The sequence below is a fragment of the Streptomyces cellostaticus genome (genome assembly GCF_023630175.1).
Classification (GTDB): domain Bacteria; phylum Actinomycetota; class Actinomycetes; order Streptomycetales; family Streptomycetaceae; genus Streptomyces; species Streptomyces cellostaticus_A.
Genome location: NZ_JALLIN010000019.1, coordinates 1 through 56144, shown reverse-complemented (window position 1 = coordinate 56144; position 56144 = coordinate 1). Strand labels below are relative to the sequence as shown.

At 74.6% G+C, this 56144-nt stretch carries 51 protein-coding genes and 1 pseudogene (1 of these 52 running past the window's edge); 21 read left to right on the top strand and 31 right to left on the bottom strand.

Going from position 1 to position 56144, the window contains the following annotated elements:
* On the bottom strand, positions 1 to 886 hold the 5' portion of the coding sequence (locus MXD57_RS14385; RefSeq protein ID WP_250401797.1) for a fatty acyl-AMP ligase. Its footprint begins 836 nt before the window's first position; only the first 886 of its 1722 coding nucleotides appear in the window; it begins with the start codon at positions 884 to 886; its stop codon lies off the left edge, out of view.
* Positions 887 to 1343: 457 nt separating this feature from the next.
* Here MXD57_RS14385 and MXD57_RS14380 point away from each other — a divergent pair, with 457 nt between their 5' ends.
* Positions 1344 to 2438: a baeRF3 domain-containing protein gene (locus MXD57_RS14380; protein WP_250401796.1), complete on the top strand. Its 1095-nt coding sequence runs from the start codon at positions 1344 to 1346 to the stop codon at positions 2436 to 2438.
* 70 nt (positions 2439 to 2508) lie between these two features.
* Positions 2509 to 3534 (top strand): Gfo/Idh/MocA family protein, encoded by a 1026-nt coding sequence (locus MXD57_RS14375; protein ID WP_250401795.1) that lies wholly within the window; start codon positions 2509 to 2511, stop codon positions 3532 to 3534.
* Between the two features lie 8 nt (positions 3535 to 3542).
* On the opposite strand, the gene MXD57_RS14370 is transcribed toward MXD57_RS14375, so the two are convergent.
* The gene (locus MXD57_RS14370; RefSeq protein ID WP_250401794.1) at positions 3543 to 3956 is read right to left on the bottom strand and encodes an SsgA family sporulation/cell division regulator; all 414 of its coding nucleotides are present in this window, start codon (positions 3954 to 3956) and stop codon (positions 3543 to 3545) included.
* Positions 3957 to 4308: 352 nt separating this feature from the next.
* Here MXD57_RS14370 and MXD57_RS14365 point away from each other — a divergent pair, with 352 nt between their 5' ends.
* The gene (locus MXD57_RS14365; RefSeq protein ID WP_250401793.1) at positions 4309 to 5739 is read left to right on the top strand and encodes a PP2C family protein-serine/threonine phosphatase; all 1431 of its coding nucleotides are present in this window, start codon (positions 4309 to 4311) and stop codon (positions 5737 to 5739) included.
* 29 nt (positions 5740 to 5768) lie between these two features.
* On the opposite strand, the gene MXD57_RS14360 is transcribed toward MXD57_RS14365, so the two are convergent.
* Positions 5769 to 7262 (bottom strand): DNA-binding protein NsdB, encoded by a 1494-nt coding sequence (locus tag MXD57_RS14360; protein ID WP_250401792.1) that lies wholly within the window; start codon positions 7260 to 7262, stop codon positions 5769 to 5771.
* A 266-nt stretch (positions 7263 to 7528) separates the two neighbouring features.
* Here MXD57_RS14360 and MXD57_RS14355 point away from each other — a divergent pair, with 266 nt between their 5' ends.
* Positions 7529 to 8674, top strand: a complete 1146-nt coding sequence (locus MXD57_RS14355) for an aminoglycoside phosphotransferase family protein (RefSeq protein WP_250401791.1) — start codon at positions 7529 to 7531, stop codon at positions 8672 to 8674.
* Between the two features lie 302 nt (positions 8675 to 8976).
* Positions 8977 to 10947, top strand: coding sequence for an N-acetylmuramoyl-L-alanine amidase (locus MXD57_RS14350; RefSeq protein ID WP_250401790.1), 1971 nt, complete (start codon positions 8977 to 8979; stop codon positions 10945 to 10947).
* Positions 10948 to 11121: 174 nt separating this feature from the next.
* On the opposite strand, the gene MXD57_RS14345 is transcribed toward MXD57_RS14350, so the two are convergent.
* From MXD57_RS14345 to MXD57_RS14315, 7 genes are all read right to left on the bottom strand, one after another.
* Complete coding sequence (locus MXD57_RS14345; RefSeq protein WP_250401789.1) at positions 11122 to 11619, bottom strand: hypothetical protein; 498 nt, start codon at positions 11617 to 11619, stop codon at positions 11122 to 11124.
* A 121-nt stretch (positions 11620 to 11740) separates the two neighbouring features.
* Complete coding sequence (locus MXD57_RS14340; RefSeq protein ID WP_250401788.1) at positions 11741 to 12643, bottom strand: universal stress protein; 903 nt, start codon at positions 12641 to 12643, stop codon at positions 11741 to 11743.
* A 148-nt stretch (positions 12644 to 12791) separates the two neighbouring features.
* On the bottom strand, positions 12792 to 13034 hold the full coding sequence (locus MXD57_RS14335) for a DUF397 domain-containing protein (protein WP_199209437.1): 243 nt from the start codon (positions 13032 to 13034) through the stop codon (positions 12792 to 12794).
* A gap of 92 nt (positions 13035 to 13126) precedes the next feature.
* On the bottom strand, positions 13127 to 13981 hold the full coding sequence (locus tag MXD57_RS14330; protein WP_250401787.1) for an alpha/beta fold hydrolase: 855 nt from the start codon (positions 13979 to 13981) through the stop codon (positions 13127 to 13129).
* Between the two features lie 144 nt (positions 13982 to 14125).
* On the bottom strand, positions 14126 to 15637 hold the full coding sequence (locus tag MXD57_RS14325) for an acyl-CoA synthetase (protein ID WP_250401786.1): 1512 nt from the start codon (positions 15635 to 15637) through the stop codon (positions 14126 to 14128).
* Between the two features lie 58 nt (positions 15638 to 15695).
* Positions 15696 to 17255 (bottom strand): phytoene desaturase family protein, encoded by a 1560-nt coding sequence (locus tag MXD57_RS14320; RefSeq protein WP_250401785.1) that lies wholly within the window; start codon positions 17253 to 17255, stop codon positions 15696 to 15698.
* 173 nt (positions 17256 to 17428) lie between these two features.
* Complete coding sequence (locus MXD57_RS14315) at positions 17429 to 17800, bottom strand: ferredoxin (RefSeq protein WP_250401784.1); 372 nt, start codon at positions 17798 to 17800, stop codon at positions 17429 to 17431.
* Positions 17801 to 17942: 142 nt separating this feature from the next.
* Between MXD57_RS14315 and MXD57_RS14310 the strand changes: the two genes are divergently transcribed.
* Entirely contained in the window at positions 17943 to 18308 is a 366-nt protein-coding gene (locus tag MXD57_RS14310; protein WP_250401783.1) for a DUF6479 family protein, read from the top strand.
* Between the two features lie 149 nt (positions 18309 to 18457).
* Here the strand turns inward: MXD57_RS14310 and MXD57_RS14305 are convergent, their stop codons facing one another.
* The 5 genes from MXD57_RS14305 to MXD57_RS14285 all read right to left on the bottom strand — a co-directional run bounded on the left by MXD57_RS14305 (position 18458) and on the right by MXD57_RS14285 (position 23654).
* Complete coding sequence (locus MXD57_RS14305) at positions 18458 to 18913, bottom strand: RpiB/LacA/LacB family sugar-phosphate isomerase (RefSeq protein ID WP_250401782.1); 456 nt, start codon at positions 18911 to 18913, stop codon at positions 18458 to 18460.
* Between the two features lie 301 nt (positions 18914 to 19214).
* Positions 19215 to 20465: an ANTAR domain-containing protein gene (locus MXD57_RS14300; protein WP_250401781.1), complete on the bottom strand. Its 1251-nt coding sequence runs from the start codon at positions 20463 to 20465 to the stop codon at positions 19215 to 19217.
* 132 nt (positions 20466 to 20597) lie between these two features.
* Positions 20598 to 21017, bottom strand: coding sequence for an STAS domain-containing protein (locus MXD57_RS14295; protein WP_250401780.1), 420 nt, complete (start codon positions 21015 to 21017; stop codon positions 20598 to 20600).
* A 458-nt stretch (positions 21018 to 21475) separates the two neighbouring features.
* Positions 21476 to 22465, bottom strand: a complete 990-nt coding sequence (locus tag MXD57_RS14290) for a glycosyltransferase family 2 protein (RefSeq protein ID WP_250401779.1) — start codon at positions 22463 to 22465, stop codon at positions 21476 to 21478.
* Positions 22466 to 23288: 823 nt separating this feature from the next.
* Positions 23289 to 23654, bottom strand: a complete 366-nt coding sequence (locus tag MXD57_RS14285; protein WP_250401778.1) for a DUF3040 domain-containing protein — start codon at positions 23652 to 23654, stop codon at positions 23289 to 23291.
* 273 nt (positions 23655 to 23927) lie between these two features.
* Between MXD57_RS14285 and dhaK the strand changes: the two genes are divergently transcribed.
* From dhaK to MXD57_RS14270, 3 genes are read left to right on the top strand one after another with little or no spacing between them, the layout of a single operon-like run.
* Positions 23928 to 24920 (top strand): dihydroxyacetone kinase subunit DhaK, encoded by a 993-nt coding sequence (gene dhaK / locus MXD57_RS14280; protein WP_250401777.1) that lies wholly within the window; start codon positions 23928 to 23930, stop codon positions 24918 to 24920.
* A gap of 46 nt (positions 24921 to 24966) precedes the next feature.
* On the top strand, positions 24967 to 25581 hold the full coding sequence (dhaL, locus tag MXD57_RS14275; protein ID WP_250401776.1) for a dihydroxyacetone kinase subunit DhaL: 615 nt from the start codon (positions 24967 to 24969) through the stop codon (positions 25579 to 25581).
* Positions 25574 to 25984 carry a PTS-dependent dihydroxyacetone kinase phosphotransferase subunit DhaM gene (locus tag MXD57_RS14270; RefSeq protein WP_250401775.1) on the top strand — a complete coding sequence of 137 codons (411 nt, stop codon included), beginning with the start codon at positions 25574 to 25576 and terminating at the stop codon, positions 25982 to 25984. The genes dhaL and MXD57_RS14270 overlap by 8 nt, the downstream gene beginning before the upstream one ends.
* A gap of 85 nt (positions 25985 to 26069) precedes the next feature.
* On the opposite strand, the gene MXD57_RS14265 is transcribed toward MXD57_RS14270, so the two are convergent.
* Entirely contained in the window at positions 26070 to 26768 is a 699-nt protein-coding gene (locus tag MXD57_RS14265) for a glycoside hydrolase family 75 protein (RefSeq protein WP_250401774.1), read from the bottom strand.
* 242 nt (positions 26769 to 27010) lie between these two features.
* On the opposite strand from MXD57_RS14265, the gene MXD57_RS14260 reads away from it, so the two are divergent.
* Both MXD57_RS14260 and MXD57_RS14255 read left to right on the top strand, forming a co-directional pair.
* Positions 27011 to 28027, top strand: coding sequence for a fibronectin type III domain-containing protein (locus tag MXD57_RS14260; protein WP_250401773.1), 1017 nt, complete (start codon positions 27011 to 27013; stop codon positions 28025 to 28027).
* Between the two features lie 155 nt (positions 28028 to 28182).
* Positions 28183 to 28731: a hypothetical protein gene (locus MXD57_RS14255; protein ID WP_250401772.1), complete on the top strand. Its 549-nt coding sequence runs from the start codon at positions 28183 to 28185 to the stop codon at positions 28729 to 28731.
* Between the two features lie 63 nt (positions 28732 to 28794).
* Here MXD57_RS14255 and MXD57_RS14250 read toward each other — a convergent pair whose 3' ends face one another.
* The 4 genes from MXD57_RS14250 to MXD57_RS14235 form a co-directional block, all read right to left on the bottom strand.
* Positions 28795 to 29379: a PadR family transcriptional regulator gene (locus tag MXD57_RS14250; protein ID WP_250401771.1), complete on the bottom strand. Its 585-nt coding sequence runs from the start codon at positions 29377 to 29379 to the stop codon at positions 28795 to 28797.
* 29 nt (positions 29380 to 29408) lie between these two features.
* Entirely contained in the window at positions 29409 to 31424 is a 2016-nt protein-coding gene (locus MXD57_RS14245) for an NADPH-dependent 2,4-dienoyl-CoA reductase (RefSeq protein WP_250401770.1), read from the bottom strand.
* A 176-nt stretch (positions 31425 to 31600) separates the two neighbouring features.
* The gene (locus MXD57_RS14240) at positions 31601 to 31972 is read right to left on the bottom strand and encodes a hypothetical protein (protein ID WP_250401769.1); all 372 of its coding nucleotides are present in this window, start codon (positions 31970 to 31972) and stop codon (positions 31601 to 31603) included.
* 118 nt (positions 31973 to 32090) lie between these two features.
* Positions 32091 to 32978 (bottom strand): hypothetical protein, encoded by an 888-nt coding sequence (locus MXD57_RS14235; RefSeq protein ID WP_250401768.1) that lies wholly within the window; start codon positions 32976 to 32978, stop codon positions 32091 to 32093.
* A 308-nt stretch (positions 32979 to 33286) separates the two neighbouring features.
* On the opposite strand from MXD57_RS14235, the gene MXD57_RS14230 reads away from it, so the two are divergent.
* Complete coding sequence (locus MXD57_RS14230; RefSeq protein ID WP_250401767.1) at positions 33287 to 35377, top strand: SpoIIE family protein phosphatase; 2091 nt, start codon at positions 33287 to 33289, stop codon at positions 35375 to 35377.
* Positions 35378 to 35416: 39 nt separating this feature from the next.
* Here the strand turns inward: MXD57_RS14230 and MXD57_RS14225 are convergent, their stop codons facing one another.
* Together MXD57_RS14225 and MXD57_RS14220 are read right to left on the bottom strand one after the other, a co-directional pair.
* Positions 35417 to 36214 (bottom strand): putative protein N(5)-glutamine methyltransferase, encoded by a 798-nt coding sequence (locus MXD57_RS14225; protein WP_250401766.1) that lies wholly within the window; start codon positions 36212 to 36214, stop codon positions 35417 to 35419.
* Between the two features lie 352 nt (positions 36215 to 36566).
* Positions 36567 to 37313 (bottom strand): GNAT family N-acetyltransferase, encoded by a 747-nt coding sequence (locus tag MXD57_RS14220; RefSeq protein ID WP_250401765.1) that lies wholly within the window; start codon positions 37311 to 37313, stop codon positions 36567 to 36569.
* Positions 37314 to 37655: 342 nt separating this feature from the next.
* Between MXD57_RS14220 and MXD57_RS14210 the strand changes: the two genes are divergently transcribed.
* The 6 genes from MXD57_RS14210 (at position 37656) to MXD57_RS14185 (ending at position 43156) form a co-directional block, all read left to right on the top strand.
* A complete protein-coding gene (locus tag MXD57_RS14210) occupies positions 37656 to 38261 on the top strand; it encodes a molybdopterin-dependent oxidoreductase (RefSeq protein WP_250401764.1) in 606 nt (201 codons plus the stop codon).
* A 40-nt stretch (positions 38262 to 38301) separates the two neighbouring features.
* Complete coding sequence (locus MXD57_RS14205) at positions 38302 to 39021, top strand: ferredoxin reductase (RefSeq protein WP_250401849.1); 720 nt, start codon at positions 38302 to 38304, stop codon at positions 39019 to 39021.
* A 193-nt stretch (positions 39022 to 39214) separates the two neighbouring features.
* Entirely contained in the window at positions 39215 to 39799 is a 585-nt protein-coding gene (locus MXD57_RS14200) for an Rv1733c family protein (RefSeq protein WP_250401763.1), read from the top strand.
* A 209-nt stretch (positions 39800 to 40008) separates the two neighbouring features.
* Positions 40009 to 40977, top strand: a complete 969-nt coding sequence (locus MXD57_RS14195) for an acetylxylan esterase (protein WP_250401762.1) — start codon at positions 40009 to 40011, stop codon at positions 40975 to 40977.
* Positions 40978 to 41117: 140 nt separating this feature from the next.
* On the top strand, positions 41118 to 42284 hold the full coding sequence (locus MXD57_RS14190) for a serine hydrolase domain-containing protein (RefSeq protein WP_250401761.1): 1167 nt from the start codon (positions 41118 to 41120) through the stop codon (positions 42282 to 42284).
* 128 nt (positions 42285 to 42412) lie between these two features.
* On the top strand, positions 42413 to 43156 hold the full coding sequence (locus tag MXD57_RS14185; RefSeq protein WP_250401760.1) for a GntR family transcriptional regulator: 744 nt from the start codon (positions 42413 to 42415) through the stop codon (positions 43154 to 43156).
* Here MXD57_RS14185 and MXD57_RS14180 read toward each other — a convergent pair.
* Positions 43126 to 43872: a class I SAM-dependent methyltransferase gene (locus MXD57_RS14180; protein ID WP_250401759.1), complete on the bottom strand. Its 747-nt coding sequence runs from the start codon at positions 43870 to 43872 to the stop codon at positions 43126 to 43128. The two genes, MXD57_RS14185 and MXD57_RS14180, sit on opposite strands and share 31 nt — an antisense overlap.
* 4 nt (positions 43873 to 43876) lie before the next feature.
* A complete protein-coding gene (locus MXD57_RS14175; RefSeq protein WP_250401758.1) occupies positions 43877 to 44458 on the bottom strand; it encodes a PadR family transcriptional regulator in 582 nt (193 codons plus the stop codon).
* A 72-nt stretch (positions 44459 to 44530) separates the two neighbouring features.
* On the opposite strand from MXD57_RS14175, the gene MXD57_RS14170 reads away from it, so the two are divergent.
* A complete protein-coding gene (locus tag MXD57_RS14170; RefSeq protein ID WP_250401757.1) occupies positions 44531 to 44929 on the top strand; it encodes a nuclear transport factor 2 family protein in 399 nt (132 codons plus the stop codon).
* 135 nt (positions 44930 to 45064) lie between these two features.
* Here the strand turns inward: MXD57_RS14170 and MXD57_RS14165 are convergent, their stop codons facing one another.
* Entirely contained in the window at positions 45065 to 46294 is a 1230-nt protein-coding gene (locus MXD57_RS14165) for a cytochrome P450 family protein (protein WP_250401848.1), read from the bottom strand.
* A 424-nt stretch (positions 46295 to 46718) separates the two neighbouring features.
* Between MXD57_RS14165 and rho the strand changes: the two genes are divergently transcribed.
* A complete protein-coding gene (gene rho / locus MXD57_RS14160; RefSeq protein ID WP_250401756.1) occupies positions 46719 to 47870 on the top strand; it encodes a transcription termination factor Rho in 1152 nt (383 codons plus the stop codon).
* A gap of 133 nt (positions 47871 to 48003) precedes the next feature.
* Positions 48004 to 48837, top strand: a pseudogene (locus MXD57_RS14155) (D-alanyl-D-alanine carboxypeptidase family protein); the annotation flags it as partial.
* Positions 48838 to 48896: 59 nt separating this feature from the next.
* On the opposite strand, the gene MXD57_RS31800 reads toward MXD57_RS14155, so the two are convergent.
* The 6 genes from MXD57_RS31800 to MXD57_RS14125 form a co-directional block, all read right to left on the bottom strand.
* A complete protein-coding gene (locus MXD57_RS31800) occupies positions 48897 to 50288 on the bottom strand; it encodes a glycosyltransferase 87 family protein (protein WP_308290749.1) in 1392 nt (463 codons plus the stop codon).
* The gene (gene mptB, locus MXD57_RS14145) at positions 50285 to 51679 is read right to left on the bottom strand and encodes a polyprenol phosphomannose-dependent alpha 1,6 mannosyltransferase MptB (protein ID WP_250401847.1); all 1395 of its coding nucleotides are present in this window, start codon (positions 51677 to 51679) and stop codon (positions 50285 to 50287) included. The genes MXD57_RS31800 and mptB overlap by 4 nt, the downstream gene beginning before the upstream one ends.
* 109 nt (positions 51680 to 51788) lie before the next feature.
* The gene (locus MXD57_RS14140; RefSeq protein WP_250401754.1) at positions 51789 to 52727 is read right to left on the bottom strand and encodes a glutaminase; all 939 of its coding nucleotides are present in this window, start codon (positions 52725 to 52727) and stop codon (positions 51789 to 51791) included.
* Positions 52728 to 52773: 46 nt separating this feature from the next.
* On the bottom strand, positions 52774 to 54183 hold the full coding sequence (aspA, locus tag MXD57_RS14135) for an aspartate ammonia-lyase (RefSeq protein ID WP_250401753.1): 1410 nt from the start codon (positions 54181 to 54183) through the stop codon (positions 52774 to 52776).
* 44 nt (positions 54184 to 54227) lie between these two features.
* On the bottom strand, positions 54228 to 55244 hold the full coding sequence (locus tag MXD57_RS14130; protein ID WP_250401752.1) for an asparaginase: 1017 nt from the start codon (positions 55242 to 55244) through the stop codon (positions 54228 to 54230).
* Positions 55245 to 55325: 81 nt separating this feature from the next.
* On the bottom strand, positions 55326 to 56003 hold the full coding sequence (locus MXD57_RS14125) for a FadR/GntR family transcriptional regulator (RefSeq protein WP_250401846.1): 678 nt from the start codon (positions 56001 to 56003) through the stop codon (positions 55326 to 55328).
* Between the last annotated feature and the right edge of the window lie 141 nt (positions 56004 to 56144).

The window sequence follows — 56144 nt, the reverse complement described above, 5'->3', positions numbered from 1 at the left end:
ACGCGCTGAGGTCGAGGTCGCCGAGGAGTTCGGGGCTCGCGTGCTTCAGGGCGAGTTCGTAGGCGAAGTTGGGGCCGCCGCTGGTGTGCGGCCGGTAGCGGCTGACGGCGGTGAGCCAGCGGGCCGGTTGCTGCAGGAAGTGCAGGGGCGAGAACAGGGTGGCGGTGGCGCCGAGGTAGACCGTGTTCAGGACCGGGCCGATGAGGCCCATGTCGTGGTAGACCGGCAGCCAGCTGACGAACATCTCGTGGTCGTGGGCGGCCATCGCCTCGGGGGTGTGTCCCATGCGCTCGGTGATGACGGCCTCGTTGGCCAGCAGGTTGCCGTGGGTGACGGCGACCCCGCGGGGCGCGGAGGTCGAGCCGGACGTGTACTGGAGGAACGCGACGGTGTCCGGGGTGAGTTCTGGTTCGCGCCAGCCGGAGGCCGTGCCGTCGGGGATGTCCTCGGTGGCGACACGGGCGATCCGGTCGAGCTCGGGCAGGTGCTCCGCCATGCCGTCGAGCGCGGCGAGCACACCGCGGTCCCCCAGCACCACCTTGGCGTCCGCGTCCGCCATCAGGCGCTTCGTCCGGTTCAGTGCCCGGTGGTTCTGGGCGCGTCCCTGCGGGGGCACTCCCGGGACGGCGATCACCCCGGCGGCCAGGCAGCCCAGGTACGCGCAGACGAACTCGAGACCGGGCGGGTACAGCAGCATGGCCCGCGAGCCGGCCAGGCCGCGGTCCTGGAGCCAGGCGGCGACGGCGCGGGAGCGTAAGGCCAGCCGGTGGTAGGTGAGTTCCTGGATCTCTCCGTCGCAGTCACCGGTGACGAGGTGGCGGTACGCGGTGCGCTCGGGGTGGTTCGACGCGTGCTTGATCAGTAATTCGACCAGGGATCGTGCCATGGGACGAGTCTCACCTGTCTGAATAGGTGGCGAGGAGACAGGAGTTCGGTGGCGTCGCCTGCGCACCGGCGGCCCGCCGCGACCCGGCCCCGTTGCCCGGTCGTCGAGCCCGGCTCTCCGCTCGGGGCGCCGTGGTCCGACGGCTCCTCGCGGTCCCCCCGCAGCAATTGCTACTGACAAGTAGCACCATAGCAAGTCCGTTTGGTCGAGATGCCGACCGCGCGTTAACGCTTCGTATCCAAGCGCATCGGCCGGGACCGTGTCGATGACGACGGCGTGAACGGGCGCCACCGGACGGCCCGTATCGCCGGGAACGCGGCGCCGCCGGACCCGCACGCCCGCCCCGCCGCCGCGCGGGGATGCGCGCCGGAGCGCGACCGGTTCACTACGGAAGGCGACCATATGTCACCCTTTCGGCCCAAGTGCCGGATAGGTGAAACCGCCCTATCGTTCTGTCATGGAGCACGCACTGAGTCCCGCAACCCTCGCCGAACTGCGGCGCCCGCGTCCCTACCCGGCGGTGTCCGTCCTGACGCCGACGCACCGCCGTGAACCCGAGAACGGCCAGGATCCCGTGCGGCTGCGCAACGTGGTCGCCGCGGCCAAGAAGCGGCTGGAATCCGACCCCTCGGTCACCCGGGAGCGGCGCGCCGAGGTCGTGACCCAGCTCGACCGCGCGCTGGCGGAAGTGGATCTGGCGCACGCCGAGGACGGCCTGGTGATCTTCGCCGCTCCGGGCGAGCACCAGGTCTGGTCGCTGTCCCGCACCGTGCCGGAGCGCGTGGTGCTCGCCGACACCTTCCTGACCCGCAATCTCGTCTCCGCGCAGGTCGCCGCGCGCCCCTTCTGGGTCCTGTCCGTCTCCGCCGACCGCGTCACGCTGTGGAGCGGGGGCGAGGACCGGGTGGTCGAGGACCGCAGCGGCGGCTTCCCCCTGATCCGCAGGCAGGAGAACTTCGACGCCGAGCGCGAGATGCGGCGCGGCGACCTCCCGAGCACCTTCACCGACGAGGGCACACGCCGGTTCCTGCGCGAGGCGGACACGGCGATGGGCCCGGTCCTGCGCGAGCACCCCCGCCCGCTGTACATCACCGGCGAGGACGCGGCGCTGTCGCTGCTGGAGGAGGTCGGCCGGATCTCCATGGGCGCCGTCCGCGTACGCCACGGCGGTCTCGCGCACGCCGGGCCCGAAGCGGTCTGGCAGGCGCTGCGCCCCGTGCTCCGGGAGGAGGACTGGAAGGGCACCGACCTGGTCGTCGGGGAACTGGTCTCCGCCCGGGGCCGGCGGAACTTCGCGGCCGGGGTGGACGAGCTGTGGCAGAACGCCCGGGAGGGCCGGGTGCGGCTCCTGGCCGTGGAGGAGAACTACCGCACGGCCGTCCGCGAGGACGGCGGTCACCTCGTCCCGGCCGAGCCCGGAGACCTGGACGCCCTGGACGACATCGTCGACGAGATCGTCGAGCAGTGCCTGGAGACCGGGGCCGACGTGCGGTTCGTGCCCGACGGCGCGCTGGGCGAGGCGGGCGGCATCGCGGGGGTGCTGCGCTACTGAGGCACCCCAGGACAGCGCTTTCCCGGCGGCGTACGCTGCGGCGTGATCGTCGGCGAGAGGGAGCGCGCGCATGGGTGACCTGCTGGGTGTGGCCGTACTGGGTGCCGGACGCATGGGTGCCGACCACATACGGCGGCTGGACCGCGGCGTCGCCGGCGCCCGGGTCGCCGCAGTCGCCGACCCGGAGCCCGGGCGGGCCGAGGAGGCGGTCGCCGGCATCGACGGGGTCAGCGTGCACACGGACCCGGTGGCCGCGCTGGACGCGCCCGGCGTGGCCGCCGTGCTGGTCGCCTCCCCCGGGCCCGCGCACGAGGATGCCCTGCTGGCCGCGTTGCGGCGGGGCCTGCCGGTGCTGTGCGAGAAGCCCATGGTCCCGGACCCGGCGGGTGCGCTGCGGGTGGCCGAGGCCGAGGCACGGCTCGGCCGCAGGCTCGCGCAGGTCGGCTTCATGCGCCGTTACGACGCCGGGTACCGCCGGCTGAAGTCGCTCCTGGACGGGGGCGCCCTGGGCCGTCCGCTGATGCTGCACTGCACGCACCGCAACGTCTCCTCGCCCGCCCACTTCACCAGCGACATGCTGATCAGCAGCTCGGTGTCGCACGAGATCGACGCGGCCCGCTGGCTGCTGGGGCAGGAGCTGACGGCGGTGACCGTGCTGCGCCCCGCCCCCTCCGCGCGTGCCCCCGAGGGCCTGGCCGATCCGCAGTTCGTGCTCTTCGAGACCGAGCGCGGCGCACTGGTCGACGTGGAGGTCTTCGTCAACTGCGGCTTCGGCTACCAGGTGCGCTGCGAGGCCGTGTGCGAGGCGGGCAGCGCCCGCATCGGCGACCAGCACTCCATGGTCGTCACCACCCGGGGCGGCGCGGGCGAGGAGGTGGCCCAGGACCACCTGGTCCGGTTCGCGGACGCCTACGACCGGGAACTGCGGGCGTGGGTGGACGCCACCCGGCGCGGCGAGGTCACCGGCCCGGACGCCTGGGACGGCTACGCGGCCTCCGCGGTGGCCGGGGCCGGGGTCCGGGCGCTGGAGACCGGCGGCAGGGTGGCCGTCGCACTCGCGCCGCGCCCGGCCCTGTACGCCGGCGCCGGCCGCTGACCGGGCACTCAGACCCCGTCGAAGAGGCTGCTCAGCCCCCGCTCCACGACCGCCGCGAGATCCTCCTGCCCGGCCGGCACCAGGGCGTGGCTGTTCAAAAGGAAGCGGCGCAGCACCGAGGTCGGGAACTGCACGAGGGCGAGGCCGCACGGCGAGTGGAACTCCAGGACCGTCCGGGTGCGGCCGTGCGGCCATATCCGCACGTCGCCGTGGCCCGCCGGGGCCCGCAGCCCCTGGTCCAGCAGCGAGCGCGCGAAGGTCCAGGTGACCTCGTCGTCCACCAGCGTGGCCTCGGGAGGGAAGTCCACGAAGACGGCCAGGGGGTCGTCCGCCGTGTAGCGCAGGGTCGCCGCCACCGGGAGCTCGCGGTCCTCGGCGGTGATGAGACGGGCTTGGGCGGGCTGTTCGACAATGAGGTCCATGCAATTAAGGAGTCCGCGGAGGCCCCTCACAGGACGTCAATTCCGGACAGAGTTGATGCGCGTCGAACGACGGGCGTCACAGGGGAACACCAGAGCGTCGAACACACGGCTGAGCACCTTTCGGAAATCCCTCGCCATGACACAAGTCCCGTAGTGCGCCTACGACTTGATCCCCTCCTCGCGTACACCATTCGTACCCTCGGAACGCCCCGGAAAGACTCTGGCATATGCCAGAAGCACCACCGTATCGTGTGTTGCCAAATCCCTTACAGGGCGTCGCGGGCTGTGCAACAGTCGTAGCGGTCCCTCCGCCCTTCCTGGCCGTACCGTCCCCTCCCCATCGGAGTGCGTCATGCCGTCCCCAGTCTCCGCGGACCGATCAGCCGCCCAGCCGCCAGGACGCGGCTCGGTCGAAGCGTTGATAACGCAGACGCGGCGGCTCAAGGGCGACGTGGTCGCCGTGCGGCGGGACACCCGGGACGACGGATCGGACCCGGAGGAGCGCTGGCAGCGGGCCCTCTACGACCTCGCACTGCATCAGCTGGACGACCTGGACGCGCACCTGGCGCAACTGCGGGACGGACCGGTGCCCGCCGAGGCGGTGCCGGCCAGGACGGAGGCCACCCGGCCGGCACCGGCCGGCACCGCACCGGGCTCCCTGCTGAGCCGGGTCGGCAGCGCCGAGTGGAACTTCCTGACGGACGAGGCGAGCTGGTCCGGGGAGCTGTACGCGATCCTGGGCCGCGACCCGGCCGCGCCCGCGCTCACCCTGGACGAACTGCCCTCCCTGGTCCTGGACGAGGACCGGCCGAAACTGACCGCGATGGTGACCGACTGCCTGGTGGACGCGCGGCCCATCGACGGCGAGTTCCGTGTGGTGAGGCCGGACGGGTCGGTACGGACCGTGCACATGATGGGCGAGCCCGTACTCGGCCCCGACGGCGACACCACCTCGATGTGGGCGGTGCTGCGGGACGTCAGCGAGCTGCGCCGGCGCCGGCGGACGGTGCGCGAGAGCCACGACTCGCTGCGGCACCAGCGCAGGCGGGCACAGAGCGAGCACCGGCTCGCGGCCGAGCTGCAGGAGGCCGTGCTGCCGCCCTGGCGGGGCTCGCTGCGACTCCCGCACCAGGGGCCGCGCACCCTCGACCTGGCCGCCCACCACCTGCCCGCCACCGCCGGCACGCTGATCGGCGGCGACTGGTACGACGCGCTGGAGCTGGCCGACGGCACCACCCTGCTCAGCGTCGGCGACCTCACCGGTCACGGCGTCGCGGTCACGTCCGGCATGGCGATGCTGCTCGGCGCGGTGCGCGGCATGGCCATGGCCGGCACCCGTCCCGGTGAACTGCTGTCCATGCTCAATCAGTTACTGGACGCCACCGTGCAACCCGCCCTCGGCAGCGCCGTCTGCTGCCGCTACCGGCCCGAGGACCGCACCCTGATGTGGGCGCAGGCCGGACACCCCGCCCCGCTGCTGTACCGCGACGGGACGGGGCGTCCGCTCAACGCGCCGGACGGCGTCCTGCTCGGCGCCACCACGGGTGCCACCTACCGGCAGGCCGAAGTCACCCTGGAACCCGGCGACCTCGTACTGCTGCACACCGACGGACTCGTACCGGGCCACAGCTCCACGAGCGCCATGGACCGTCTGCTCGGCCTCGCCCCCCGCTTCGGCGCGGTATGCGCCGCGCAGGACTGCGTGCGCACGGTCGTCGAGGAGTTCGGCGGAGCCGAGCGCGAGGACGACGCCTGTGTCCTCGTCGCCAGGGTGACCGGTTGACCCGCTGACCTGGCACGACACACCTCCCCCTATGCGGGTGCGCTGCCGTCGCTCCGGCCCCTCGGCTTCGGCAGGGCGAGCCTGATCTCCTCGCGCAGCTCGTGGATCCTCGGATAGCCGGCGTACTCGGCGGTGAGCCGGTACATCTCGCGCAGCCGGTCCCAGGTGCGCCGGGAGGAGTTCGATCCCATCGACATCAGGGCCAGCCGGGCGTAGCGGTCGGCCTGCTCGGGGTCGTCGGCGATGAAGCAGGCCGAGGCCATGGAGAGGTGGTCGAAGATCTTCGACCGCTCCCTGCCGTCCACCCTCAGGGCCAGGGCCTTCTCCGCGTAGTGCTGCGCGTGCGCGGCCGCGTCCGGGTCGAACTCGGCGAGCGTGCGGTAGGCGAGGGCCTGCATCCCGTACAGGTCCTCGTCCTTGAAGGTCTGCATCCAGCCCGGCGGCTCCACGTCCTGGCGGTCGGAGACGAACAGGTCCTCCGCCTGGCCGAGGGTGCGGCGCATCGCCTGGCCCTTGCCCATCGACGCCTGCGCCCAGGCCTCGATGGTGTGGAACATCGCCTTCGTACGCGGCTGGAGCCGCTCCCCCGACCCGGACCGGGCGAGCCTCATCAGGTCCAGCGCGTCGTCGGGCCGGCCGAGGTGCACCATCTGGCGGGCCGCCCGGGACAGCGCCTCCCCGGCGCGGGGCCGGTCACCGCCCTCACGGGCGGCGTGCGCGGCGATGACGAAGTACTTCTGGGCCGTGGGCTCCAGGCCGACGTCGTGCGACATCCAGCCCGCCAGGACGGCGAGGTTGGCGGCGACGCCCCACAGGCGCCGCTGCAGATGGGGTGGGTGGTGGTAGGCGAGCATGCCGCCCACCTCGTTGAGCTGGCCCACGACCGCCTTGCGCTGGAGCCCGCCGCCGCGGGCCGCGTCCCAGGCCCGGAACACCTCCACGGAGCGCTCCAGTTCCTCGATCTCCTGCGACCCGATGGGGGCGGCCTCGTAGCGGTCGTACCCGGCGGGGACGGCGTGCAGGGGGTCGTCGACGACAGGGGCGTCGGCCTTCAGGGCAGGGTCGGTGTGCAGCCAGTCGTGCATGGCGCTGCTGAGTGTGGATCCCGCGGCGAGCGCGGCACCCGCGCCCACCAAGCCGCGTCGGTTGAGCATGAGGTCCATTCCCGTGAATTCGGTGAGGACCGCGGCGGTACGCTCGGGCGCCCACGGCACGCCGTCGGGATGTTCCTCGATCCCGTCGCCCTGCCGTCTTCCCGCACGCCCGTGCCGTACCAGACCGAGGTCCTCGATGGTCACGACACGGCCGAGACGCTCGGTGAACAGGGCCGCCAGCACCCGCGGCACGGGATCGCGCGGGATCTCTCCCGTGTCGATCCAACGCCGCACCCGGGAGGTGTCGGTCGAAAGCTGGGGGTGGCCCATGGCCGCCGCCTGCTTGTTGACCAGCCTCGCGAGTTCGCCCTTCGACCAGCCGGCCAGGCCGAACAGGTCCGCAAGGCGGGTGTTGGGTTGTCCGCTCACGTCAAGCCCCCAGGTTCTCGGCTGACTTGACAGTAGACCCGTGAGGGTTGCCGGGCGACTATTCGCCAGGGTTCGCCAGGGTGCGCCAGATGGTGTGCCACTGGGCATCGGGTGTCGAGTAGGAACGAGCCACCCCGCCCCGGTCGTCACCATCCAGAGCGGGCCCACTCCCCAGGGTGTGCCCGGGCGGCCGGGCCGGGTGGACGCACGCACAGCGTGGCAGTACAGGCAGGCACCGCAGGCACACGAAGGGATCTGTATCTCCCATGTACGCAGCATCATCCTCCGTGTCCGCTCCGCCCCGGCCGCTGCGTCCCCGCCCGGCGGGCGGCGGACCCTACCTCGACCCGGCGGCCCGGCCGGTGGCCCCCGTGCTGGGCGCGGGCCGGGCGCGGCGCGTTCCCGGGCAGCCCGGTTCCCAGCCGCTGAGCGGCCGACTCGACCTGTCCGGTCCGCAGGGCACGCAACTGCGCACCGCGCTCGCCTCGGTGCACCGGATCTGCCCGGAGTTCGCCCCGGTGCAGGTGCTGCGCCGCAGCGGACGCTCGGTGCTCCTGGTCGGGACGACGGGACGCAGCATGGCCGTGGCCAAGTGCCTGCTGGACCAGTCGCCGGCCTGGGCGGAGCGGTTCCGCCACGAAATAGCCGCATACCGCTCGTTCGTCCGGCACCGCCCGCCGGTGCGGGTGCCGAGGCTGATCGCGGCGGACCCGGACAACTGCACCCTGGTGATCGAGCGCATGCCGGGCCGGGTGGCCGCGCTCCAGCGGCATCCGGTGGAGGCCCCGCCCCGGCCGGACATCCGGGCCGCGCTCGGTGCGATCTGCCGGCTGAACGCCTGGCGTCCCCCGGCGGGCACCTTCGACGCCCCGCTGGACTACGCCGCACGCATCTCCCGCTACCACGAGCTCGGCCTGCTGACCGACCGGGATCTGGGTGATCTGCAGAAGCTGCTGCACGGCATCGCGCACGCGGCGGGCCGCCAGGGGATGGGCCAGTTCTGCCACGGCGACGCGTTACTCTCGAACATCCTTCTCTCACCGGCCGGTCCAGTGCTGGTGGACTGGGAGCACGCGGGCTGGTACCTGCCGGGGTACGACCTGGCCACACTGTGGCTGGTCCTCGGGGACGCGCCGGTGGCACGGCGCCAGATCAGCCAGATCGCGCAGTCGGCGGGGCCCGCGTCCCGGGACGCGTTCCTGGTGAACCTGATGCTCCTGCTGACCCGTGAGATCCGCACCTACGAGACGGCCGTGCAGCGTTCGTTGCACGAGGCGGTTCCGCCGGTACCGGGCTCGGCCCTCACGGGCACCGCGCCGACCGGTGAGGAACAGCGGCTGCTGCTCAGGCGGCTGCACGACGACTGCCAACTGGCCCGCCGGGCGGTGCGCGCGGCGGTCGGCACTCGCTGACGCAGGACGAAGGTCCGCGGTGCGCCCGAGAACGGCGGCGCACCGCGGACCTTCGCGTGCGGGGACCCGTGCGGCACCTCCCCACGGGAAGGGCTCCGAGGCCCGCCGCACACTCCCACTGGTGTACGCCACTGACGCCCCGCAGGCCCGTGCACCACCGCTGCGAAACTCGCCGAACCCCTCCGTGACATGGGAAATCATGGCGTCGAAGGCATTATTGACGGATCGTCGGCAAGCCGGTACCACTGACCAGGCTCGGCCCCGCACGCCCCGCCACGACCCGCTCGTCACAGGAGTCCGCATTGCGAGGATCCGCCACCGACCCCACGTCCACACCCGGCCGGAGACATCTGCGGCGCACCGCCGTCACCCTGGCCACCGCGGGCCTGCTGCTGCCGTTGCTCGGCGCGGGCCCGGCCCGCAGCGTCCCCGAGTCCCCCGCCGGCGGGCTGCGGGGCGCGTTCGCCACCGCGGCCGCCGAGTACCACGTGCCGCAGAGCGTCCTGCTGGCCGTCTCCTACCTCCAGTCCCGCTGGGACACGCACGCCGGGGCGCCCAGTGTGACCGGCGGCTACGGCCCCATGCACCTCACCGACGCGCGCACCGCGCTCGCCACCGCCGAGCACTTCGCCGAGGGCACCGAGGACGCCCGCGGCGACGGCGCGCGCCCCGCCCTGCACCCCGACGTCCGGGTCCCCGCGGGCTCCGCGCTGCCGGCCCGTCTGCGGACGCTGTCCCGGGCCGCGGAGCTGACCGGCCTGCCGGCGGCCGAGCTGCGCACCGACCCGGCGGCGAACATCGCCGGCGGGGCCGCGCTGCTCGCCGCGGAGCAGAAGGAGCTGGGCGAGCCGCTCGGCGCCGGTCCGGCCGGCTGGTACGGCGCGGTGGCCCGCTTCTCCGGCGCCGACGACACGGCGACCGCGGCGGCGTACGCGAACGACGTCTACGACGTGCTGCGCACGGGCGAGGAGCGCGTCACGGACCAGGGCCTGCGGATGGCGCTCGCCGCCCAGCCCCGGCTGAGGCCGCGGACCGAGCAGTTGGAGCGGGCCGGGCTGCGCACGGCGCCGGCGGACGACGTGGAGTGCCCGAGGTCGGTGTCCTGCGAGTCGGTCCCGGCGCCGTACGAGGAGTTCGGCGACAACGACTACGGCAACCACGACCTGGGCGACCGTCCGCAGTCGCAGCGCGTGAAGTACATCGTCATCCATGACACCGAGGGCTCCTGGGACGGGGTCATGAAGCTGATCCAGGATCCCACCTACGTGTCCTGGAACTACACCATCCGCTCCACCGACGGTCTGATCGCCCAGCACGTGAAGGCGAAGGACGTGGCCTGGCACGCCGGCAACTGGGACATCAACGCCCGGTCCGTCGGCATCGAGCACGAGGGCTTCCTGGCCTCGCCGGACGCCTGGTACACGGAGGCGATGTACCGCTCATCGGCGCGGCTGGTGAAGTACCTGTCCCGCAGCTACGGCATCCCGCTGGACCGGCAGCACATCCTGGGGCACGACAACGTGCCCGGTCCGACGGCGGCCACGGTCCCCGGCATGCACACCGACCCGGGCCCGTACTGGGACTGGCGGCACTACTTCCAGCTCCTCGGCCACCCGTTCGAGCGCACCGGCGGCAAGCACTCCTCGCTGGTGACGATCCTGCCGGACTACGCGGCCAACCAGCCGGTGTACACGGGCTGCACCACCAAGGGCGAGCCCTGCGCGGCGCACGGCTCCGGCGAGGTGCGGCTGTACTCCGACCACGACGAGAGCGCCCCGCTGATCCAGGACATCGGTCTCGGCACGGCGCCGACCGACGGGGTCAACGACCTGTCCTCCCGGGTCTCGACCGGTCAGCGGTTCGCCGTCGCCGACCGCTGGGGCGACTGGACGGCGATCTGGTACCTCGGGCAGAAGGCCTGGTTCCTCGACCCGCGCACGCAGCCCGCGGCGGTGCGCGCCGCGGGTCTGGTCGTCACCCCGAAGGACGGCGCGGCGAGCATCCCGGTGTACGGCAGGGCGTACCCGGAGAAGGAGGCCTATCCGGCGGGCGTGCCCGCGCAGTCGGTGGTGCCGCTGAAGTACACGATCCCGGCCGGGCAGCGGTACGCGGTCGGTGACCTGGTGCCCGGCCAGTACTACTACGCGGTCACCTTCACCCCCGACTCGCACCGGGTCGTGACCGGCAAGGACCTGTACTACGAGATCCAGTACGGCCACCGGGTGGCGTTCGTGCGCGCGGCGGACGTCACCGTGGCGGGCGCGGCCCGCTAGTGCTGTGACCGGAAAGGTCTGCCGGAAGGCTCGCGGCGTCCGGTGCGGCGCATCGCAAGGCGGAGCATCGTCCGCGTACCGGACGTACTCGGGTGATGCGACAACGCGGCGAGGTGCCGTGCCGGACGCCGCGAGCCGGTGAACCCTTCCGGTCACAGCACCAGGGAGCTGCCGTCAGCCCTGCTGGAACAGCTCCGCCGGGAGCGGCTTCAGCAGGGCGTACAGGTCGTCGGTGATGGGGCGGTCCCAGGCGGCGATGGTCACCAGGACGCCGTCGCTGCGGTCGAACTGCACGCAGGAGATCCGGCCCTCGGAGAGCTTCAGGCGTCGCACGATCAGCAGGTTGTCGCCCTGGAGGACGGGGGTGTCCTCGGTGCCGACGACGGTGACCTCCTCGTCGTTCTCCAGCGCCAGGAGCAGCTGGGCCACCTCGAAGGGGATCTCGCCGTCGGCGATCTCGCGGGCCGGGGAGCCCTCGGGGAGATTGCCGATGATCATGGCGGGGCCGCGGCCGCCGAAGAGGTCGTAGCGCAGGAAGACGCCCTGGCAGGACCCGTCGGGGGCGGGCAGCAGACCCGCGCCGAGGTTGCCCGGCCAGTCGCCCGGGTCCATGGCCAGCACGTCGAATTCGGGCCCGGCGGGAGTGGCGCTGCGGCGGCGGAGGAACGACATGCCGCAATGGTACGTGTCCGCCCGCGTCCGCCGCCGTGCGGGCGCCCGCACGGCGGCGGGCGGATTCCCCCGCCCGGCCCGGTTCCTCCGTCCCGGGCGGCGGTCACCGGGAGCGGGCGCGTCACTCCGCCGGTGGGGCCGGCGGGACGACGGCGATCGGGCACGCCGCGTGCAGCAGCACCGCCTGGGTGACGGAGCCCATCATGCGGGCGGGCGCGAGCAGGCGCCGCCGGTGGCGGCCGATGACGACCAGGGCGGCCCGCGCGGACGCGGCGACGAGATGGCCGGCGGCGTCGCCGGGCAGCACCTGCACCTCGGTGCCGACGCCGGGGTGCCGCTCGCGGTGCGGGGCGAGGAAGCCCTCGACGAGGGAGCGGGTCTCGTGCTCGACGGCGTCCTGGTCGACCGGGGGCGGCACCGTCTGAGCCGGCGCCGGCCAGGTCTGCGCCGGCCACGGATAGGCGGCGATCACCTGGACGCGGGCGTGGCGCAGGGCGGCCTCGGTGAAGGCGAACTCCAGTCCGGCTCCGTCGGGGCTGTCGGCGTGCAGGCCGACGACCACCCGGGGGCCGGGTGCGGCGGGAGCGCCCTCGTGGACCTCGCGGCCGGGGCGGGGAACGATGACCACCGGGCAGTCGGCGTCACGCGCGGCGGCGAGCGAGTTGGAGCCGAGCAGCAGGCTGGCGAAGCCGCCCCGGCCCCGGGAGCCCAGCACCAACAGCTCGGCGTCGGCGCCGAGTTCGGGCAGTACGGCGCCGGGTACGCCCTCCACGGCGACGTACTCGGCGGTGGGGGCGTCCGCGCGGTCCCGCAGCAGGGCGCGCACCTCGTCGAGCACCGGGTCGCCCGCCGCGTCGGGTGGCCCGGCGACCAGGACGTCCGCCTGTCCCCAGGCGGCGTACTGGCGGACGTGCACCGCCCGCAGCGGTGCGGCGCGGCGCCGGGCGGCGTCCACGGCCCACTCCAGGGCGCGCCCGCTGTCGTCGGAGCCGTCGACCGCGGCGATGACCGGCGCAGTACTCATCCTTGCCCACCTCCGGAACACGACCTTCCCCTTGCTCGGGCCAAGCCTCGCGCAGGCTGTGGTCCCGGCAGGGCGCTGTGGGTCGCGTGTCCGCAATTCCGCGGGGAACACCCCCACGGACCGTCGGGTGACGGGCGTATGCGGCAGGTCAGGTCAGGTCGAACTCGCCCTCGCGCGCGCCGGAGACGAAGGCGCCCCACTCCGCCGGGGTGAAGATCAGGGAGGGGCTCTCCGGGCGGCCGCTGTTGCGCATCGCGATGAATCCCTCGACGAAGGCGATCTGCACATCGCCCAGTCCTCGGCTGCTGGACTGCCACTCGGCCCCGCTGAGGTCCAGCTCCGGCTTGTCCCAGCCCACGAGCGGCTGCTGCTGGGTGATGGTCTCGGCCACGTCCGTACTCCTCCCGGTTCGTCGTCCGCGAGCCAGCCTAGCGACCGGTTCCCACGGCGGACAGGCCACGTGAGGAGGACTTTCGTCCCGTCTCACCGGGACGGGTCGGCGTCCTCCCCGAGGAAGGCGAGGACGCGGCGGGCGAAGTGCGCGGGGTCGTCCAGCCAGGGGTAGTGGCCGGCGCCGGGCTGGACGCTCACCTCGGCGCCGGAAAGGGCCTCGGCGACACGGCGGGCCAGGGCCGGGCATGGTCCGCCGTCGTACTCGCCCGCGTGGATCAGGACCGGCGCGGTGAGGGCGGCGAGCGCGGCGCGGGTGACGTCCGGGGTGAAGGCTCCCTCGGCAAAGTAGTGCCCGGCCGCCTCCTCGTTGGTCTGGGCCTCCTCGTGCTCCGCGTGCGCCCGGGCCGTGTCGTCCCAGCGGCCGTAGAAGAAGGGCAGGAACACCTCGTCGAAGTCGCTGTCGCCCGCGAGCCACGCCCGGTAGGCGGGGAAGGCCCGGCCGAACCACGGCTCGTCCGCCCGCAGCCGGGCGGCGGCGAGCCGCTCCCCGGGTGTGGCCCGCATGCCGAGGGCCGAGGGGTTGGGGGTGACCAGCACCAGCCGCCGGATCCGGTGGGGGTGGCGGGCGGCGTACAGCAGCGCGAGACTTCCGGCCGCCGAGTGGGCGAGCAGGTCGATCCGTTCCAGGCCCAGGTGGTCCCGCCACCGCTCCACGTCGTCGACCATGCGGTCGCAGCGGTAGCTCGCCGGGTCGGGCGGCGTCCCGGACTCGCCCGTGCCCCGCAGGTCGAGCAGGGCCAGCCGCCGGTGCGCGGTGAGGCCGCCCAGGTCGCCGAGGTAGCCGGAGGCCCGCATCGGCCCGCCGGGCAGGACGGCCAGAGGCGCTCCCTCGCCCCTGAGGTGGTAGGCGAGCGCGGTTCCGTCCGTGGCGGCGAAGGTCGGCATGCGGTGATCATTCACGTCCGCGCCGCGCCCCCGCAACACCTTTGCCCGGGCGGGAGCCCGCACCACGGCGCACGGCCCCGGCCGCGCCGGGGACGCCGGGACCCGGAGACGGCCGCCGATCACCCGTGCGGGCGACGCTGCGGCTCAACGGTCCCGGGAGCCGCCCGCGAACCGCTCGCGCAGTTCGCGCTTGAGGATCTTGCCGCTGGCGTTGCGGGGCAGCTCGGGCACGAAGAACACCCGTTTGGGGGCCTTGAAGGGGGCGAGCTTCTCCTTCACGTGGGCGAGGAGTTGGTCCTCCGTCACGTCACCGCGCGGCACGACGACCGCGGTGACGGCCTCGATCCACCGGTCGTCGGGCAGGCCGACGACGGCGGCCTCGGCGACGGCCTCGTGGGTGTAGAGCGCGTCCTCCACCTGGCGGGAGGCGACCAGCACACCACCGGAGTTGATGACGTCCTTCACCCGGTCGACGATCGTGTAGTAGCCGTCCGCGTCGCGCACCGCCAGGTCGCCGGAGCGGAACCAGCCGTCCCGGAACGCCTCGGCGGTCTCCTCGGGGCTGTCCCAGTAGCCCTCGCACAACTGCGGTGAGCGGTAGACGATCTCACCGGGTGTGCCGTCCGGCACGTCCCGGCCCCGTTCGTCCACCACGCGCGCGTCCACGAACAGCACCGGCCGGCCGCAGGACTCCGGCCGGGCGTCGTGCTCGCCGGGGGAGAGCACGGTGGCGAGCGGGCCGATCTCGCTCTGTCCGAAGCAGTTGTAGACGGCGAGCTTCGGCAGGCGTTCGCGCAGCCGCCGGAGCACCGGAACGGGCATGACCGACGCGCCGTAGTAGGCCTTGCGCAGTCCGTCCAGGTCACGGGTGGCGAAGTCGGGCCGGCCGGCCAGAGCGATCCACACGGTGGGCGGCGCGAACAGGCTGTCCACGCGCCCCTGTTCGATCAGGTCGAAGAGCCGGTCCCCGTCCGGCGCGTCCAGCAGCACACTGGTGGCACCGACCGCGAGGTAGGGCAGCAGGAACACGTGCATCTGCGCGGAGTGGTAGAGCGGCAGCGCGTGGGCGGGCCGGTCGCCCGCACTCAGGTCGAGGGCGGTGATCGCGCTCAGGTACTCGTGGACCAGCGCGCGGTGCGTCATCATCGCGCCCTTGGGCGACGCGGTGGTGCCGGAGGTGTAGAGCAGTTGCACCAGGTCCTCGGCACGCGGCTCGGGCCCGTCGTACGGCGGCGCGTCCGCCAGCCGGGCGAGCAGGGAGCCGTCGGTGTGCCGCAGGGGCAGCACCCGGGTGCCGTCCGGGAGCCGGCCGGCGAGGTCCGGGTCGGCGAGCACCAGGGCGCTGCCCGACTGGCCGACGATGTACGCCAGGTCGTCGCCGGTCAGGTTCTGGTTGACCGGCACGTGGACCAGTCCGGCGCGGGCGCAGGCCAGGAAGGCGATCAGATAGGCGTCGGAGTTGTGCCCGTAGGCGGCGACCCGGTCGCCCGCGGCGAGGCCGTGCGCGCGGAGCAGCCCCGCCGCGCGGGTGACGGCGTCGTCCAGTGCCTCGTAGGTCCAGGCGCGCCCGTCGTACTCCAGTGCGATGCGTGCCGGGGTGCGCCGGGCGCTGCGCCGCAGCACCCCGTCCACCGTGCTGCCGTGTCCCTGCGTCATGACAGCCGATCCTCGGCCCGCCGGACGGGCTGGTCAAGAACCCGTGGCCGCTCGTGCGCTACGACGCCAGCACCGCCATCGCCGCGTTGTGCCCCGGCACCCCGCTCACCCCTCCCCCGCGCACCGCGCCCGCGCCGCACAGCAGCACGCCCGGATGCCCGGTCTCCACGCCCCAGCGTCCGGTGCCCTCCTGGGCGTACGGCCAGGACAGTGCGCGGTGGAAGATGTTGCCGCCGGGCAGGCGCAGGTCCCGTTCCAGGTCGAGCGGGGTCTTGGCCTCGATGCAGGGGCGGCCGTCGGCGTCGGTGGCGAGGCAGTCGGCGAGGGGTTCGGCGAGATGGGCGTCGAGCTGCGCCAGGGTGGACTTCAGCAGTTCGTCGCGGACGGCGTCGTTGTCCCCGGCGAACAGCCGGGCGGGGGTGTGCAGTCCGAAGAGGGTGAGGGTCTGGTGGCCGCGTCGGGCGAGGTCGGGGCCGAGGATGCCGGGGTCGGTCAGCGAGTGGCAGTAGATCTCCGAGGGCGGCGCGGCGGGGAGTTGCCCGGCCGCCGCCTGGGCGTGGGCGGTGGCCAGTTGCCGGTAGCCCTCGGCGATGTGGAAGGTCCCGGCGAAGGCCTCACGGGGGTCGACCGAGTCGTCGCGGAGCCTGGGCAGCCGGGTGAGCAGCATGTTGACCTTGAGCTGGGCGCCCTCGGCCGGCTCCGGCGACGGCTCCCCCATGAGGGCGGCCAGCTCCTGCGGCGAGGCGTTGACCAGGACGTGCCGGGCGGCGGCCACTCCCTCGCCGTCGGCCGTGCGGTAGGTGATCTCGGCGGTCCCCCCGTCGGTGTCGACGCGGACCGCCTCGTGCCCGGTGGCGATCACCGCGCCGGCGGCGCGTGCCGCGACGGCCAGCTCGTCGGTCAGGGCGCCCATGCCGCCGACGGGTACGTCCCAGGCACCGGTGCCGCCGCCGATGACGTGGTAGAGGAAGCAGCGGTTCTGGGCGAGGGAGGGGTCGTGGGCGTCGGCGAAGGTGCCGATGAGCGCGTCGGTGAGGACCACACCCCGTACCAGGTCGTCGGAGAAGTGGTCCTCGACGGCGACGCCGATCGGCTCCTCGAACAGCGCCCGCCAGGCGGTCTCGTCGTCGACGCGCCGGCGCAGCTCGTCCCGGCCGGGCAGCGGCTCGGTGAGCGTGGGGAAGACCCGCTCGGCCACCCGGCTCGTCATGCCGTAGAAACGCTGCCAGGCCGCGTACTCCCGCTCGCCGCCGGTCAGCCGGGCGAACGCCTCCCGGGTGCGCCGTTCCCCGCCGCCGACGAGCAGCCCGGTGGCCCGTCCGCCGCGTTCGGTGGGCGTGTACGAGGAGATGGTGCGCCCGCGGACCCGGAACCGGAGCCCGAGGTCGCGCACGATCTTCCGGGGCAGCAGGCTGACCAGGTACGAGTAGCGGGACAGCCGGGCGTCCACCCCGGCGAACGGGCGGGTGGAGACGGCGGCCCCACCGGTGTGGTCGAGCCGCTCCAGCACCAGCACGGACCGCCCGGCCCGCGCCAGGTAGGCGGCCGCGACCAGTCCGTTGTGACCACCACCGACGATGACGGCGTCGTAGGTCCGGGTTCCCTCGTTGGCAGGCATGGTCCTTCGTAGCACGTGATGATCAAGGCGGGCCAGAGGCGTGCGCGGGTGGCGTGTGCCAGTGCGCGGACGCGATGCCGCCGCACGCCGGCCGCCGCCGGGGGGCGAGGGTGTGCGGGTGCGACGGACGCTCCGGAGGGCGGGGGCGGGGCGCCGACCGGCCCGGCCCGGGCTCAGCCGAGTGCCGCCATGAAGTCGGCGCACGCCGAGGCGCACGCGCGGCAGTCCGCGGCGGCGGACCCGGCACCGGGCTGCCCGTCGAAGGCTCGGGCGCACTCGACGCAGACCGATCGGCACCACTCGAGCTGCGCCCTGATCCCGTCCTCGTCCCGGCCGTTCTGCTCGCAGAGGGTGCGGCATGTCGCGTCGCACACCTCGGCGCACATGATCCCCAGCCGGCGTACGCGTTCATGCGGCTCCTTGCCGTCCGGGTCCAGGAGACTCGCGTGCACCGCACAGGCCCTGGCGCACTCCGCGCACGCCTGGGCGCAGGTGAAGCGGTCCTCGAGGAACCGGTAGAGCTGCCGCTGCGCAGGCGATGTCACACCCGGCGGGTAGCCGGGCCGAGGCGGGGCAAACCCGTCGCGGCGCAGGCGGACGCCTCGACCGGAGAGAAATCGCCGACCGTGACGGCCGGCGACGCAAGGTGTCCGGTTCACCCCGTTATGTGCGGGGTATTCCTGAGCTATGAGTACCGCACAGATGCAGCTGGCCGCGGCAAGCGGCCTGATGGGCCTCGTCCTCTTCGTCGTGGCCGCGGCCGTGCTGGCGCTGCTCGCCGGCGGCTTCTGGCTGAACTCCCGGGAGAAGTACCGCGAGCCGCCCCGGCCGCGGCCCGAGGAGCAGCCGCACCTGCCCCCGGAGGGCGCGGTGCACGAGATCCGGGAGAACCGGGAGTCCCAAGAAGTTCCCGTGACCCCCAAGGGCGGCCGCCCGCTCACACCGTACGAGCTGACCAACATCGACTCCAGACCCAGCGAATCGAAGGACCGCCCACGGTGGAGCAAGGGCTCGAGCGGCTCGTTCGGCGGCGGCGGGCTGGGCGCCCACTGACACCGGACCGTGAGGCCGGGTGCGACCGGGTCCCGACGGGAGCCGCGCGCACCCGGCCCGCGCCGGGCCGGGCATGCCGACAGGCCCTGCCGCCGTCCGTTCGCGCCCGCCTCTCGGTCGCACGACGGGACTTCGAGGACAGGACCGGCTCAGGCGTCCTTCCTGGCGGCGTCGAGACGGTCGACGCGGGCCACGTTGCACCGGTCCTCGGGATCCTCACTGGGCTCGGCCGCGAACCACGCGTCGAGGATCTCCCGCAGCACCGGCTCCGAGGTGAGCCGCAGTCCCAGCGCCAGGACGTTGGCGTCGTTCCAGCGCCGCGCCCCCTGCGCCGTCCCGGCGTCCGTGCACAGGGCCGCACGCACGCCCGGCACCTTGTTCGCCGCGATGGAGGCGCCGGTGCCCGTCCAGCAGCACACCACCGCCTGATCGGCCGCACCGTCGGCGACGTCCCGGGCGGCGGCCTCGGAGCAGACCGCCCACCGGGGATCCGCGCCGGGGCGCAGCGCGCCGTGCTCGCGCACCTCGTGGCCGCGCCGGCGCAGCTCGTCGACGAGAGACCGGGCCACGGGTTCGTCCATGTCGGAGGAGACGGAGATCCGCATGCTCCGGAGCCTAACGCCCTGCGTGCCGGGTCCCGGCACGGCGGACCCGGTCCGGGCGGGACGCACGGCTGACGACTGACGGCTGACGACTGACGGCTGACGGCTGACGGCTGACGGCTGACGGCTGACGGCTGACGGCTGACGGCTGACGGCCCAGGAGACCTCCGGGCGGCGCCGCGAGACGTCCGGGTGGCACCGCCCGGCCGGCTGCGGACGCCCGTGCCGCTCGCGGCACCCGGCCCGCCGGGCGCCACCGACGCGCGCCGCCGCCGCGTCGGTGGTATCCCCGGCGCGGACCTCCTCAGGGCGCGCGGCGGGTGAGGAGCCTGTGCAGGTGCTCCAGGGCGTCCAGGAGCACCGAACGGTGGTACCAGCTCAGCCAGGCGGCCGTGTCGGCGGCCAGGACGTCGAGGGCCTCGCCCCGGGCGCCGCCGGGCAGGCGGCCGGTCTCGGACCAGTGCAGGGTGATCACTCCGGTGCAGGACCCGGCGGTGGAGAGCACGGGGACGCTGTGCACGGCACGGGTGTCCGTGGCCAGCAGTGCGCGCCTGGCCTCGTCGGACAGCAGCGGCTCCGCCGCCACGTCGGGCACGCTCACGCGACGGCCCCTGGCCCGCGCGAGCGCGTCGGCCATGCCCTCGTCCTGGCCCCGGACGAGGTGGTCCAGAAACCTTTCGTCACAGCCGTGGTGGGTCTCCAGCGTCAGGGCGTTCACCGCCGGGTCCACGAACCGCACGTAGCCGGCGGCGGCCCGACCGACGGCCAGCGCCTCGTGCAGCACCGCGTCGATCATCTGGCGGCGGCAGCGCGGGTCCCGGCCTTCCCGGGCCAGGATCCGCGACTGCGGCACGGGCAGGGAGCGTCGGCCGGGGAACCACACCTCGCCGTCCGGGGGCCGGGCCACCACGACGGCGGACACCAGCACGCGCAGCGGCACGTTGAACCGCTGGGAGGACTCGCGCAGCACCCGGAAGGCGCTGCCGGAGTCGGGCAGGCCGTAGCGGGCCATCAGCGTGCCCTGCGCCATGCCGATCACCGGGGCGGTGCGCACCCGGGCCCGCAGGGCCCGGACCTCCTTGTGCAGGTCCTCGTACGAGGGACGCCACAGGTCGGCCATCTGCGAGCGCCAGGCCGGCAGGTCCTCCACCGGGGCCGTGGCCCGCGCCAGCTCGCGCAGCGCCTCGTCGAGGGTGGAATACAGGAGCACGCCGTCGAGGCGGGCGAGGTGCACGGCCTCGCGCACACCGGGGCGGGCCCGGATGATGATCAGGTCGGGCCGTCCGGCGCGAACCCGGGTGGTCTCGCTCAGCGCGTGGAGGACGGCGGCTCCACCGAGTTGCACGTGGGCCATGTCGAGGACCGGCCGCAGCCCGGCACGGTCGGCCTCCTCCAGATGGCCGCGCAGTTCGTCCGACCAGGCCTCGGCCCCGTCCGGGCTCAGGCTGCCGGACATGCGCAGGAGCAGCGCGCCCTCGGCGGGCAGACCCTCCACCAGGGACGATTCGATGACGAGCGGGGCCGGTGCGCCCGGGCCGGCGGAGGAGGATTTCACGGCATCACCACACCAGGACGTCACAAAGCCTCGAATATCCGCAAAGGCCTCTTCCTGACCTTGGAGCACCACCTTGCACGCTCGGCGCCCGGCCCTCAACCGCACCGCGCGGGCCCGGGCGGGCGATTCCCCTCAGCGGGGGCCGCCGGGCCCGGCCGGTTCGCCGGCCGGCAGGGAGTCCAGGGCGGACGCCGTGCTGGCGTGCACCCGGACGCCGGGCAGACCGGCCAGCCGCAGCGCCTCGCGCACATGGGGCCGCGGCTGGACGATCGGCAGGCGGCGGCCGGACAGGGCGAGCCCTCCGGTGGCCCGGTCCAGCGAGCGGACCGCGACGGCACTGGCCAGATACACCTCCGTCATGTCCAGTACGAGGTGCTCACCGGCCCGGTCGGACCGGCGAAGGTGCTCCGCCAGGGACTCGGAGAACTCCGTGGCGTTGGATGCGTCGACCGTGCCGCGCGCCCTGAGGAGGGTGATGCGGCCCGACTCGGGGCGGCTCTCCCGTACGGCTTGGAGCAGCAGCGGGGCAGCGGGAAGCTGGCCTTTGTCCATGGGCGGGGCACTTCCTGGGAGGGAGGGCTCGGCCAGCCGCTTCTTGACCGGGGAGGGGGCCCACTGTGCCGCCCACGAGGGCCCGAAGCAACGACGCCTCGTCGGCGTGTCGGACCGGGCGGGCCGGTGTGCCGGCCGGGGCGGCGGGGGCGCGGGGCCGGAACACCGGGACGCCGCGGGCGGCTGGTGCCGCGTCGGTCGGGGTCGCCCGTGAAGGAGCGGCGTCCGGGGGGGGTGCTCCCGGTGGACCGGCCGGAAGCCCTCGTACCGGGTGTACTCGGGCTTCCGGCCGGTGATCGAGCGCGCCTGCCGGGCGTCGCGACGGGGCGAACGCGGCCTGACGCGGCACCCCGTGCGGCACCTCGCCCCGGCGGGTGCGGTGGCCGCGCCCGGGCGACGGGACGCCCCCCTGGGGAGCGCGGTCGAACAGGGCGACGGGGACGGGTGCCTGGCCGTGCTCAGGCGGCGCCGGGTACGGCGCCCCGGTGGCGGACCGCCCCGCGCAGCCATTGCCGTACCGCGAGCGGGGGTACGACCACGCTGGTGCCCAGCATCCCGGCCATCTCGCGGGCGGTGCGCGGACCGGGCCGGAACCGGGCGACGGCGAACTCGGCCGTCCCCAGCGTCCACAGCGCGGCACAGACGGCCGCGGCGCGGCGGCGGCCGGTGAGCGCGCAGACGGCGGTGGCTAGCGCGGCGCCGGTGACCGCGACATGCCCCGGCAGCCGCCCCCGGGTGGCCAGGGCGCGGGCCCACCGGTCGGGCCCGTACAGCCGGCTTGTCAGGGTCTGGTCGCCGCGCTGCGCGGGCAGCGAGGCCCACCAGTGGGACGGGCCGCCCCGGGGCCGGGTGAGGCGGGTGCCGCGGTGCAGGGTCCAGCCGGCCCGCTCCATGCGCCGGGCGAGGCCGGCATCCTCCCGGAAGGCCCCCGGGAAGTGCTCCTCGAAGCCGCCGACCTGGATGAGAGCGGCGGTCCGGTACGCCATGTCCGCCGTGGTCCAGGCCGCGTTCTCCAGGCCTCCGATGGCGCGTTCCCTCCGGGCGCGCCGGCGGTCCGGGGGCAGGGGCACCCGCAGCCGCCCCCGGATGCCGCCGACGTGCGCGCCGGCCGCCCGGAGATCGTCGGCGAGGCCGCGCGACCAGTCCGGCAGCACCCGGACGTCGTCGTCGAGGAAGACGGTCCAGGGGGTGCGGACGGTCCGCCACCCGGCGTTGCGGGCCGCGGCGGCGCCCTTGCCGCCGGTGCGCAGGGCCCGTACCCGGTCGAGCAGTTGACCGGCGGCCTCCAGCGGCAGGCCGGTGTCGGGATCGGTGGGGGGACGGTCGTCGACGACGATCACCTCGTGCGGCGGGTGCCCCTGCGCCGCGGCCAGCGCGCGCAGGCACTCGGCGAGACAGGGACGGCCGAGCGTTCGGACGACGACGGTGTAGGCGGGAGCGGCGCTCATGCGAAGGCCTTTCCGCGGTGGACGGCGTAGCGGGATCCGGGCCGCGCTCCGGCGGGCGATGTGCTCGCGCCGCGCGCGGAACGGTCTGCCGGCGCGGTCGGCGCCGGCACCCGGATCCGGCAGCCGTTCGCAGGGACGGGAACCCGGGCGACGGCGCCGCCGGCCTCCACGGCACGGCACTGCGCCGGGGAGCCGCACGGGTCCACCGGTCGCGGGCTCGTCCGTGGTCGGCTCCGTCCGCCTCGCCGGGCTCTCCGGGACGCCCGGAGCACCACGGGAGGCGGGTGTTCGGCGGGGCGCCGCGGGAAGCGGGCGCTCGGTGGGCGGATGCGGCCGGACCGGCCTCGTCGCCGGCTCGTCGGACGGGACCGCGCTGGAGGACGCGGGGAACCCGGTCCCCACTGACCCGAGGACCTCCCGCGTCGGCCGCCGCTGGCTGGACGGCACTGGCAGCGGTGTTCCCGTGCCAGTCGACTTCACACCCTAGGTCCATCTCGTCGGACTTGGCGAGTCGGTGCACGCCGCTGGGCGCCCGCCACCCCGGGAGGGCGGGAGTCCGCGGTCCGCAGGGATCCCGGACCGCCGGCGGGGAGGGTGGGCGGTCCGGGGCGCGCCGCGCACGGTCCCCCGGCGGGCGACGACACGGTCCACGGCGGTGGCGCGGCGCGGGAACTGACGGCCGTTCACGGTGAACTGCGCATGGGCTTCGCGGGAGATCCCCGGCCGGATCGGGGCCGCGCCTTCCGGCTCCGGCACGGCGGGCCGGCCGCGGGACGCGGTCCGGGGCGGGAGAAGCCGAGGAGACCCGCGGCGGCCGGCCCGCTCAGTGCCACCGGGTGAGCCCGCGGCCGGGCCGGGCACGGCGGGCGACGCGGCACAGCAGCCGGCAGGACTGGACCAGGGTGAGCGGCCACAGCAGCGCGAAGCACCACAGCGGTGCGGGTGCGGAGGTGCGCACTCCGCTGACGGCCGCGAAGGCGGACGCCGTGAGCAGCAGCGCGACGGAGAGCGGAAGCCAAAGGCCCCGCCGGCTCCGGGTGCTGCGGTGCTCCCCTGCCATGCGGCGCGCGGCGGCGTGCATACGGCGGGCCAGCCTGCGGTCCTGCCGGAGGTTCGCCTCGATGCGCAGCAGCGCGAGCCGCTCGCGCGGTGAGAGCCGAACGTCCTCGGGGGTCTCCCAGTCGTCCACGGAAACGGCACCTCCTCGAACCGGCCGGCGGCCCGCCCCCTCTCCCGGGCTCCTGCGGGGGCCGAGTTCCCCGTGCGGCCGTACCGAAGCGGCCGCAGCCACGGGCCCCGCCGCGACCGGGACGGCCGTCGCCGCGACCGTGGGCCCGAACGTGACCTTCCGTCCCGCAGGGCCGATACTGCCATTAGCAAGGTCCAGCCCTCTCCCATCGCCCTATACGACCAGCGGGTACCGGGCCGACGGCCCTCCCGCCAGGCTTGTCAGGAGGCACCCATGAGGATGCTGATCAACGTCCCGGAGACCGTCGTGGCGGACGCGCTGCGGGGTATGGCGGCCGCTCATCCGGAGCTGACCGTGGACGTGGAGAACCGGGTGGTCGTGCGCCGGGACGCCCCCGTGGCCGGTCAGGTGGCGCTCGTCTCGGGCGGCGGATCCGGGCACGAGCCGCTGCACGGCGGCTTCGTCGGTCCGGGCATGCTCTCGGCGGCCTGTCCCGGAGAGGTGTTCACCTCGCCGGTGCCGGACCAGATGGCGCGGGCCGCGGCGGCCGTCGACAGCGGCGCCGGCGTGCTGTTCGTCGTGAAGAACTACACCGGGGACGTGCTCAACTTCGACATGGCGGCGGAACTCGCCGAGGACGAGGGCATCCAGGTGGCGAAGGTGCTGGTCAACGATGACGTGGCGGTGACCGACAGCCTGTACACGGCCGGCCGGCGCGGCACCGGCGCCACGCTGTTCGTGGAGAAGATCGCGGGCGCGGCCGCGGCCGAGGGGCAGCCCCTGGAGCGGGTGGAGGCCATCGGGCGCCAGGTGAACGACAACGCGCGCAGCTTCGGCGTGGCGCTCAGCGCCTGCACGACCCCGTCGAAGGGCAGTCCCACCTTCGATCTGCCGGACGGCGAGCTGGAGTTGGGCATCGGCATCCATGGCGAGCCGGGCCGTGAGCGACGGGCGATGATGACCTCCGGGGAGATCGCCGACTTCGCCGTGCACGCCGTCCTGGAGGACATGCCCCCGCACAACCCCGTGCTGGTCCTGGTCAACGGCATGGGCGCGACCCCGCTGCTGGAGCTGTACGGCTTCAACGCCGAGGTGCAGCGGGTGCTCACCGAACGCGGCGTGACCGTGGCCCGCACCCTCGTCGGCAACTACGTCACCTCACTCGACATGGCGGGCGCGTCGGTCACCCTGTGCCAGGTAGACGAGGAGCTGCTGCGGCTGTGGGACGCGCCGGTGAAGACCCCTGGGCTGCGCTGGGGGATGTGACGGGGCGAACGACTCGGCCAACCCCCCTACCACGCAAGGAGATCCAGTGCTCGACGCCGATTTCTTCCGCCGTTGGATGGCCGCGACCGCCGCGTCGGTCGACCGGGAGGCGGACCGGCTCACCGCCCTCGACTCGGCCATCGGCGACGCCGACCACGGCAGCAACATGCAGCGCGGGTTCACGGCGGTCATGGCCGCTCTGGAGAAGGAGACGCCGGGCACTCCGGGCGCGGTGCTGACCCTGGCCGGGCGGCTGCTGATCTCGACGGTCGGCGGGGCGTCCGGACCGCTCTACGGCACCCTGCTGCGCCGGACCGGCAAGGCGCTCGGCGACGCCGCGGAGGTGAGCGAGGAGCAACTGGCCGACGCGCTCCGGGCGGGCGTGGACGGGGTGATGGCGCTCGGCAAGGCGACCCCCGGCGACAAGACGATGATCGACGCGCTGGTCCCGGCGGTGGACGCGCTCGGCGACGGGTTCGCCGCGGCGCGCTCGGCCGCCGAGGAGGGAGCGGTGGCCACCACACCGCTCCAGGCCCGCAAGGGCCGGGCCAGTTACCTCGGCGAGCGCAGCATCGGCCACCAGGACCCGGGCGCCACGTCCTCCGCGCTGCTGATCGCCGCACTCGGCGCAGCGGCCGGCGGGGAGGCCCGAGGTGAGTGACGAGAAGCTGGTGGGGATCGTGCTGGTCTCCCACAGCGCGGCGGTCGCCGCCTCCGTCGCCGAGCTGGCGAAGGGCCTCGCGGGTGGCGCCGAGGCGGTGCCGGTCGCCGCGGCGGGCGGTACCGAGGGCGGGGACCTCGGGACCAGCGCCGAGCTGATCTCCGCCGCGGCCGCCGCCGCGGACCGGGGCGTGGGTGTCGCCGTGCTCATGGACCTCGGCAGCGCGGTGCTCACCGTGAAGGCGCTGCTCGCCGAGGGCGACGAACTCCCGGACGGCGCACGGCTGGTGGACGCCCCGTTCGTCGAGGGTGCGATCGCCGCGGTGGTCACGGCGGCCACGGGCGCCGACCTGGACGCGGTCGAGGCCGCGGCGGCCGAGGCGTACGGCTACCGCAAGGGATGAGACCGGGGCCGGCGGCCGCCCGCGGGACGACCGCCGCGTCGCCGCCGGCGGCAGCCCGGACGGGACGGGGCCGGCGGAGCCGGCCTCAGTGGTGGTCCACGAAGTGGCGGGCCAGGCGCTCGCCGGCCCGCACCGCCGCCCGGCGGCTCTCGATCGGGGTGACGCGCGAGTCCTTGAAGACGATGTACGTGACGCCGGAGGCGGCACCACCGCGGATCGGGTCGGGATGGATGCCCAGACCTCGTGCGGTGGCGTAGGAGGCCTCGCCGATGACGTCGCGCGGGCCCGCGTCCCCCACGACCGCGTACTGCACCCGGTCCCGGTAGACCACGGCCGCCACGGAGCCGCCCCGGATCCCGTAGTCGCGGTGGTCCCAGATGCGGCTGGGGACCGGCAGCACGATGTAGGGCAGGGACGCGGCGTTCAGATGGCGGCCGTCGGACTGCTGGTAGGCGGTGGCGGCCGAGAACAGCGGGTCGGTGTGGCGGTTGCAGCGGGCCGTGGGCCGCCCGTCGCAGTCGATGTCCAGATCGGCCTTCCAGAACACGGCCCCACGGGTGCCGCACACGGAGACCTTCGTGGACGAGGCGTCGTCGGTGCGGTACCGGCCTCGGGAGATCCGGTCGCAGGAGCGCACCCGGTCCAGCAGGTCGGCGGCGCTCACGGCACCCTCGCTGCGCGCGGCCGGTGGCCTCTCCCCGGTCGGGACGGCGGCGGCGGGCCGTGTGGTCGGGGCGAGCAGGGCGGCACCGGCCGCGGCCAGCGTCAGCGTCTGGACACGCACTCTGAGGGACCCTCTCCTCGGGAACATTCCGGACACCATGCCCAAAACGTGATCAATCAGCGAGTGCGACACCCCTTTGGCTCCGAATGGAGCAGTATCTTGACGCGTTCGTCTGATGAGCGGCCGAAACGCGTGATGCGTCCTGGGGCGGCACCCGTTCGGCCCCCTTGCCATGCCGCCACCCACCGGGTCATATTGGTCCGGACCTTTGCCGCGACCGCCGTCCCCGGGGGGGCAGAGCCGTGCGACGCGTTCCGCTTCCGCCCCTGCTGGTCCCCGCCGTCCTCCTGCTGGTCGCGTCCTGCGGCTGGGGCGGGGCGGACGGGGGCGGCGACGGCAGGGCGCCGGGCGCTCCGACGGGGGTCACCGCCGCGGCCGGCAGCGCGACGAGCGTGCACGTGATGTGGAACGCGGTGGCGGACGGCTCCGCGATCCGCGTCTACGAGGTGTACCGCGGCCGGACCAGGGCCGGCGAGGTTCCGGGCTCGCAGCACATGGTGGACGTCACCGGGCTCAGGCCGTCCACCATGTACGCCTTCACCGTGCGGGCCCGGGACGCGCACGGCCGCCTCGGGCCGCCGAGCCGGGCGGTGCCGGCGCGGACACCGGCCGCGGTGGCGGCGGACCGCTCGGCACCGACCCGCCCGGGCCGGGCCGCCGGCCGGGCGGTGGGCGGCCGCGCGGTACGGCTGTCCTGGTCCGCGTCCCGGGACGACCGGGGTGTGGTGTCGTACGACGTGCTGCAGGGCGGCGCGAAGATCCACAGCGTCGGCGGCGGCCGGCGCGCGACGGTGGTCACCGGGCTGCGCCCGGGCAGCCACTACGTCTTCACCGTGCGGGCCCGGGACGCTGCCGACAACCTCTCCCCCGCGAGCGCCCCGGTCCGCGTCACCACGCCGGGCACCGACGACGGCCGGGACACCGCGCCGGCCTCCTTCACCGCCTCGAGCCACCGGTCCGACGGGGCGTACTACATCGATCTGTCCTGGGATCCGCCGGTCGTCGACGGGGTGATCACCGAGTACCGGATCCAGCTCGACGGCGCCACGGCCACCTCGCTGGTGTGGGGCGGCGATCCGCCGCGCGGCCGGGCGCACCACAGTTTCTTCGCCGGTCGCGAGGCGGGCACGCAGCACCGCGTGCGGCTCGGGGCACGGCTGCCGGACGGCACCTGGGGAGGCTTCTCGGCCGAACGGACCGTGACCCTGGGCCGGGCCCTCACGGCCGGGTCCGCCGGGCTCGCGACGCCACGCACGTGACTCCCGCCGGACGGCGTGGCGCTCACCCGACTGGGCGCGGTCCGGGTGCGGCGGGGTCCGGCGCCGCGTTTGCTGCGTTGAGGCAGCACGGACGTTTCCCGACCCTCGGCGGCGCATGGGACGTACCGCCAACCGTGCCGCCGGAGGGCCAGCCAATGCGTAACTCCCGACTTCTCCTCCGCTCCGGCCTGACCCTGGCGGCCGCCGCGCTTCCGGCCTCACTCGCCGGACCGTCGGCCGCGGCCTCGGGAATATCGGTGAGCACCACCGGTTCCACGGTCTCGGTCGTCACCAGTGCGTGCACCCAGAACAACGGCAGCTGGGGCAACGCCTCCCTCATCGGCAGCCGTCAGGGGACCTTCTCCCAGGGCCGGCAGGTCGCGCTCTCGGGCACCACCATCAGCCAGTCCGCGGCCTGGTCGGGGGTGAGCCCGGGGACGTACACGGTGGTCGTGATGTGCTCCAACGGCACGACCGCCGGCACCCAGTCCGTGGTCGTCTCCGCGCCCACCGGCGCGTCGAGCGCGCCCACGATCTCGTCGACCTACACGCCCGCGCCCTCGCGCGGTGTGCAGGGCGGCGTCGGCGGCGCCTCCCGTGACTACGGGCCGCTCACCCTGGGGATCGGCGCGACCCTGGTGACGGGCGCCGTGGCCGCCGCGGTCTGGTTCCTGCGCCGCCGTTCGAAGCCCTACCGGCTCTGAGCCGGCGGGCAGGCGCCCACGGCGCTCCGGCGGTACCGGCACCGATCCGGCGGCCGGCGTCCCTCAGGGAGGCGTGCCGTCCGCCGGCTCCGTGCCGTTCGGCCCCGCTGGTCCGCCGAGTTCGCCGAACTCCTCCAGCGCCCGGGTGAGCCACTGGGTCCAGAAGGTCTCCAGGTCGATGCCGGCCCGCAGGACGAGGTGGCGCAGCCGGTCCCCGGGGGTGCCCCGGCCCGGGGGGAAGTCGCGCCCCTCGATCTCCTCGTACTCGGCGAGCTGCCGCCGGTGCAGATCCAGATGGCGGCCCAGCTCGGCCTCCAGCCCGGCGGTGCCGACTACCGCGGCCGCGCGCAACCGCAGGAACAGTGCGTCGCGGTGCGGCCTGGGATCCTGCGACTCGGCGGTCCAGCGGGCCAGCTCGGCGCGGCCCGCGGGCAGGACCTCGTAGCTCTTCCTCTGCCCGCGGGCCGGCTGTTCGGCCGGCAGCGCGCGGATGAACCCCTCCCCCTCCAGCCTCCCCAGCTCGCGGTAGATCTGCTGGTGCGTCGCGGACCAGAAGTAGCCGATCGACCGGTCGAACCGGCGGGTCAGCTCCAGGCCCGAGGACGGCTTCTCCAGCAGGGCGGTGAGGATGGCGTGCGGGAGTGACATGGGCTCATCCTAGGGACGCGCGCCGGGCCCTACAGTGCCGCCGCCAGCTCGGTGCCCTGCTTGATGGCCCGCTTGGCGTCCAGCTCGGCCGCGACGTCGGCGCCGCCGATCAGGTGGGCGCTGCGGCCGGCCGCGACCAGCTCCTCGTACAGGTCGCGGCGCGGTTCCTGGCCGGTGCACAGCACCACCGTGTCCACCTCCAGGACGGTGCTCTCGCCGTCGACGGTGATGTGCACTCCGGCGTCGTCGATCCGGTCGTAGCGCACACCCGGGACCATGGTCACCCCCCGGTGCTTGAGTTCGGTGCGGTGGATCCAGCCGGTGGTCTTGCCCAGTCCGGCGCCGACCTTGGTGGTCTTGCGCTGCAGGAGGTGGACGCTGCGGGGCGGGGCGGGCCGGAGCGGGGCGGTGAGGCCGCCGGGCGCCCGGTACTCCATGTCCACGCCCCAGTTGCGGAAGTACGTGCTCGGGTCCTCGCTCGCCTTGTCGCCGCCGTCGGTGAGGTACTCGGCGACGTCGAAGCCGATGCCGCCGGCGCCGAGCACGGCCACCCGGTCGCCGACGGGGGCGCCGTCGCGCAGCACGTCGAGGTAGCCGAGGACGCGGGGGTGGTCGGCGCCGGGGATGTCGGGGACGCGCGGGGTGACGCCGGTCGCGACGACGACCTCGTCGTAGCCGTCGAGGTCCGCCGGGGTGACCCAGGCGCCGAGCCGTACGTCGACACCGTGCTCGTCGAGCTGGTGGCGGAAGTAGCGCAGCGTCTCGTCGAACTCCTGCTTGCCGGGGACCTTGCGGGCCACGTTGAGCTGGCCCCCGATCTCGCTCGCGGCGTCGAACAGGGTGACGGCGTGGCCGCGTTCGGCGGCGCTGACGGCGCAGGCCAGTCCCGCCGGACCGGCGCCGACGACCGCGACCCGCTTGGCCAGCCGGGTCGGGGACAGCACCAGTTCGGTCTCGTGGCAGGCGCGCGGGTTGACCAGGCAGGAGGTGATCTTCCCGCTGAAGGTGTGGTCGAGGCAGGCCTGGTTGCAGCCGATGCAGGTGTTGATGGCCTCCGGCTTCCCGGCCGCGGCCTTCGCGACGAAGTCGGGGTCGGCGAGCATCGGGCGGGCCACGGAGACCATGTCCGCGCCGCCGCCGGCGAGCAACTCCTCCGCCAGCTCGGGGGTGTTGATGCGGTTGGTGGTCACCAGCGGGACGGACACCTCGCCCATCAGCTTCCTGGTGACCCAGGTGTAGGCGCCACGCGGCACGGAGGTGGCGATGGTGGGGATGCGGGCCTCGTGCCAGCCGATGCCGGTGTTGATGATCGTCGCACCGGCGGCCTCGACGGCCTTGGCGAGGGTGACGACCTCCTCCAGGGAGGAGCCGCCCGGGACCAGGTCCAGCATGGACAGCCGGTAGACGATGATGAAGTCCTCGCCGACGGCCTCGCGCACCCGCTTGACGATCTCGACGGGGAAGCGCATCCGGTTCTCGTAGGTGCCGCCCCAGCGGTCGGTGCGCCGGTTGGTCTGCGTCGCGATGAACTCGTTGATCAAGTAGCCCTCGGAGCCCATGATCTCGACGCCGTCGTAGCCGGCCCGCCGGGCGAGGCGGGCGGCGCGGGCGTAGTCCTCGATGGTCCGCTCGACGTCGGCGTCGCTGAGCTCGCGCGGGACGAAGGGGCTGATGGGCGCCTGAAGCGGGCTCGGGGCGACCAGGTCCTGGTGATAGGCGTACCGGCCGAAGTGCAGGATCTGCATGGCGATCCGGCCGCCCTCGCGGTGCACGGCCTCGGTGACCGTCCGGTGCTGCTCGGCCTCCGCCTCGGTGGTGAGCCGGGCGCCGCCCTCGTAGGGCCGGCCCTCGTCGTTGGGCGCGATGCCGCCGGTGACGATGAGGCCCACTCCGCCGCGGGCGCGGGCCGCGTAGAACGCCGCCATCCGCTCGAAGCCGCGCTCGGCCTCCTCCAGGCCGACGTGCATGGAGCCCATGAGCACGCGGTTGGGCAGGGTGGTGAAGCCCAGGTCGAGCGGGGACATCAGGTGCGGGTATCGGCTCATGGGGGCCCTCCGTGCGGGGTGCGGTCGCCTCTTGTTGTAGAGGAAGCGCACGCCGTTGTGCAACTAGTTGCACAAACAGTGGGGGGTGAGCCCGGCCACTCCGACGCGAGGGCGCCCCGGCCGGCTCGTCGCCGTCCCGGGGCGCCGCGGTGGGTTCGCCGTCCGTTCCCGCCGGGTCAGCGGCTCTCCAGTCGCAGGTGCAGGTCACGCTCCTGGTCGCCGGAGGCCGTGCAGGTCTCCTCGACGGTGAACATCGAGTCCAGCGTCGTGCGGAACCGGTCCACGGCCCAGTAGCTGCCCTGGACGTCCGCGAGGATGGGCGCGTCGAGGTGGACCGGCGGACAGCCCGGCCCGCGGGCGTCCGCGACGTCGTACATGCCGAGCCACACCATCGGACGGACCTCGTGGAGCTGCCTCGGCACCTCCTCGGGGGTGCGGTCCGAAGCGAAGCAGCTGTTCAGGGCGTCGAATACGAGGCGGGCGTCCTCCTTGGAGCCACTGATCTCCACCGAGACGGTCTCCTGGTGCGACCGGTCCGTGCTCTCCATGATCGCTCCTTTCCTGGCCGCGCCGCGGTGCGGCGGGCCGCCCCGCCGCACCGCCTGCACCCTCAGCAAAGCACCACGGACCGGCGGGCACACCTCGGCCGCCGGGGCCCCGTACCCCTCAGCCGCGGGTGAACCTGTACGTCTTGCTGTCCGTGAGGACGCAGAAGCCGGGCGACACGACGACGACGCGCAGCACCCCGGTCCGGCGGTCGTAGTCGATGCCCTCCGCCTCGAAGCCGCCCGAGCAGGCGCTGCGCAGCGGCAACTGGCGCAGGGCGGTGACATGGCCGGCGACGTCCGCCGTCCCGTTCGGTGCCGCGGACAGGTCGATCCGCAGCAGCGGCTTGGTGACGCCGAAGAGGGAGCCGTCCGGGTCGTCGGAGGAGCAGAGCAGCGTGGTGGGTCCGGAGAAGTCGCAGCCCTGGACGTCGCGCACGGCGTGGTCGAGATCGACGGTGGAGACCCGCGGGAGGTTCGCCGAGGGCGAGGTGGCCGGGTTCACCCCCGGGGTGGGGAGGACGAGCAGGCGGTTCATGGTGCCCCACTCGCCGGACAGCATCCACTGGCCGTCGGGCGAGACCGCCGCCCACGAGTTGTTCAGGGCCTCGCCCGGGTCCAGCGCGTGGACGTACTCCGACCAGCCGCCGCCCGGAGCCCGCACGCGGTACATCTTCGAGCCGCCCGAGTCACGCTGGTAGGGCTCGATGTAGTGGCCGTCGTAGGAGGCGTCGGGGTCTCCCACGTGGTTCCAGCCGCGGGCGGCGACCCCGATCGGGATGGTGCCGATGCCGGTGTACCGGTTGGGGCTGTTCGCCGGGACCTCCACCGAGGCCAGGCCCTGGCTCTCGGTCAGCGGATCGGCCCGGTCGGAGCCCGTCTCGGTCCAGGTGCCGGCGGCGCGGGCCGGGGCGGGCGCGGCGAGGGACACGACCGCGGCGGTGGCCAGGACGGCGAGTCCGGTCAGGATCGCGTGACAACGTTGCCTGGCACGGGGGGAAGCGGGCATGGCCGGCTCCTCGGAAGGGGGGCGGGTGCACTCGGTCGGCGGACAGTCTGGCCCGACGGAGTAGTCATGTACAGGCCATGGGAGCACCATGGCCTGAACTCTCGCGGCCCGGGGCCACGCGTGGCCGGGGCGGGCACGACCGCCCCGGCCACGCCGCCGGGCGGTGCTTTCGGCGTACGCCCGTCTCCCGGTTGAGAGATGGTGGAGACAGGTGCGTCGGCGCGGAGAGTCGGTGTGAGCGCGGTGGAACAAGGGGAGTCGGCACAGGGGACGGCGTGCCGTGCGATCGGGCGAAGGCGGTGCGTGGCATGAGTGCAGCCGGACCTCCGGCGGCGGACGGCAACGAGCCGGTGCGCGGACCGGTGCGGGCCGGTGGCCTGCTCGACGTGCTCCGGGTGGCGTCGGTGGTGCTGGACGACAGCGGCCGCATCGTGCTGTGGAGCCCGCAGGCCGAGGAGCTGTTCGGCTACTCGGCGCGGGAGGCCCTCGGCCGGTACGCCGCCCGGCTGATGGTGGACGAGCGGCACATCCAGCTCGTCGGCAAGCTGTTCGCCGATGTGATGCGCACCGGCCAGAGCTGGGCGGGCGGCTTCCCCATCCGCCGCAAGGACGGCAGCACCCGCCTGGTGGAGTTCCGCAACATGCGGCTGCTGGACGACCGGGGGAACGTGTACGCGCTGGGGCTCGCCGCCGACCAGTCGACCGTGCGGCGCCTGGAGCAGGACGTGGCACTGTCCGAGCGGATGGTGCAGCAGTCGCCGATCGGGCTCGCCGTGCTCGACACCGAGCTGCGGTTCGTCACCGTCAACGCCGCCCTGGCCAGGAACAACGGCGTGCCGGCCGAGGACCACGCGGGGCGCAGGCTGCGCGACGTGCTGCCCATGCTGGACACCGACGCCCTGGAGGCCGCGACCCGCCGGGTCCTGGAGACGGGCGTCCCGCTCATCGACTCGCCGCTGGCCGGCCGGACCCCGGCCGACCCGGACCGGGACCGCACCTGGTCGCAGTCGCTGTACCGCCTCGAGGACGCGATGGGCAACGTGCTCGGCGTCGCCGTCTCGCTGGTCGACATCACCGAGCAGCACCGGGCCTCGCAGGTGGCGGAGACGGCGCGCCGCCGGCTCGCGATCATCGCGGACGCCTCCGTACGGATCGGCACCACGCTGGAGCTGGAGCGCACCGCCTGCGAGCTGGCCGAGGTCTCGGTGCCGGCGCTGGCCGACATCGCCGCCGTGGACCTCCTGGACGCGGTGGTGCAGGGTCGGCCCGGCGCCCTCGGCCCGTCGGAGGGGGCGGTGATCCGGGCCCTCGCGGTGCGCCCGGCGGACGACTCGGACGGCGTGCGCGCCGCCGACCCGCCCGGCCAGGTCGCCCGGTACGGGCCGGACCGGCTCGTCACCGAGTGCGTGCGCACGGGCGAGGTGGTGCTCGTGCCGCGGGTGAAGGACGAGGACCTGCCGCGGATCGCCCGCTCGCCGGAGGCGGCCGCCCTGCTGGACCGGGCGGGCCTGCACTCCTATCTCGCCGTGCCGCTGATCGCGCGCGGGGAGGTGCTGGGCGCCCTCGATCTCAAGCGGACCCGCAATCCGGCGCCCTTCGACGAGGACGACGTCCTGCTGGCCCGGGAACTCGCGGCCCGCGCCGCCGTGCACATCGACAACGCCCGCTGGTACCAGGACGCCCGCAACACCGCGCTCACCCTGCAGCGCAGCCTGCTGCCGAGCCGCCCGCCGGTGACGACCGGTCTGGAGGTGGCCTCCCGGTACCAGCCGGCGGGCGCCACCAGCGAGGTCGGCGGCGACTGGTTCGATGTGATCCCGCTGGACGGCGGCCGGACGGCGCTCGTGGTGGGCGACGTGATGGGCAGCGGCATCAGCGCGGCCGCGACCATGGGGCGGCTGCGTACCGCGACCACCACGCTGGCGGCGCTCGGACTCGACCCGGCGCTGCTGCTGGAGCACCTGGACAAGACGACCTCGGCCCTGGACCACTCCATCGCCACCTGCGTCTACGCCGTCCACGACCCGCGTCTGCGGCAGTGCCGGATCGCCAACGCCGGGCATCTGCCCCCGGCCCGGGTCCGGCCGGGCCGCCCACCGGAACTGCTCGACCTGCCCACCGGGGTGCCGCTGGGGGTGGGCGGGGTGGAGTTCTCCACCGTCACCGTCGACTTCGAGCCGGGCGACGTGCTGGTGTTCTACACCGACGGTCTGGTCGAGACCCGCTGCCATTCGCTGGACGAGCGCCTGGACTTCCTGCTGTCCCTGCTGGACGACCCGGCCCGACCGCTGGAGGAGGCCTGCGACCTCCTCCTGCGCACACTGCACCACCCGGACAACCACGACGACGTGGCGCTGCTCATCGCCCGGGCGAAGGAGCTGCCCCCGGACCGGTCGTGACACTCCTGTCGCTCGCCCACCGGGCCGGGCCGGGCCGCGTCAGCGTCGCCGTACGCCGATCACCACATGGGCGTACAGCTCCTCGGACACCGCCGTACGGGCCGTCAGGCCGGCGTCGGTGAAGGCCTGCACCGCCGCCGGGGCCTGGCGTTCGCCGGTCTCGGTCAGCAGGACGCCGCCGGGCGCCAGCCAGTCCGGAGCTCCGGCGGCGACCCGGCGCAGGACGTCGAGTCCGTCCGCGCCGCCGTCGAGCGCGGCCGGCGGTTCGTGGTCGCGGGCCTCGGCGGGCAGGAGCGGCACCTCGGCGCTCGGCACGTAGGGCACGTTGGCCGTGAGGATGCCGACCCGGCCGCGCAGCGCCGGCGGCAGCGCGTCGAACAGGTCGCCCACATGGGAGCGGCCGCCGTAGGGGGCGAGGTTGCGGCGGGCGCAGCGCACGGCGGCCGGGTCGATGTCGGCGGCGTGCACCTCGACGGGGCCGAGCGCGGCGGCCAGGGCCGCGCCGAGCGCACCGGAGCCGCAGCACAGGTCGACGACGACCGCGGCGTCCGGGGCCTGGGCCAGGGCCTGGTCGACCAGGAACTCGGTGCGGCGGCGCGGCACGAAGACACCGGGCTCCACGGCGATGCGCAGACCGTGGAACCGCGCCCAGCCCAGGACGTGTTCGAGCGGCAGCCCGGCGGAGCGCCGGTCCACCATCGCGGCCAGCTCGGCGGGGGTGCGAGCGGTGCCGAGGATCAACTCCGCCTCGTCCTCGGCGAAGACGCAACCGGCGGCACGCAACGCGGAGACGACGGCGGAGGCGGGGAGCGGGGGAAGGGAGGGCAGGAAGGACATGCGGGCCGAGAGCCTTTCGGAGAACCGGAGCCGAAGGGCGCTCCCACGCTCACAGCAAGCCGTCACGAGGAGGGAGTACCCGGGCTGACACAGCGGTAATGGGTCCCACCTCCTTCGTCGCAGGTCGGCGCGGACACTCCGCGACCGGACGGTCACCCTACCCCAGCGCACCGGACCCGTCCTGCCGCGGCGGCCGTCCCGACCTGGTCACGGTGGTCTCGTGCGGCGCGGCGGCGCGGCCGGTGCGCCGCACGAGACGCCGGGCCGAGCGCATCGCCGTGGCCCCCGCACCCGCCTGGCCGGGTCCGGCGTCCTCGGGCCCGGCAGCCGGCCCCGACGGCCCCGACGGCCCCTAGGACACCGGTACCGCCGTCCGGCCGGCCGTCGGCCGCTCCGGGACCCGTGCCGCGAGGAACGCGGTGCGGCGGCGCAGCCGGAAGCCGAGCGACTCGTAGAGCCGGAGCGCGTGCGCGTTGCGCGCACCGGTGTGCAGGAACGGGGTCTCGCCGCGCTCGCGCACACCGTGCGCCACGGCGCGGATCAGCCGGCCGGCCAGGCCCTCGCCGCGGTGGGCGGGGTCGGTGCAGACCGCGCTGACCTCGGTCCAGCCCGGCGGGCGCAGCCGCTCCCCCGCCATGGCGACGAGGACGCCGTCGCGGCGGACACCGAGGTAGGTGCCCAGTTCGACGGTGCGGGTCAGAAAGGGCCCGGGCCGGGTGCGCCGCACCAGGTCGAGCATCTCCGGCACGTCGCGCGGACCCAGCGGGACCGCCTCCGGGTCCGGCGCGGCGGCGACGCCGCCGTCCACGAGTTGCAGCCCCTCCGACCGGAAGGTCACCTCCCAGTCGTCCGGCACCTGTCCTACGTAGCCCGAGAGGGGCACCTCGGCGCCGGGGCCGGCGAGTGCCGCGAGGTCCGCCCAGTCGTCCGCGTCCGGCTGGTCGGGCAGCCCCAGCCACGGGGACACGTCGAGCGGGTAGCGCAGCACCCGGCCGCGCCGCTCGGCGAAGTGCGCGTGCGGGCCGCCCAGGGAGGCGAGGGCGGGGTTGTCGAGGACGTGGGGAACCACGGGCGCCTGGGGGCGGAGTCCGGCGCTCATCCACCCACCTCGACGACGGCCTCCCCCGGGGTCCCGGCCGCGCGGACCGCGACCAGGACCCCTCCCGGGCCGGCGCCCGGCCGGTCCACGTCGGTCGGGGCCCCGCGCTCCGGGCCGCCGCGCCGCGTGCAGACATACGCCTTCGACATCCTCTTGCCTCACTTCCGTCGCACCGTCACCGGCGCAACGGCCGGCACCCGGTGCCAAGGAGCGGCGGCCGGCGGTTGTTCCCGGCCGCGCGAGACGTTTCGCGGGGCAGGGCGGGGCGAGTGCGCTCCGCCGTCATGACCGGCGCACTGACCTGGGACGGAGCGCGCGCGGGGACAGCGTACGGTGGAAACCATGAACGTCACCCGAGGCTTCACGGGTCGCCCCCGCGTCACCGATCCCGGACTGCCGCCGGGGCAGTACGACGCGCGGGACGAGTGGCCCGTCCTGTCCGCCGAGGTCACCCCCGGCCTCACCCCCGCAGACTGGTCCTTCCGCATCGACGGGCTGGTGGAGCGGCCGCACACCTGGGACTGGGAACGGGCCCGGGCGCTGCCCGCGTCGGAGTACGAGGGCGACATCCACTGCGTGACCGGCTGGTCGAAGTTCGGGGTCCGCTTCGGGGGCGTCGCGCTGGACACCTTCCTCGACGTGGCACGGCCGGCCGCGGCCGCCACCCACGCGGTCGCCTACTCGCACACCGGCTACTCCACCAACCTCCCGCTCGCCGACCTGACGGGCGGCCGGGCCTGGATCGCCTGGGAGTACGGCGGTGAGCCGCTCGCGCCCGAGCACGGCGGCCCGGCGCGGCTGCTGGTGCCGCACCTGTACTTCTGGAAGAGCGCCAAGTGGATCGCCGGCATCACGCTCCTCGATCACGACGAGCCCGGCTTCTGGGAGGGGAACGGCTACCACGAACGGGGCAATCCCTGGGAGGAGCAGCGGTACTCCGGTGACTGAGACAGTGCCTGCGCCCCGCGTCCCGGCGACGCGTTTCGCCGTGCCCGGACGCATCGCGGTGAGCGAGCGGGCCGCGTCGGTGTGGCAGACCGCCACGCTGACCGGGATCCGCCGCGAGACCCCGCACGCGGCCACCTTCCGGTTCGCGGTGCCGGACTGGGCGGGACATCTGCCCGGCCAGCATCTGATGCTGCGGCTGACCGCGCCGGACGGCTACGTGGCCCAGCGCCACTACTCGATCGCGTCCGCCCCCGACGACTCCGGCCACCTCGAGCTGACCCTGGACCATGTGCGCGACGGCGAGGTCTCGGGCTGGTTCCACACCACGGCCCGGCCCGGTGACACGATCGAGCTGCGCGGCCCGCTGAGCGGCTTCTTCGCCTGGCCGGGCGACCGGCCCGCGCTGCTGCTCGGGGCGGGTTCCGGCGTCGTACCGCTGATGTCGATGGTGCGGCACCACCGGACGCGGGGCCTCGGCGTGCCGCTGCGGATGCTGGTGTCGGCCCGCAGCCCCGGGGAGCTGATCTACGCCGGGGAGCTCGGCGCGGAGACGACGGCCGTGTTCACGCGGAGCGCCCCCGCGGGCGTGCCGGTGGGTCGTTTGGCGGCCGAACACGTGGCGCCGCTGGTGGCCGAGCGGCCTCCGGGCGGGTGGGAGGCCTATGTGTGCGGCTCCAACGGGTTCGCCGAGCATGCCTCCCGCCTGCTGGTCGAGGCGGGGCAGCCGGTCGAGCGGATCCGGATCGAACGCTTCGGCTGAGTCCCCTGGCAGCCCGCGCGGCGGCGGGGCGGCCCCGGGCGCGAGGAGGGCTTGAACTCGCGGTGGGTGATGCGCGCGAGGCGCTCCGTACGGGGTACGAGACGGGTGCGGACGCTTCGTGCGAGGCGAGGGAGGACGGCCCGGCCGGTTCCGCGGCCCCGACCGTCCTCCGGCTGCGGCGAGGAGGTGGGGCATGCGTACCCGGGTGCGCGGCTGGCGCTGGCGGCACAATCCGCTGCGGCGCAGGTCGGACGTCATGGAGGCCTGGACGGTCCTGGTCGCCGCCGTCCTGCTGTTCGTGGTCACTCCCCTGGCCGGGGTGGCGGCCGGTCTGTACGCCCACGAGCAGGCGCGGTCGCGCGCCACGGCGCTGCGGACCGAGCGGCACCAGGTGCGGGCCTCGGTGATCGGCGACGAGTCCGCGCGGCGGCGCCCCGTACGGGGCGATCGCGCGTATCCCTACCGGGCCGAGGTCCGCTGGACCGAGCCGGGCACCGGCACGCGTAACGCGGTGGCACGCGTGCCCGCCGACAGCCGGGCGGGTGACGTGGTGACCGTGTGGTTCGACGCCCGGGGCCGCGCCGTCGCCCCGCCGCCGAACGAGGTGGCGGTCTGGCAGCACACGGTCGCGGTGGGGCTGTGCGCGGCGGGCGGCTCGGTGGCCGTGATCCTGCTCGGGTACGCCGTGCAGCGCCGGGCCGCGCTGCGCCACCGGATGGACGAGTGGGAACGGGAATGGGCGCGCACGGGCCCGAGGTGGACCCAGCCGCGGGCGTGACCGGGTGAGCGGCCCGACCGCCGTGTGGAGGGGGCGGGACCGTGGCGCCCCACGGACGGGATACTTCGCCGGGCGCCTTCCCCGTGGTGGCCGGCGTGCCGGCCACCGGTCCCACCGGCCGGTGGAGAGCCGTGCCGGCCGGGCGGGTCGTCCGGCCGCCCACGTACCGTGAACCCCCGCTGTCCATCCGTTCACAAAGGCGGTTCACAATGGCCCTGTTCGACCTCCCGCTCGAAGAACTCCGCGAGTACCGCAGCGCCTCCGCCGAGCCGCGGGACTTCGACGCCTTCTGGGACAGGACTCTGCGGGAGGCGCGCCGGCACGAGCTGGACGCCCGGTTCGAGCCGGTGGACACCGGGCTGTCCACGGTCCAGGTGTACGACGTGACGTTCGCCGGTTTCGGGGGCCATCCGGTCAAGGGGTGGCTGCGGCTGCCCGCCGGCGCCTCGCAACCGCTGCCGCTGGTGGTGGAGTTCATCGGCTACGGCGGCGGGCGCGGGCTGGCGCACGAGGACCTGCTGTGGGCGTCGACGGGCCGGGCGCACTTCGTGATGGACACACGCGGCCAGGGCAGCGCCTGGGGCGGCGGGGGCGGCACGGCGGACCCGGTGGGCGCCGCACCCGCCTTCCCCGGGTACATGACGCGGGGCATCGACGCGCCCGAGAACTACTACTACCGCCGGGTGTTCACGGACGCCGTGCGTGCCGTGGAGACGGCCCGTTCGCACCCCCTCACCGACGCGGCGCGGACCGTGGTGATCGGCGAGAGCCAGGGCGGCGGGATCTCACTCGCCGTCGGCGGTCTGCTGCCCGATCTGGTCGCGGTCGCCCCCGACGTGCCGTTCCTGTGCGACTTCCCCCGCGCGACGACGCTGACCGACCGTCACCCTTACCGGGAGATCGGCCTGTTCCTCAGGACGCACCGCGGCCGCGCGGAGGACGCGCTGCGCACGCTCTCCTACTTCGACGGCGTGCACTTCGCGGCCCGCGGCCGGGCGCCGGCGCTCTTCTCGGCCGCCCTGGAGGACCAGACCTGCCCGCCGTCGACCGTGTTCGCGGCGTTCCACGCCTGGGCGCACCGGGACAAGGCGATCGAGGTGTACGACTTCAACGACCACGAGGGCGGCGGTCCGTTCCAGGAGGAGCGCAAGCTGCGCTGGCTGCGCGCGTACGCCTGACCGGAAGCGGTGGGGAGCGGCCGCGCCCGCGGGGCGGCCCGGTCCGGTTCGCCTCCTTCCCTCCAGTCCGACCAGTCGGTACGTTCTAGGGCGCCCCGGGCCGCGCCGCCGCCCGGGTTCCCGGCGACGACGGAGGCTGGATGTCCACGCACGAGGCACAGGTTCAGGGGCACTGCGATCCGCGCTTCACCGCGGTGCGGGAGGCGTTCGAGGAGAACTTCCGGGAGCGTGGCGAGCTGGGCGCCGCCGTGGCCGTGACCGTCGGCGGCGAGACGGTGGTCGACCTGTGGGGCGGCTGGGCGGACGCGGCGGGCACCCGGCCGTGGGAGCGGGACACGCTGGTCAACGTGTGGTCCACCACCAAGGGGCCGGTGGCCCTGTGCGCGCATCTGCTCGCCGACCGGGGCCTGCTCGACCTCGACCGGCCGGTGGCGGCCTACTGGCCGGAATTCGCGGCGGCCGGCAAGGAGGACGTACCGGTTCGGGATCTGCTGTCGCATCGCGCCGGGCTGTCCGGGCTGCGGGAGCCGCACTCCGTCGAGCAGCTCTACGACTGGGAGCTGACGACCGCGCGACTGGCGGCCACCGAGCCCTGGTGGGAGCCGGGCACCCGGTCCGGGTATCACGCTTTGACCTGGGGTTTCCTCGTCGGTGAGGTGGTGCGCCGGGTGTCGGGGCTGCGCCCCGGGGCGTTTCTGGAGCGGGAGGTGACCGGGCCGCTGGGGCTGGACTTCACCATCGGCCTGCCGGAGAAGGAGGCCGGCCGGGCCGCCGAGCTGGTTCACGCGCCGTCCCGGGGCGACGGTCGAGGAGCCGCCGCTTTCGGCCAGTTGCCGCCGGCCGCGGTAGCCGCCCTGACCAACCCGCTGGTGGGCGCGGCGCAGGCGAACACGGCCGCGTGGCGGGCGGCGGAGATCCCGGCGGCCAACGGGCACGGCACCGCCCGCTCGGTCGCCGCCCTGTACGGCGTCCTGGCCGGCCGGGGCGCTCGCGGCGATCGGCGGATCCTGTCGCCGCGGGCGGCGGAGCGGGTGCGCGAGGGGCAGGGCCGTTGCCGCGATCTGGTGCTGGGCGCGGGGTTCGAGGGTGAGACGGAGATCGGGCTCGGCCTGTGGCTGAGCGGCCCGCACGGCTCCTACGGACCGAACCCGCGGGCTTTCGGACACGACGGGTTCGGAGGTTCCTGCGGACTCGCGGACCCCGAGGCGGAGGTCTCGCTCGGGTACACGATGAACCGGATGGGGCCGCACATCGCGGACGACCCGCGCAAGACGGCCCTGGTGAGCGCGGTCTACGGCGCCCTGTGAGGCCCGGTGGCGCGGGTGGGTTTCGGCCGAACCACCGGACCGCTCTTCCCTCGTGGTTTAGACCAATGCTAGATGTGGTCGCGCAATGAGCCCGTTCGACTACGTCTTGTCACCACAGGAGGCGCGGCATGGCCCGCACCACCCCGCTCGACCCCCCGCAGTCCGACGGCCGGCCCCTGTACTGGCGGGTCGCGTCGCTGCTCCTCGACGCACTGCACGACGGCACCGTCCCGCCCGGTGACCGGCTGCCCAGCGAGCGGCACCTGGCCCGGCACTTCGGCGTCAGCCGGGAGACCGTACGGCAGGCGCTGGAGGTGCTGCGCCGCGGCGGCCTGGTCGCCACCGACCGGCGGGGCAGCCACGCCACCCTGCCCGGCCGCCCGGTCGAGGACCCGGTCTCGCTCACCTTCCCCGTCGGCGCCCGTCCCGCGGACCCGTGCGCGGTGGACCGGGCGACGGTGACCTGGGAGGCGCCGCCACCGGAGCACGCGCGGGCGCTGGGGCTGGCTCCGCACCGGCCCGCGCTCGTGCACCGCTACCGCTCGGCCGCACCGGACGGCCGCTCGCTGCGCACGGCGCTGACAACGTTCTCCGCGGTGGCGCTGAGGGAGGTCGCGGAGCTGGGCCGCTACCGCGACCGGGCGGACGGGGCCACCCCGGCACAGCTCCGCCGCGCGTACGACTGGATGCGCAAGGCCGGACTCACTCTGCACCACCGGGACTCCATCACCCAGGTCGGCGACGCCTCGTCGGTCCGGGTGACCCGCCGGGTGCACGACCAGTACGCGCGCCCACTGGAGATCACCGACCTGGTGGTCGACTCCGAACGGGACGCGCTGGTCTACGAGTTCACACTGCCCTCGGCCGGCTGAGACCGGGCCACGACGAGGCGGGCGCGGGGGCTGCCGTCGTCGCGCCACCCGAACTCGGGCAGCGTCCGCAGCCCGACCGTGAAGCCGGTCCGGGCCAGCCCGCCGAGGACGTCACCGAACCGGAAGGTCCGGTAGTACATGACGAACGGGGGCCGCCACAGGGCGTTGCGCACCCGCATCACCGTGTCGAAGCCCAGCAGCGTCCAGAACGTGGGACCGCACGGACGGGGCGGGGCGAAGAGGGGGAAGGCGAAGCTGCCGCCCGGCCGCAGCACCGAGCGGACCTGTGCGAACAACCCCGGCAGTTCGCGGGGCAGGAAGTGGCCGAACGCGCCGAAGCTGACCACCAGGTCGAAGGCGCGCCCGAACGGCAGGGCCCGGGCGTCCGCGCGCACCCAGCCGACGTCCGGTCCGCCGGGGAGCACCCGGCGGCGGGCCACGTCGAGCATGCCGGCACTGAAGTCGACCCCGGTGACACTGCGGCCGCACAGACCCGCCAGCAGCCCGGCCCCGGCCCCGGTGCCGCAGCACAGGTCGAGGCCGTCCCCGAAGGGCCCGAGCGGTGCCAGCGCCCTGGCAACCGGCTCCAGCACCGAGTCGGGCGTACGGAACGGGGTGTGGTCGAACTTCGGGGCCAGCAGGTCGTAGCCGTGCTCCACGGACGACAGCGCCTGCACGGCGAGCTCGCGCAGACCGGGGCCCTCGGCACTGAACATCGCCTCAGCCCGAACCCTGCGGGCGCACCGCCGTCGCCCGCCGGTCGAGGACGCGCAGCACGCGTTCACACCAGCGCAGGTTCTCCTCCTCGAAGGCGATGCCCGCCATGAGGGTGAGGTACGGGCCGATCCGGTCGGCCGCGCGCAGGTACTCCTCCTCGGCGCGTCCGCCGAGGAGGCGGGTGCGCACCCGCTCGTAGCGGTCGAGTCTGCCGCGGGCCCAGCCCGCGCGCTCCTCGACGAGCGCCCGGGCCACCCCGGGGTCGCCGCCGTCCATGGCCTGGATCTTGATGAGGAGTTCGTCGCGGATGGCGGTGGGCCGTCTCGGCGGCTCGGCTGCGAAGGCGCGCAGCCGGGTCCGGCCGGCCTCGGTCAGGGTGAACATCCGCTTGGTGGGCCGGCGTTCCTGCGGCACCGTGCGGGACTCGACCAGTCCCTCGTGCGCGAGGCGCTCGAGCTCACGGTAGAGCTGCTGCGGGGTGGCGGGCCAGAAGTTCGCGAGCGAGACGTCGAACACCTTGGACAGCTCGTAGCCCGAGGCCTCCCCCTCCAGCAGGGCTGCCAGGACGGCGTACCTGAGCGACATGTGGACACGCTAGCAGCCGGTCATTACCCTCAGCCGCACCTATTCAATTAGTTGACTATGCGAGGTGGTCCGATGCGCGCTTTCCGTGAGGCCGTCGAGGCGGGCGACATGGAGGCCGTCGAGGCGCTGCTGGCCGATGACGTCGTCTTCACCAGCCCCGTCGTCTTCAAGCCGTACCCGGGCAAGGCGATCACCGCCGCGATCCTGCGCGGGGTCTCCCAGGTCTTCGAGGACTTCCGGTACGAGCGGGAACTCGCCGGCGCCGACGGCCGCGACCACGCGCTGGTGTTCCGGGCCCGGGTGGGTGACCGGGAACTGAGCGGCTGCGACTTCATCCACCTCGACGACGACGGGCTGATCGACGAGCTCACGGTGATGGTGCGTCCCCTCTCGGGCGCCCAGGCGCTCGCCGCGGCCATGGGAGCCCGGTTCGACTCGATCACGCGGGAGGCGCAGGCCCGGTCCGTGTGAGCGGCGCGGTCCGCACCGCCGCCCGGCGTCAGTCCCCGAGCCGCTCCAGGGTCGTCTCGGTGTCCGTCTTCAGCCGGTCGGACACATCGGCGAGCGCGGGCAGTTCCGTGACCGGGGTGCGGCCGGCCCCGCCGCTCAGGACACCGGACGCACCGGGAGGGCGCGCACGCTGTTGCCGACGAAGCCGGCGTGCGGGGCCAGCTCCGTCTCGGGGACGGCGAGTTCGAGTCCGGGGAAGCGGGTGAACAGCCGCTCCAGGGCGACGGTCGCCTCCAGCCGGGCCAGGGGGGCGCCGAGGCAGTAGTGGGCGCCGTGCCCCAGGGAGAGGTGGCGTACGGCGTCGGGACGGGCGGGCCGGGTGACGTCGAAGCGGTCGGCGTCCGGGCCGTGCGCCGACCGGTCGCGCCCCGCGGCGGAGTAGCCGGCCAGGACGGGGGTGCCGGCTGGTATCAGCGTGCCGTCGACGGTGAGGTCGCGTACCGGATAGCGGAACGGGAAGTAGCTGACCGGGGCGTCCCAGCGCAGGGTCTCCTCCACGACGTCGGCCCAGCCCGCCCCGCCCGCGCGCACCAGGTCGAGCTGGTCGCGGTGGCCGCACAGGGCGCGCACGGCGTTGGTGATCAGGTTGAGAGTGGTCTCGTGTCCGGCGACGATCAGCAGCAGGAGCGTGCCGATCAGCTCCTGCCGGCCGAGCCGGTCGCCGCCCTCGTCCCGGGCCGCGATGAGCGCACTGGTCAGGTCGTCGCCGGGAGCGGCGGCCTTGGCGGCGGCGATCTCCTCGAGGACGGCGAGGAGTTCACGGTTGGCGGCGACCGCCTCGGCGGGCCCGGTGTCGGTGGCCACGATCCGGCTGCTGAGGTGGTGCAGCCGGTCCCGGAACCCGGCGTCCACTCCGAGGAGTTCACCGATGACGCCCATCGGCAGCGGGAGCGCGAAGTGGCGGCGCAGATCCGCCACGCCCCCGCCCGCCGCGGCGGCCGCCGCCAGTCCGTCCAGCAGGGACTCGGTCAGCTCCTCCACGCGGGGCCGGAGTTCCTCGGTGCGTCGTGGGGTGAAGGCGCGGCCGACCAGGGAACGCAGCCGCCGGTGGTCCTCGCCGTCGGCCGTGGTCATGCCCGGTACGGTCGCGAACGTGCGCAGCGGCCATCCCTCGGCTATCAGCCCCTCGCGCAGCGCCGTGAAGTGACGCGCGTCCTTGGCCACCCCGGGGTGCTGCAGGAACTCCCTGAGCGCCTCGTGCCCGAGGACGGCCGCGCCCGCGACGCCACCGGGCAGTTCGACCGGGGTCACGGCGCCGCGGGCCAGCAATCGCGCGTTGTCGGCGTGCGGGCAGCCGCCGGCGGGGTCCAGACGGTGCGACGGCATGTCGGGCGTGGTCTCCACCGGCAACTCCTGACGCTCGTACGACGAGGACGACGCCGACGATCGTAGGCCCGTCGGACGCGCTCGGCCTGGGGTTTCACGTCATCGGGCATGGTCCGTGGCGACGTGGTGCCGACGGGATCACGGGCCTGCCACCCCACGGGGTGGTACTCTGCCCGCAGCACTCGTGCACGTCCCCTTGCGGACGCCGGTGCCAGTTCTCCCTCGTCACGCCGATCGGCCCGCCGGTACCCGGTTCCGGTTCCGGCGCATCGGTTTCCCGGCACCACCTCGTGAGCAGGCCTTCCGCGCCGTGCCCGAGGTGGCCTTTTCCCGCCGCCCGGAGGCACCCGTGTGGGTCCGCCTCCCGTTCGCGGCCCCTCCCGCTCCCTCCTCCGCCCGCCGTCCGTGAAAGGACCTTCCGGCCATGACCAGCACACTCGAACACCCCCCTGTCGCACAGCAGCCCCCGGCCGCCCGGCCCGTCACCGGTGTCCTGGACGTCGACGCGCGCGGGCAGGGGTACCTGAGGGCCGCCCACCTGCTGCCCTCCCCCGCCGACCCGCAGGTCTCCCCCGCGCTGATCCGCCGTCACGGCCTGCGCAGGGGCGATCTCGTGCGGGGCGAGAGCACCGCGCGGCGCCGCGGCCTGACCGGCATCACGCCGGCCGACGGCCACGCCCCCGGGGACGTCCGCTCCCGCCGGCACTTCCACGACCTCACTCCGCTGCACCCTCACGAGCGGCTCCGCCTGGAGCACCCGGCGGCAGGCCTGGCGGGACGCGTCACCGACCTCTTCGCGCCCGTCGGCAAGGGGCAGCGCGGGCTGATCGTGGCTCCGCCGAAGAGCGGCAAGACCGTACTGCTGCAGCAGCTCGCCGCCGCCGTCGCGGGCAACCACCCGGGCTGCCGGCTGATGGTGCTGCTGCTGGACGAGCGGCCCGAGGAGGTCACGGAGATGCGGCGCTCGGTGCGCGGCGAGGTGTACGCCTCCACCTTCGACCGCCCGGCCGGGGAGCACATCGCCCTGGCGGACCTGGTCGTCGAGCGGGCCAAGCGGCTGGTCGAGGCCGGTGAGGACGTCGTCGTCCTGCTGGACTCGCTGACCCGGCTGTGCCGGGCCCACAACAACGCGTCGGCCGCCGGCGGGCGCACCCTGAGCGGCGGGGTCGACGCGGGCGCGCTGCTCGGCCCCAAGCGGTTCTTCGGCGCCGCCCGGCAGGCCGAGGAGGGCGGCTCGCTCACCATCCTCGCCACCGTCCTGGTGGACACCGGCTCACGGGCCGACGGCTACTTCTTCGAGGAGCTGAAGGGCACCGGCAACATGGAGCTCCGGCTGGACCGGGAACCCGCCGCCCGCCGGGTCTTCCCGGCCGTGGACATCGACGCCTCCGGCACTCGTCGTGAGGAACTGCTGCTCTCTCCCTCGGAGTTGGCCGCCGCCAGGGGTCTGCGCCGGGTCCTGCGCCCGCGTGCGGGCGGGCCGGGCGCCCTCGAGACGCTGCTCGAGCGCATGCGGGACACCCCCGACAACGCCACGTTCCTGCGCCGCGTCCAGCCGACCCTGCCCGGCGGCTGAACGGCTCCGCCCGGCCGCGGGCGACGGGCCCGGTACGCCGCGGGGCGACCGCGGTGCCACCTCCGGGTTGCTCCCGTAGGCCGTCCGGCCCGGACGGCGCGCCTGCCCCGCCCTCGCTTCCTACGTTGATCCTATGATCACCGGATTCTCTCGTCGGGTTGCCGTCACGGCCTGCTCCCTGTGTGTGGCGGGCACCCTCGCCCTCGCACCGGCCGCCGCCTCCACCGCACACCGTGCGGGGGATCCCGCGCCGCCGGGGCCACGCGCGTCGGTGCCCAAGCCGGCCCTGCTCCAGCGTTCCGGCACACAGGTCAGGCTCCGCCGGGGTGCCCCCGAGGTCCCGGACGTCTCCGCGCTGTCCTGGCTGGTCGCCGACGCCGACAGCGGCGAGGTGCTGGCCGCCGCCGACGCGCACCGCGAGCTGCCGCCGGCGAGCACCCTGAAGACCCTGTTCGCCCTCACCGTGCTGCCCGGCCTGCCCTCCGCCATGCGGCACACCGTCGACTACCGGGAACTGGAGGACGTCGGCGAGGGCAGCAGCCTGGTCGGCGTCGAGGAGGGGCACAGCTACCAGGTGGCCGACCTGTGGCGCGGGGTCTTCCTCAGCTCGGGCAACGACGCCGTGCACGTCCTCGCCTCCCTGGACGGCGGCTGGCAGGCCACGGCCGGGAAGATGCAGGCGAAGGCACGCTCCCTGGGCGCCCTGGACACCCATGTCGTCTCCCCCGACGGCTACGACGCCGACGGCCAGGTGTCCTCGGCCTACGACCTGGCCGTCTTCGGGCGGGCCGGGCTGCGCAACCCCGACTTCGCCCGCTACTGCTCCACCGCCCGGTCCCAGTTCCCGGGCGACGGATGGCCCTACCAGATCGAGAACACCAACCGGCTGCTGACCGGTGAGGACGGCGTGGCTCCGTACCCCGGGCTGATCGGGATCAAGAACGGCTACACCAGCAACGCGGGCAACACCCTCGTCGCCGCGGCGCGCCGGGACGGCCGCACCCTCGTGGTCACCGTGATGAACCCTCAGGAGGGCGGGGGCTTCGCCGTGTACGAGGAGGCCCGCCAACTGCTCGACTGGGGATTCGCCGCGGCCGGGCGGGTCGACCCGGTGGGCTCGCTCGACGCGCTGCGCCCCGGAGGCACCGCGGCCGCGGCCGCCGCACCCGCCGCGGTGACTGCCGCCCCGCCGCCGGACGACGCCTCGGGCTGGTCGCCCACCGCGGCCGTCGTGGGCTTCACCGGGCTCGGCGCGGCGGCGGTGGCGCTGGCGCTGCGGGCCAGGAACGGCCGGGTCACCCGCGGCTGACCCGCCGGCAGGCCCAGCAGCAGACCGAGCGTGACCCAGGTGTAGGCGTTGCCGCCGACGAAGCCGCCGGGGCCGGAGGCGTCCCCGGCCCAGAGCCACACCACGCTGGTGCACAGCACCGCGAACAGGGCGCCGGCGAGACGCGGGTACCCGGCGCGCACCAGCGCCGCGAGGGACGGCAGCAGCCACACCAGGTGGTGGACCCAGGTGACCGGGCTGACCAGGCAGGCCGCCGCGCCGGTGAGCGCGAAGGCCGCCGGCCAGTCGCCGGCCGTCACCGCCCGGCGGGCGCGCCACGCCCACGCGCACAGCACCAGCAGCACCGCACCGGCCCACAGCCCGCGATCCGGTTCACCGAGCCGGGCCAGGACGCCCTGCAACGACTGGTTCGACACGTAGTCGGGCCGCCCGACGCGGCTCGTGTCCCACAGTGCCCCGGTCCAGTAGAAGCGGGACGCGCCCGGGTACGCCCAGGCGGCCAGCCCGGTCGCCGCGAGGGCCGTACTGCTCGCCACGGCGGCCGCCCGCCACCGCCGGGCGAGCAGCAGCAGGGCGATGAACAGGGCGGGCGTCAGCTTCACCGCCGCGGCCAGCCCGATCCCGGCGCCCGCCCGGCGGCCGCGGCCGGTCCGCAGCAGCCAGGCGTCGCCGAGCACCAGGGCGAGCAGCACCAGGTTGACCTGCCCGAAGCTGAAGGTGTCCCGCAGCGGCTCGAACAGCGCGAGCAGACACAGCGCCAGCGACCAGCGGAACCAGCCGTGCCGCCACGGGCCCGGACCGGCCAGGACGCCCAGGACCACCGCCAGCGCGGCCAGGTTCACCAGCAAAGAGGCGGCGATCGCGGTGTGCCGGCCCATGGCGGCCAGGGGCAGCATGAGCAGCGCCGCGAACGGCGGATAGGTGAAGCCGTACGACGTCCCCGGCACCCGGTAGTCGTAGATCCGGCCCCCGTGCCCGATCCAGGTGTGCACGGTGCCGTAGTAGACGCGCAGGTCGAAGAAGTCCCGCAGCAGCGGCACGGTGGCCGTGAACACGGTCACCGCGGCGGCCAGGGCCGCCACGAGCAGCAGGCGGCCGGAGCCGGTGCGCGGCAGGGACGGGCCGGTCACGCGGTGCGTCCCGCCGCCGGTGCCTCGGCGGCCTGCCGGGCCTGCCACAGCACGACCAGACCCAGCGCGCCGCCGCAGACGGCGAGGGCGAGCTGGCCGGGCCGGGGCGGCCCGCCGCTCGGCAGCACCGCGAGCGCCAGCACACCGGCCAGGGCTGCCACCCGGTGCCGCACCGAGGTGCTGGGCGCGGCCGCCGCGATGAGGAACAGGCCCCACAGCACGTACCAGGGCCGGAGGGCCGGGCCCAGCACCGCGACCGCGAGCAGGCTCAGCCCGAGGGCGTACACCGGCAGCAGGCGCAGCCGGAGCCAGATCAGGGCCACCGCGACGGCGGTGGCGACCAGGCCCAGCAGATGCCATGCGGGCACGGCGAGCGGGGCCAGGCCGCTGCCGAGGTGTTCGAGCAGGGCGCCGGTGCCCCGGCCGAGCAGGCTGGTCAGGGCCCAGTTGTGCGAGGAGACGGGGGTGTCCAGGGCGCCGATCCAGCCGTACCCCGTGCCGGCGACGGCGGTGGCCGCGGCCGTGGTCGCCGCGGCGCCGGCCGCCGTCGTCACCGTGGCGCGCAGGGCACCGCGGCCGGCGTGGAGCTGGAGGACCAGCGCCGCGGGCAGGCCGAGCGCGGCGGGCGCCTTGACCAGGGCTGCCAGGGTGATGAGCACCGTGCCGAGGACGGGCCACCGGCCGAGTGCCGCGACCAGGCCGAGCCCCAGCAGGCCGAGCATCAGCGCGTCGTTGTGGGCGCCCGCCACGAGGTGCAGCAGGACCAGCGGGTTCAGGGCGCCGAGCCACAGCGCGGCGACCGGGTCGGCGCCGCTGTGCCGGGCCAGGCGGGGCAGCGCCACCGCCATGAGGGCGACGCCGAGCACGGCGACCAGGCGCATGCCCAGCAGTCCGGCGGGCAGTTCGCCGCGGGTCAGGGCGGACAGCGCGGAGGCCAGGGCGAGGAACGCCGGACCGTAGGGGGCGGCCGTGTGCCGCCACACGGGCGCGACCTCGTCGGCCAGCGGGCCGCCCAGCAGGTCGGGGCCGTGGGCGTACACGTCCATGTGGGCGTCGACCATGGCGCCCTGCGCGAGATAGCTGTAGACGTCCCGGCTGAAGAGCGGGGGCGCGAGCAGCAGCGGCGCCGCCCAGAGCGCGAGGACCAGCAGCAGGGAGCGCTCGCCGGGCGGTCGCGGGCCGTGCACCAGCCGGCCGAGCAGCGCCCAGGCAGCGGTGAGCAGCACGACACCGCAGTAGACCGCGACCAGGCCGAGCGCGGCCCGTGCGGAGGCGGGGGCGAGCAGGTCCGCCACCGGCAGGGCGCCCGCCGTCTCCCCGCCCAGCGCGAGGAAGGCGGTACCGGCCAGGCCGAGCACCTGGCAGCGGCGGAGGTCGAGGGGAAGGGCCATGGCCAGCACCGGGTCAGCGTGGCAACGCCGGGTGGCCGGAAGACGACACCCCCCGCACCGGCGGGCGGCCCGCACATGACCGGCGTGTGGCGCGGCGGCGCCGCCCGGTTCAGAACACCGAGAGGCCGGTGAGCGTGGTGAACCGGTCCAGGGCCGCCACACCGGCCACCGAGTTGCCCCGCTCGTCGAGCCCGGGGCTCCACACGCACAGGGTGCAGCGGCCCGGGACCACCGCGATGATCCCGCCGCCGACGCCGCTCTTGCCGGGCAGTCCGACCCGGTAGGCGAAGTCGCCGGCCGCGTCGTACGTCCCGCAGGTCAGCATCACCGCGTTGACCTGCTTGGCCTGGCTGCGGGTGAGCAGCCTGGTGCCGTCGGCGCGGATGCCGTGCCGGGCCAGGAAGCCGGTGGCGAGGGCGAGGTCGGCGCAGGAGGCGGCGACGGAGCACTGCCGGAAGTACTGGTCGAGCAGCACCGGGACGTCGTTGTCGATGTTGTGGTACGACGCCATGAAGTGGGCGAGGGCCGCGTTGCGGGCGCCGTGCGCGGTCTCGGAGGCGGCGACCTCCAGGTCGAAGTCGAGGCCGGGGTTGCCGCTCTCGGTGCGCAGGAAGGCGAGCAGCTCGCCGGCGGCGTCACCGCTGCGGGTCTGCAGGCGGTCGGTGACGACCAGCGCGCCCGCGTTGATGAAGGGGTTGCGCGGGATGCCGTTCTCGTACTCGAGCTGCACCAGGGAGTTGAACGGGTTGCCGGAGGGTTCGCGCCCGACGTGCTCCCAGAGTTCGTCGCCCTCGCGGGCCAGGACCAGGGCGAGCGTGAACACCTTGGTGATGGACTGCGTGGAGAACGGCTGCCGCCAGTCCCCCACTCCGTGGACGGTGCCGTCCGGTTCCGCGACGGCCATGCCGAAGCTGCGCGGGTCACAGGCCGCGAGGGCCGGGATGTAGTCGGCGGGGCGGCCGCGGCCGGGTGTGCGGCCCAGCTCCTGCTCGATGCGCTCCAGGACCGGGAGGAAGGCGGGGGACGACGTCGTTGTCATGATCGCCATTGTGCCTCCGGGCCGGTCCGGGTGCGTCGTGCGTGCCCGCGCGGGGTCAGGGGGCCGGCGTCCCGCTGCCCGCGACGATCTCGGGGCGCAGCAGGCCGGCCAGCCGGTCGGCGGGCAACAGGCCCCTCTCCAGGACGAGTTCGGCCACGCCCCGGCCGGTGGCGAGGGCTTCCTTGGCGATGTCGGTGGCGGCCGTGTAGCCGATGTACGGGTTGAGCGCGGTGACCAGCCCGATGGAGTTCTCCACGGCGGCGCGCAGCCGCCCGGTGTTGGCGGTGATGCCCGCGACGCACCGCTCGGCCAGCGTCAGGCAGGCGCTGCGCAGGTGGGTGATGCTCTGCGACAGGGAGTGCAGGATGAGCGGCTCGAAGGCGTTGAGCTGGAGCTGTCCCGCCTCGGCGGCCATGGTGATGGCGACGTCGTTGCCGATGACCTCGAAGGCGACCTGGTTGACGACCTCGGGGATCACGGGGTTGACCTTGCCGGGCATGATCGACGAGCCGGCCTGCACCGGGGGCAGGTTGATCTCGCCGAGGCCCGCGCGGGGGCCGGAGGACAGCAGGCGCAGGTCGTTGCAGCTCTTGGAGAGCTTGACCGCGATCCGCTTCAGCACGCCGGACATCTGCACGAAGGCGCCGCAGTCCTGGGTGGCCTCGACCAGGTTGGCCGCGGTGACCAGGGGCAGTCCGGTGATGGCGGCGAGGTGGCGGCGGGCGGCCTCGGCGTAGCCGGCCGGCGCGTTGAGGCCGGTGCCGATGGCGGTGGCGCCGAGGTTGATCTCGTGGACCAGTTCCACGGCCTCGGCGAGCCGGCTGCGGTCCTCGTCGAGCATCACGGCGAACGCCGAGAACTCCTGGCCGAGGGTCATCGGCACGGCGTCCTGGAGCTGGGTGCGGCCCATCTTCAGCACGTCGCGGAACTCGAGGGCCTTCCCGGCGAAGGCGTCCTGGAGCACGGCCATGGCCTTGAGCAGGCCGCGCACCGCGAACACCGTCGCGATCTTGACGGCGGTGGGGTAGACGTCGTTGGTGGACTGGCCGAGGTTGACGTCCTCGTTGGGGTGCAGGTGCGCGTACCGGCCCTTTTCGTGGCCGAGCAGTTCCAGGGCGCGGTTGGCCACGACCTCGTTGGCGTTCATGTTGGTGGACGTCCCGGCACCGCCCTGGATGACGTCCACGACGAACTGGTCGTGCAGGTCGCCCGCGCGTATCTCCCGGCAGGCGGCGACGATCGCGGCCGCCTTCCGTGGCTCCAGCAGGCCGAGTTCCTCGTTGGCGAGGGCGGCGGCCTCCTTGACGGCGGCCAGGGCGTCGATCAGGTGCGGGTAGGCGGAGATCGGGGTGCCGGTGATGGGGAAGTTCTCCGTCGCGCGCAGGGTGTGGATGCCCCAGTACGCGTCGGCGGGTACGTCGCGGTCGCCGAGCAGGTCGTGCTCGCTTCGGGTGACGGGGGTCATCGGGGTGCTGCCTCTTTCGGAGGTACGGGGTGCTGAGCGGGTGGTCAGGCGCCGGCCCGCGGCGGGACCGGGTCGAGTGCGGGCACCGGCCGGATCCGGCCGACCGGCTCCCCGCCGCCGAGCAGCGGCTCGCCCGCGAAGGCGGTGAGTGCGGCGGGGTCGACTCCGGCTCGGGCCAGGGCCGCCGCGGCCACCGGTATGCGTGCCCGGTTCGCACCGTCGGCGATCTTGACCGCGACGGCGCGGCCGTCCGGGAGGGCGGCGACCTGAACGCCCTCGAAGCCGTCCTTGGCGAGCAGGCCGGGCACGGCCCGCATCAGCTCGGCCACGTCCCGGCCGGCGCCGGAGGCCATCTCGGCGTGCTCGCGCATCGCGTCGGCCACCCGGGCCTCGGGGGTGCCCGGCGCGGCGGTGGTGAGGCGGGCGGCGGCGCGGGCGAGGCCGTGCAGCGAGACGGAGAACAGGGGTGCGCCGCAGCCGTCGACGGTCACCCGGGCGATCGGCTGGCCGGTGAGTTCCTCGACGGTGTCCGCGACGGCCCGCTGGAGCGGGTGGGCCGGGTCCAGGTAGCCCGGCAGGGACCAGCCGTTGAGCTTCGCGGTCCACAGCATCGCCGCGTGCTTGCCGGAGCAGTTCTGGGCGAGCCGGGAGGGCTCCCGGCCCGCGCGCACCCAGGCGTCCCGGACGGCCGGGCCGTACGGCATGTCGGGCACGTTGCGCAGGTCGTCCTCGCCGAGCCCGGCGAGTTCGAGGATCCGCCGGGCGCCGTCGAGGTGCCGCTCCTCGCCGGAGTGGCTGGCGGCGGCCAGCGAGAGCAGCGCTCCGTCCAGCGGGAGCCCGGCGCGCAGCATGGCCAGGGCCTGGAGGGGCTTGAGGGCCGAGCGGGGGTAGAACGCGGCCTCGATGTCACCGAGCTGGAGCTGGACACGGCCGTCGGCGCCGAGGACGACGACCGAGCCGTGGTGGACCCCCTCGACGATCCCGCCGCGCACGAGGTGGGCCACGGGGGTGTGCCGGGGTTCGCGGACGACGGGCGCGGGCGCGGGAGAGCTGCTGTACATCACTGCCTGAATCGGTGGTGGGAGCGGGGGGCGAGGGCGGCGGGGAAGGCGACGGGCCGGGCCGGCGGCACCGGCCGCGGGTCACGCGTCGGGGCCGCCGCCGGGTGGTGTGTCCGGGTGTCCGGCGCGCACGATGTGGGTGAGGGTCGTCTCGACGCGGTCCAGGTGGTGGCTCATGGCCTGGACGGCGTCGTGTTCGCTGCCGTCCACCAGGGCCTCGACGATCGCCCGGTGCTCGCGGTTGGACTGCTCGCGGCGCCCGCCCAGTTCGTTGAGGAAGGCCGACTGGCGCGCCAGCGCGTCGCGGATCTCCTCGATGACCCGGCGGAAGACCGGGTTCTGGGCGGCTTCGGCGACGGCGAGGTGGAAGAGGCTGTCCATCGCGACCCACGCGGTGGTGTCCGTCTCCCGCTCCATGCGGTCGAGCAGCCGGCCGAGCCGGTCCAGGTCGTCCGGGGTGCGGCGGGTCGCCGCGTATCCGGCGACCGGGATCTCGACGTGGCGGCGGACCTCCAGCAGGTGGCCGGCCGTGTAGTCGCCGAAGGTGGGCTCGTCGACGCGGTCCGCGACGACGAAGGTCCCCCTGCCGGTCCGGGAGACCGTCAGGCCCATCGTCTGCAGGGCGCGCAGCGCCTCGCGGAGCACGGGCCGGGACACCTCGAGGGTGCGGCACAGCTCGGCCTCGGAGGGGAGCTTGTCGCCCACGGCGTACGTGCCGCGCTCGATGGCGCCGCGAAGGTGGCCGAGGACCGCCTCCATGGCGCTGACGCGCCGCGGGCCCGGACCACCTGTCTGGCTGTCTGACAGGTTCACGGGGCGATAGTGCGGTCCGCGGACCGGCGCTGTCAAGGCGGGCCGGTCCGAAGGACGCGCACGGGGTGGGGGGGGGCCCGGCGCGGG

Coding starts and splice junctions, on each gene's coding strand:
- MXD57_RS14290 (WP_250401779.1), bottom strand. CDS start 22,465: ATGAGCGCCGCTCCCGCCTACACCGTCGTCGTCCGAACGCTCGGCCGT.
- MXD57_RS14375 (WP_250401795.1), top strand. CDS start 2,509: ATGGGTGACCTGCTGGGTGTGGCCGTACTGGGTGCCGGACGCATGGGT.
- MXD57_RS14295 (WP_250401780.1), bottom strand. CDS start 21,017: ATGGACAAAGGCCAGCTTCCCGCTGCCCCGCTGCTGCTCCAAGCCGTA.
- MXD57_RS14210 (WP_250401764.1), top strand. CDS start 37,656: ATGAACGTCACCCGAGGCTTCACGGGTCGCCCCCGCGTCACCGATCCC.
- MXD57_RS14255 (WP_250401772.1), top strand. CDS start 28,183: ATGCGTAACTCCCGACTTCTCCTCCGCTCCGGCCTGACCCTGGCGGCC.
- MXD57_RS14140 (WP_250401754.1), bottom strand. CDS start 52,727: ATGGCGATCATGACAACGACGTCGTCCCCCGCCTTCCTCCCGGTCCTG.
- MXD57_RS14355 (WP_250401791.1), top strand. CDS start 7,529: ATGTACGCAGCATCATCCTCCGTGTCCGCTCCGCCCCGGCCGCTGCGT.
- MXD57_RS14195 (WP_250401762.1), top strand. CDS start 40,009: ATGGCCCTGTTCGACCTCCCGCTCGAAGAACTCCGCGAGTACCGCAGC.
- MXD57_RS14240 (WP_250401769.1), bottom strand. CDS start 31,972: ATGGAGAGCACGGACCGGTCGCACCAGGAGACCGTCTCGGTGGAGATC.
- MXD57_RS14370 (WP_250401794.1), bottom strand. CDS start 3,956: ATGGACCTCATTGTCGAACAGCCCGCCCAAGCCCGTCTCATCACCGCC.
- MXD57_RS14125 (WP_250401846.1), bottom strand. CDS start 56,003: ATGGAGGCGGTCCTCGGCCACCTTCGCGGCGCCATCGAGCGCGGCACG.
- MXD57_RS14325 (WP_250401786.1), bottom strand. CDS start 15,637: ATGACGCAGGGACACGGCAGCACGGTGGACGGGGTGCTGCGGCGCAGC.
- MXD57_RS14180 (WP_250401759.1), bottom strand. CDS start 43,872: ATGTTCAGTGCCGAGGGCCCCGGTCTGCGCGAGCTCGCCGTGCAGGCG.
- MXD57_RS14345 (WP_250401789.1), bottom strand. CDS start 11,619: ATGTCGTTCCTCCGCCGCCGCAGCGCCACTCCCGCCGGGCCCGAATTC.
- MXD57_RS14320 (WP_250401785.1), bottom strand. CDS start 17,255: ATGCCTGCCAACGAGGGAACCCGGACCTACGACGCCGTCATCGTCGGT.
- MXD57_RS14230 (WP_250401767.1), top strand. CDS start 33,287: ATGAGTGCAGCCGGACCTCCGGCGGCGGACGGCAACGAGCCGGTGCGC.
- MXD57_RS14185 (WP_250401760.1), top strand. CDS start 42,413: ATGGCCCGCACCACCCCGCTCGACCCCCCGCAGTCCGACGGCCGGCCC.
- MXD57_RS14165 (WP_250401848.1), bottom strand. CDS start 46,294: ATGCCGTCGCACCGTCTGGACCCCGCCGGCGGCTGCCCGCACGCCGAC.
- MXD57_RS14305 (WP_250401782.1), bottom strand. CDS start 18,913: ATGCGGATCTCCGTCTCCTCCGACATGGACGAACCCGTGGCCCGGTCT.
- MXD57_RS14225 (WP_250401766.1), bottom strand. CDS start 36,214: ATGTCCTTCCTGCCCTCCCTTCCCCCGCTCCCCGCCTCCGCCGTCGTC.
- MXD57_RS14245 (WP_250401770.1), bottom strand. CDS start 31,424: ATGAGCCGATACCCGCACCTGATGTCCCCGCTCGACCTGGGCTTCACC.
- MXD57_RS14190 (WP_250401761.1), top strand. CDS start 41,118: ATGTCCACGCACGAGGCACAGGTTCAGGGGCACTGCGATCCGCGCTTC.
- MXD57_RS14235 (WP_250401768.1), bottom strand. CDS start 32,978: ATGCCCGCTTCCCCCCGTGCCAGGCAACGTTGTCACGCGATCCTGACC.
- MXD57_RS14130 (WP_250401752.1), bottom strand. CDS start 55,244: ATGTACAGCAGCTCTCCCGCGCCCGCGCCCGTCGTCCGCGAACCCCGG.
- MXD57_RS14340 (WP_250401788.1), bottom strand. CDS start 12,643: ATGAGTACTGCGCCGGTCATCGCCGCGGTCGACGGCTCCGACGACAGC.
- rho (WP_250401756.1), top strand. CDS start 46,719: ATGACCAGCACACTCGAACACCCCCCTGTCGCACAGCAGCCCCCGGCC.
- MXD57_RS14220 (WP_250401765.1), bottom strand. CDS start 37,313: ATGAGCGCCGGACTCCGCCCCCAGGCGCCCGTGGTTCCCCACGTCCTC.
- MXD57_RS14330 (WP_250401787.1), bottom strand. CDS start 13,981: ATGCCGACCTTCGCCGCCACGGACGGAACCGCGCTCGCCTACCACCTC.
- MXD57_RS14200 (WP_250401763.1), top strand. CDS start 39,215: ATGCGTACCCGGGTGCGCGGCTGGCGCTGGCGGCACAATCCGCTGCGG.
- MXD57_RS14250 (WP_250401771.1), bottom strand. CDS start 29,379: ATGTCACTCCCGCACGCCATCCTCACCGCCCTGCTGGAGAAGCCGTCC.
- MXD57_RS14170 (WP_250401757.1), top strand. CDS start 44,531: ATGCGCGCTTTCCGTGAGGCCGTCGAGGCGGGCGACATGGAGGCCGTC.
- aspA (WP_250401753.1), bottom strand. CDS start 54,183: ATGACCCCCGTCACCCGAAGCGAGCACGACCTGCTCGGCGACCGCGAC.
- MXD57_RS14175 (WP_250401758.1), bottom strand. CDS start 44,458: ATGTCGCTCAGGTACGCCGTCCTGGCAGCCCTGCTGGAGGGGGAGGCC.
- MXD57_RS14365 (WP_250401793.1), top strand. CDS start 4,309: ATGCCGTCCCCAGTCTCCGCGGACCGATCAGCCGCCCAGCCGCCAGGA.
- MXD57_RS14380 (WP_250401796.1), top strand. CDS start 1,344: ATGGAGCACGCACTGAGTCCCGCAACCCTCGCCGAACTGCGGCGCCCG.
- MXD57_RS14310 (WP_250401783.1), top strand. CDS start 17,943: ATGAGTACCGCACAGATGCAGCTGGCCGCGGCAAGCGGCCTGATGGGC.
- mptB (WP_250401847.1), bottom strand. CDS start 51,679: ATGGCCCTTCCCCTCGACCTCCGCCGCTGCCAGGTGCTCGGCCTGGCC.
- dhaK (WP_250401777.1), top strand. CDS start 23,928: ATGAGGATGCTGATCAACGTCCCGGAGACCGTCGTGGCGGACGCGCTG.